General features: G+C 40.8%; 41 protein-coding genes (2 of these 41 cut by a window edge). 12 read left to right on the top strand and 29 right to left on the bottom strand.

Features of this window, described 5'->3' with window-relative positions; all coding sequences use genetic code 11:
• A protein-coding gene (locus ACM5QX_RS13720) for an NADPH-dependent oxidoreductase (protein WP_414754012.1) crosses the window boundary here: on the top strand, positions 1–563 show its 3' portion. Its footprint begins 259 nt before the window's first position; only the last 563 of its 822 coding nucleotides appear in the window; the start codon falls outside the window, past its left edge; the stop codon is at positions 561–563.
• Between the two features lie 79 nt (positions 564–642).
• On the opposite strand, the gene ACM5QX_RS13715 is transcribed toward ACM5QX_RS13720, so the two are convergent.
• Positions 643–1398 carry a dienelactone hydrolase family protein gene (locus ACM5QX_RS13715; RefSeq protein ID WP_414754011.1) on the bottom strand — a complete coding sequence of 252 codons (756 nt, stop codon included), beginning with the start codon at positions 1396–1398 and terminating at the stop codon, positions 643–645.
• Between the two features lie 29 nt (positions 1399–1427).
• Positions 1428–1589, bottom strand: a complete 162-nt coding sequence (locus ACM5QX_RS13710; protein WP_414754010.1) for a hypothetical protein — start codon at positions 1587–1589, stop codon at positions 1428–1430.
• A gap of 99 nt (positions 1590–1688) precedes the next feature.
• Here ACM5QX_RS13710 and ACM5QX_RS13705 point away from each other — a divergent pair, with 99 nt between their 5' ends.
• Both ACM5QX_RS13705 and ACM5QX_RS13700 read left to right on the top strand, forming a co-directional pair.
• On the top strand, positions 1689–2543 hold the full coding sequence (locus tag ACM5QX_RS13705; protein ID WP_414754009.1) for an ABC transporter ATP-binding protein: 855 nt from the start codon (positions 1689–1691) through the stop codon (positions 2541–2543).
• Positions 2500–3354: an ABC transporter permease gene (locus ACM5QX_RS13700; RefSeq protein ID WP_414754008.1), complete on the top strand. Its 855-nt coding sequence runs from the start codon at positions 2500–2502 to the stop codon at positions 3352–3354. Before ACM5QX_RS13705 ends, ACM5QX_RS13700 begins: the two co-directional genes overlap by 44 nt.
• Before the next feature lie 110 nt (positions 3355–3464).
• Here ACM5QX_RS13700 and ACM5QX_RS13695 read toward each other — a convergent pair whose 3' ends face one another.
• The 9 genes from ACM5QX_RS13695 to ACM5QX_RS13655 all read right to left on the bottom strand — a co-directional run bounded on the left by ACM5QX_RS13695 (position 3465) and on the right by ACM5QX_RS13655 (position 16140).
• Positions 3465–5234 (bottom strand): diguanylate cyclase domain-containing protein, encoded by a 1770-nt coding sequence (locus ACM5QX_RS13695; RefSeq protein WP_414754007.1) that lies wholly within the window; start codon positions 5232–5234, stop codon positions 3465–3467.
• A gap of 9 nt (positions 5235–5243) precedes the next feature.
• Entirely contained in the window at positions 5244–6224 is a 981-nt protein-coding gene (locus ACM5QX_RS13690; protein WP_414754006.1) for an ABC transporter substrate-binding protein, read from the bottom strand.
• Between the two features lie 306 nt (positions 6225–6530).
• A complete protein-coding gene (locus tag ACM5QX_RS13685; RefSeq protein WP_011320829.1) occupies positions 6531–8432 on the bottom strand; it encodes an ABC transporter ATP-binding protein in 1902 nt (633 codons plus the stop codon).
• Between the two features lie 262 nt (positions 8433–8694).
• Positions 8695–9735, bottom strand: coding sequence for an aliphatic sulfonate ABC transporter substrate-binding protein (locus ACM5QX_RS13680; protein ID WP_414754005.1), 1041 nt, complete (start codon positions 9733–9735; stop codon positions 8695–8697).
• 53 nt (positions 9736–9788) lie between these two features.
• Positions 9789–10787, bottom strand: coding sequence for an aldo/keto reductase (locus ACM5QX_RS13675; protein ID WP_414754004.1), 999 nt, complete (start codon positions 10785–10787; stop codon positions 9789–9791).
• 21 nt (positions 10788–10808) lie between these two features.
• On the bottom strand, positions 10809–11462 hold the full coding sequence (locus tag ACM5QX_RS13670; RefSeq protein ID WP_414754002.1) for a dienelactone hydrolase family protein: 654 nt from the start codon (positions 11460–11462) through the stop codon (positions 10809–10811).
• A gap of 310 nt (positions 11463–11772) precedes the next feature.
• Positions 11773–13302: an amidohydrolase family protein gene (locus ACM5QX_RS13665; protein WP_414754001.1), complete on the bottom strand. Its 1530-nt coding sequence runs from the start codon at positions 13300–13302 to the stop codon at positions 11773–11775.
• A gap of 421 nt (positions 13303–13723) precedes the next feature.
• Positions 13724–15088, bottom strand: a complete 1365-nt coding sequence (locus ACM5QX_RS13660) for an LLM class flavin-dependent oxidoreductase (RefSeq protein ID WP_414754000.1) — start codon at positions 15086–15088, stop codon at positions 13724–13726.
• A gap of 230 nt (positions 15089–15318) precedes the next feature.
• Positions 15319–16140 (bottom strand): class I SAM-dependent methyltransferase, encoded by an 822-nt coding sequence (locus ACM5QX_RS13655; protein WP_414753999.1) that lies wholly within the window; start codon positions 16138–16140, stop codon positions 15319–15321.
• A 715-nt stretch (positions 16141–16855) separates the two neighbouring features.
• Between ACM5QX_RS13655 and ACM5QX_RS13650 the strand changes: the two genes are divergently transcribed.
• From ACM5QX_RS13650 to ACM5QX_RS13640, 3 genes are all read left to right on the top strand, one after another.
• The gene (locus ACM5QX_RS13650; protein WP_414753998.1) at positions 16856–18658 is read left to right on the top strand and encodes an iron uptake porin; all 1803 of its coding nucleotides are present in this window, start codon (positions 16856–16858) and stop codon (positions 18656–18658) included.
• A gap of 547 nt (positions 18659–19205) precedes the next feature.
• A complete protein-coding gene (locus ACM5QX_RS13645) occupies positions 19206–20033 on the top strand; it encodes an ABC transporter permease subunit (protein WP_414753997.1) in 828 nt (275 codons plus the stop codon).
• A gap of 104 nt (positions 20034–20137) precedes the next feature.
• Complete coding sequence (locus ACM5QX_RS13640; RefSeq protein ID WP_414753996.1) at positions 20138–20905, top strand: ATP-binding cassette domain-containing protein; 768 nt, start codon at positions 20138–20140, stop codon at positions 20903–20905.
• Positions 20906–21016: 111 nt separating this feature from the next.
• Here ACM5QX_RS13640 and ACM5QX_RS13635 read toward each other — a convergent pair whose 3' ends face one another.
• The 4 genes from ACM5QX_RS13635 to ACM5QX_RS13620 all read right to left on the bottom strand — a co-directional run bounded on the left by ACM5QX_RS13635 (position 21017) and on the right by ACM5QX_RS13620 (position 28519).
• A complete protein-coding gene (locus tag ACM5QX_RS13635) occupies positions 21017–23623 on the bottom strand; it encodes a CHAT domain-containing protein (RefSeq protein ID WP_414753995.1) in 2607 nt (868 codons plus the stop codon).
• Between the two features lie 69 nt (positions 23624–23692).
• A complete protein-coding gene (locus tag ACM5QX_RS13630) occupies positions 23693–25015 on the bottom strand; it encodes a response regulator (RefSeq protein ID WP_414753994.1) in 1323 nt (440 codons plus the stop codon).
• Positions 25012–27780, bottom strand: coding sequence for a CHASE2 domain-containing protein (locus ACM5QX_RS13625; RefSeq protein WP_414753993.1), 2769 nt, complete (start codon positions 27778–27780; stop codon positions 25012–25014). The genes ACM5QX_RS13630 and ACM5QX_RS13625 overlap by 4 nt, the downstream gene beginning before the upstream one ends.
• A 115-nt stretch (positions 27781–27895) precedes the next feature.
• Positions 27896–28519: a DUF928 domain-containing protein gene (locus ACM5QX_RS13620; protein WP_414753992.1), complete on the bottom strand. Its 624-nt coding sequence runs from the start codon at positions 28517–28519 to the stop codon at positions 27896–27898.
• Positions 28520–29189: 670 nt separating this feature from the next.
• Here ACM5QX_RS13620 and ACM5QX_RS13615 point away from each other — a divergent pair.
• From ACM5QX_RS13615 to ACM5QX_RS13605, 3 genes are all read left to right on the top strand, one after another.
• Positions 29190–30410, top strand: coding sequence for an NF038122 family metalloprotease (locus tag ACM5QX_RS13615; protein WP_414753991.1), 1221 nt, complete (start codon positions 29190–29192; stop codon positions 30408–30410).
• Positions 30411–30492: 82 nt separating this feature from the next.
• Positions 30493–32043 (top strand): NF038122 family metalloprotease, encoded by a 1551-nt coding sequence (locus ACM5QX_RS13610; protein ID WP_414753990.1) that lies wholly within the window; start codon positions 30493–30495, stop codon positions 32041–32043.
• Between the two features lie 253 nt (positions 32044–32296).
• Positions 32297–34792 carry a filamentous hemagglutinin N-terminal domain-containing protein gene (locus ACM5QX_RS13605; RefSeq protein WP_414753989.1) on the top strand — a complete coding sequence of 832 codons (2496 nt, stop codon included), beginning with the start codon at positions 32297–32299 and terminating at the stop codon, positions 34790–34792.
• 345 nt (positions 34793–35137) lie between these two features.
• Here ACM5QX_RS13605 and ACM5QX_RS13600 read toward each other — a convergent pair whose 3' ends face one another.
• From ACM5QX_RS13600 to ACM5QX_RS13575, 6 genes are all read right to left on the bottom strand, one after another.
• Complete coding sequence (locus tag ACM5QX_RS13600; RefSeq protein ID WP_414753988.1) at positions 35138–36730, bottom strand: alkaline phosphatase D family protein; 1593 nt, start codon at positions 36728–36730, stop codon at positions 35138–35140.
• A 553-nt stretch (positions 36731–37283) separates the two neighbouring features.
• Positions 37284–37811 carry a PEP-CTERM sorting domain-containing protein gene (locus tag ACM5QX_RS13595; RefSeq protein ID WP_414753987.1) on the bottom strand — a complete coding sequence of 176 codons (528 nt, stop codon included), beginning with the start codon at positions 37809–37811 and terminating at the stop codon, positions 37284–37286.
• Positions 37812–38180: 369 nt separating this feature from the next.
• The gene (locus ACM5QX_RS13590; protein ID WP_414753985.1) at positions 38181–38366 is read right to left on the bottom strand and encodes a hypothetical protein; all 186 of its coding nucleotides are present in this window, start codon (positions 38364–38366) and stop codon (positions 38181–38183) included.
• 58 nt (positions 38367–38424) lie between these two features.
• Positions 38425–39087, bottom strand: a complete 663-nt coding sequence (locus ACM5QX_RS13585; protein WP_414753984.1) for a phosphoribosyltransferase — start codon at positions 39085–39087, stop codon at positions 38425–38427.
• A gap of 12 nt (positions 39088–39099) precedes the next feature.
• Positions 39100–40032 (bottom strand): ribose-phosphate diphosphokinase, encoded by a 933-nt coding sequence (locus ACM5QX_RS13580; RefSeq protein WP_414753983.1) that lies wholly within the window; start codon positions 40030–40032, stop codon positions 39100–39102.
• Positions 40033–40034: 2 nt separating this feature from the next.
• Positions 40035–40817, bottom strand: coding sequence for a photosystem reaction center subunit H (locus tag ACM5QX_RS13575; protein ID WP_414753982.1), 783 nt, complete (start codon positions 40815–40817; stop codon positions 40035–40037).
• 720 nt (positions 40818–41537) lie between these two features.
• Between ACM5QX_RS13575 and ACM5QX_RS13570 the strand changes: the two genes are divergently transcribed.
• Positions 41538–42608 (top strand): Photosystem Q(B) protein 1, encoded by a 1071-nt coding sequence (locus tag ACM5QX_RS13570; RefSeq protein WP_414753981.1) that lies wholly within the window; start codon positions 41538–41540, stop codon positions 42606–42608.
• On the opposite strand, the gene ACM5QX_RS13565 is transcribed toward ACM5QX_RS13570, so the two are convergent.
• From ACM5QX_RS13565 to ACM5QX_RS13540, 6 genes are all read right to left on the bottom strand, one after another.
• Positions 42601–42849: a hypothetical protein gene (locus ACM5QX_RS13565; RefSeq protein WP_414753980.1), complete on the bottom strand. Its 249-nt coding sequence runs from the start codon at positions 42847–42849 to the stop codon at positions 42601–42603. The two genes, ACM5QX_RS13570 and ACM5QX_RS13565, sit on opposite strands and share 8 nt — an antisense overlap.
• The gene (locus tag ACM5QX_RS13560; protein ID WP_414753979.1) at positions 42830–43927 is read right to left on the bottom strand and encodes a Glu/Leu/Phe/Val family dehydrogenase; all 1098 of its coding nucleotides are present in this window, start codon (positions 43925–43927) and stop codon (positions 42830–42832) included. Before ACM5QX_RS13560 ends, ACM5QX_RS13565 begins: the two co-directional genes overlap by 20 nt.
• A 52-nt stretch (positions 43928–43979) precedes the next feature.
• Positions 43980–45605: an alpha-keto acid decarboxylase family protein gene (locus ACM5QX_RS13555; protein ID WP_414753978.1), complete on the bottom strand. Its 1626-nt coding sequence runs from the start codon at positions 45603–45605 to the stop codon at positions 43980–43982.
• A gap of 161 nt (positions 45606–45766) precedes the next feature.
• Positions 45767–46930, bottom strand: a complete 1164-nt coding sequence (locus ACM5QX_RS13550; protein ID WP_414753977.1) for a YbdK family carboxylate-amine ligase — start codon at positions 46928–46930, stop codon at positions 45767–45769.
• A gap of 37 nt (positions 46931–46967) precedes the next feature.
• Complete coding sequence (locus ACM5QX_RS13545) at positions 46968–47159, bottom strand: hypothetical protein (RefSeq protein WP_414753976.1); 192 nt, start codon at positions 47157–47159, stop codon at positions 46968–46970.
• A 67-nt stretch (positions 47160–47226) separates the two neighbouring features.
• Positions 47227–47829, bottom strand: coding sequence for a YbhB/YbcL family Raf kinase inhibitor-like protein (locus ACM5QX_RS13540; protein ID WP_414753975.1), 603 nt, complete (start codon positions 47827–47829; stop codon positions 47227–47229).
• A gap of 421 nt (positions 47830–48250) precedes the next feature.
• Between ACM5QX_RS13540 and ACM5QX_RS13535 the strand changes: the two genes are divergently transcribed.
• Together ACM5QX_RS13535 and ACM5QX_RS13530 are read left to right on the top strand one after the other, a co-directional pair.
• The gene (locus ACM5QX_RS13535; RefSeq protein WP_414753974.1) at positions 48251–48412 is read left to right on the top strand and encodes a hypothetical protein; all 162 of its coding nucleotides are present in this window, start codon (positions 48251–48253) and stop codon (positions 48410–48412) included.
• A 154-nt stretch (positions 48413–48566) separates the two neighbouring features.
• Positions 48567–50756, top strand: coding sequence for a caspase family protein (locus ACM5QX_RS13530; RefSeq protein WP_414753973.1), 2190 nt, complete (start codon positions 48567–48569; stop codon positions 50754–50756).
• A gap of 121 nt (positions 50757–50877) precedes the next feature.
• Here ACM5QX_RS13530 and ACM5QX_RS13525 read toward each other — a convergent pair whose 3' ends face one another.
• Both ACM5QX_RS13525 and ACM5QX_RS13520 read right to left on the bottom strand, forming a co-directional pair.
• Entirely contained in the window at positions 50878–56238 is a 5361-nt protein-coding gene (locus tag ACM5QX_RS13525) for an amino acid adenylation domain-containing protein (protein ID WP_414753971.1), read from the bottom strand.
• A gap of 364 nt (positions 56239–56602) precedes the next feature.
• Positions 56603–57671, bottom strand: the final stretch of a protein-coding gene (locus tag ACM5QX_RS13520; RefSeq protein ID WP_414753970.1) for a beta-ketoacyl synthase N-terminal-like domain-containing protein. Its footprint extends 3902 nt past the window's final position; the window shows 1069 of its 4971 coding nt (coding positions 3903–4971); its start codon lies beyond the right edge, outside the window; it ends in the stop codon at positions 56603–56605.

Raw genomic sequence — 57671 nt, 5'->3', positions numbered from 1 at the left:
ATAACCAAGCCCATATTCGCCAGTGTCCTTTATTTCTGGTGTGGTTAGCAGATTTGGCAAGACTAACATACGTTGCTGAGAGTCAAGGATTATCCCATGATGCTTTAGATTATCTAGAAATGTTTCTGATGGCGGCTATAGATGCGACATTGGCGGCACAAAATGCCGTTGTTGCTGCCGAATCTCTGGGTTTGGGAACAGTTTATATAGGTGCATTGCGTAACCGTCCAGAAGAAGTGGCAGAGGTTTTAAATTTACCGCCTCATGTCTTTGCAGTTTTTGGGTTGTGCGTCGGTTACGCAAATTCATCTGTAAATGTGGAAGTTAAACCGCGTTTACCTCAAGCAGCAGTATTGCATCGGGAGACTTATCAATTGGAGAAACAAGACCAGGAAATTGCTCTTTACAACCAAATCATGAAAGCATTCTACAATTCCCAACAGATGAATGTTGCTGGTGATTGGTCGGAACACTCAGCTAAACGAGTAGCGTTTGCTGAATCTTTATCAGGACGCGATCGCTTGCAGGAAGCTTTGAAAAATTTAGGTTTTAAGTTGCGCTAAAAAAGTATAAACGCGATTAATCGCGTTTATACTACCAAGGCAAAGAAGTAGTCCCGATAAAGCCGAGACTATTTGAGATTTAAACTGGTTGCAGTTGGAGGTTTTTTTGGAATAATTCTAAGACTTGTTGCCAAGCGTCGGCGGCAGCTTCGGGATTATAGCTGGCGCGATGGTTGCAGAAAAAGCCATGCCCTGCGCCTTCATAGCGAAAGATTTTATGAGGAATTTGATGTTTCTTTAATTCGGCTTCAATTTGTTCTGTGTGTTCTAGCGGGATGCCTTGATCTTCAGTGCCAAAGAAGGCATAAATGGGGGCTTTAATCTTTGAGGTATGGGTAATAGTCGGTTCACCACCACCAGGTGTAGAGTTGATAATCCCACCACCGTAGAAGGATGCTGTCACTTTAATGTCTGGTAATGTGGCAGCCAAGTAAACAACATGACCACCAAAACAGAAGCCAATTGAACCGATCGCCCCTTTTTGGACATTTGGTAAAGTTCTCAAATAGGCGATCGCCGCTTGAATATCACTCAATATTTCCTCTGCTGTGGTCTGCTCTTTATAGCCTCTACCACGTTGGATATCTTCTTGGGTATATTTAGCCTCGAAACCGGGAGCAGTTCGTTGATAAAGTGCAGGAGCAACAGCTACATACCCCTCGTGGGCAAACTTCTCAGCAACTTCCCGAATATGAATATTTACCCCAAATATTTCCTGAATCACAATCACGGCAGGGAAAGTTCCCTCTTTTGCCGGTTCAGCGAGATAAGCATCTATTTGCAAATCACCGTTTGGGACTTTAACTTGAGTTGTGCGAATTCCTGTACTTGTCATTTGAGTATTTAGCTTAAAATCTCGTCAAACTACGGTAAATATATCAAGCTACCGTATTTTATAAAAGCATCATTCCACAAGTAAGCAGGAAAGACAAGTACCGTCACCAAGATCCCAGACAGGTCTATCACATCTCCGACAATTCCTGCTAGAAAGACATATTGAAAAACAGGCACTACGGCAATGAGCATAGCAAAATTCGCCCACCACAAAATATACTCTTGACTTTCTCGTAAAATATGCGAAGCTAATAGTTAGTTTAACTAAATATTTAAAAGTGCATCAAACTCGTGACAAGACTTACGGGAAACACTGATTTGTCAAAATCACTTGCCAGTAGCCCTAACGCAGTGATTTTAGAAACCCAAGGACTGACGCGTTACTTTGGTAAAGCGGTTGCTGTCAAAGATTTAAGTATCACAGTCCAACAAGGTGAGGTCTTTGGCTTACTTGGCCCTAACGGCGCAGGTAAAAGCACAGCAATGAAGATGTTGACTACTTTATTGCCCCTAAGTGCAGGGAGAGCAACTATAGCTGGTTATGACGTAACTCACCAGGCGGCGGCTGTTAGACGGCTATTTGGCTATGTACCTCAAGCCCTTTCTGCTGATGGTAGTCTCACAGGTTACGAAAACCTCTTAATTTTTGCCAAGCTATACGATATTCCTGTCAAGCACAGGCAAAGGCGTATTCGGGAAGTGCTGGATTTCATGGGTTTGCAAGCCGCAGCCCATCGTTTAGTACGTAACTACTCTGGTGGCATGATTCGCAAGCTAGAAATTGCCCAATCTATCATGCACCAACCCAAGATTTTGTTTCTTGATGAACCGACTGTAGGACTAGATCCCATAGCCCGCACTCAGGTATGGCAACTTGTGCAACAACTGCGAGCAGATTACGGCACAACCATATTTTTAACCACCCACTTTTTAGAAGAAGCTGATAGTCTGTGTAGCCGAGTGACGATTATGCAGCAAGGTCAAGTTGTGATTACAGGGGAACCCAGTGATTTAAAAGCTTCTTTGGGTAAGCTCAATGCAACCTTAGATGATGTCTTTATTCATTACACAGGGGATCAACTAACATCAGGAGTGAACTATCGTGATACAGCCAGAACCAGACGTACATCTCAACGGTTGGGTTAAGCCAAAAGCTACCCATCGCGCCAGTGTGATTTCTACAATTATTCAGATATTTACCAAAACCTTTGTGATTGCCGAGATGGAAGTGCGGAAACTCCGACACGATCCTACGGATTTAATAGTCCGAGCCGTGCAACCATCACTGTGGCTGCTCATCTTTGGGCAAGTATTCTCCCGCATTCGGGCAATTCCTACAGGCGAATTACCTTACCTAGACTTTATGACGGCGGGGATTCTGGCGCAGAGTGTGTTATTTGTCGCCATTTTCACAGGTGGAATGACGCTGATCTGGGAGCGAGATTTAGGAGTTGTGCATAAATTCTTGGCTAGCCCGACACCTAGAGTGGCAATGGTGTTAGGTAAGTCCTTAGCTTGTGGAGTCCGATGTTTATCACAGGTATTGGTAATTTACGTATTAGCACTGATATTAGGTGTTAATCTCAATCTGCATCCCTTAGCTTTTATCCAAGTGCTATTCGTTGTCATGTTGGGAGCAGGTTGTTTCTGTACTTTTTCCTTAATCATCGGCTGTTTGGTAAAAACCAGAGAACGGATGACAGGAATTGGACAGTTGTTAACTATGCCTTTGTTTTTTGCGAGTAATGCCATTTATCCCATTTCCATGATGCCTGACTGGTTAAAGTTTTTGTCTCGCGTTAATCCCTTAACTTACCAAGTGGATGGACTACGTGGCACAATGTTAGCTAATGGAACCAGTATCTATGGCTTTGGTTGGGACTGTGCAATTCTCTTGTTAACACTAATAGGCTTAACCCTCATTTGTGGACGACTTTATCCACGGGTGGCAATGTAATTAGCCGTTGAATCACTCAAATATCCACCCACAAAGGGATAGAAACTTTGTGGAAAAATGCGATCGCTTAACGACCCCTCTGTCCCTGTTCATATACTGATAATTTAGTGCTATGCCTCATGAGTACAATAGCGATCGCGCCCCTGTTGTTTGGCATTGTACAGTGCTTTATCGGCTGAAGCGATGAGTGTATCAGGCTTGATATCTCCAGCAGGTATAATAGAAGTAATACCCAAACTAAGTGTAACGATATCCTTTATATCAGACTGTGCATGGGGAATGGCTTGATCGTAAATTGCTTGTTGAATAATTTGTGCTACTTTGATCGCTCCTAGTAAGTCAGTATTGGGGAGGAGTATCGAGAATTCTTCTCCTCCGTAACGCGCTAGTAAGTCAGCAGGACGATGAAGCTTCTGTTGCACAGTTTGCGCTATGGTGATTAGACAATCATCGCCTCCAAGATGTCCATAGCAGTCGTTGTAAGATTTGAATTTATCAACATCGAATAAAATCAGCGACAGGGGTTGTTGTTCTCGCGCCAGGCGTTTCCATTCTGCTTTTAGTCGTTCATCGAAGCAACGACGGTTAGCCACCTGAGTCAAACCATCTAGATTTACCAGTTGTTCTAGTTTCTGATTGGCAATTACTAACTCTGCCGTTCTTTCTTGTACCCGTTGTTCTAAGGTTTCAAAAGATGTTTGTAACTGAAGTGCCATATTATTAAACGATTTCGCCAGTTGACCTATTTCATCTGTTGAGCTAATTTTGGCGCGGATATTTAAGTTACCTGTTGTAAACTGAAAAACTATATTGGTAAGGTAAATTATTGGTCTTGTTAGCAATTGCCCAATAGCAAAAGCGATAATTGTCACGACTGAAGCGATCAATACAAATAGAAACATTGCGTCATGAATTTGCTTTTCTACAGGTGCAAGGGCAACAACTAGAGGCTGTGCGAACAAAACAGACCAAGGTTTATATTTTAAACTGGCGATCGCTATCAAATTAACCTGATCACCTGTTGTTGACAAAGTAGTAGTTAAATGTGACTGTTTATTATCCAATGCTTGTTTAAGTTTCAATTCATTAGTTGCCAATTCTCTGATAGGATAATTAGGCAAACGCCCTTCTTTTTGTAGTTGAGTTATAACATCGACAGGTAGAGGCACAATTGATTTAAAAAGTAGTTTTGGTGCATGACTATGTGCCAGATAAATATAATTTTCATCTAAAAGAATAGCAAAAGATTTAGCTCTAGCCAGTTCAGTTTCTCTAGTTACTAACTGCTGAATCACAGTAGCATTGTATGAAACACGTAAGACACCTAATATATCTCCTTGGGCATTACGAACAGGACTACTAAAAAAGATAGTAACAAGGTCAGGTATTATCGGCGATCGCTTCATACTAGAAGCAAAGGATAATCCAGTTTGCAGTGGTTTTTGAAAATAATCTTGACCTGATTCATCTTTGTTAATATCTGATGTATATGTATCTAATACATTTTTCCCTTTTAAATCGAGCAAAGCATAAGAGATAATATTCAGCATATCTTTGCGACTGAGCCGATTTAATGTTTCCGTCGCCAATTGCATTTCGGGGCTATCATCTCGCGCTTTTGGAGTTAGGCTGAGGTAGCCAGCCAAGCCTGGTAAAAGTGCCTCTACGCGCACAGCATTAAGATTTCTATCAATAAAAGCATCTATTCTGTTACTGGTTCGGTTAGCCGCAGCAGATAAGGCTTGCCGAGCGTTGTCAGTTAGTGCTGTTTCCGTTGTCTGTTTGTTAATAGATGCCAATAACAACAACGGAATCAAAGCAACAACGAGAAACGAGGCGATCAATTTTGTCCGGATGCTACCCAAAAGATCGTGCTGCATGGCTTTAAACTAGGAAGCAGGGTTCAAGAAGGAAGAATTAAATAAACTTTTTAGCTCAGGAATTCGCGTCACGTTTCCAGCACGAATAAAAAAATCTGCATATATTTTGGCAATTTTGTCGATGGAGTTAGGGTTGCTAAATTGAAATAATTTTTGATTTTCATCTAAATTAGTCAGGTTTACTCCATCCAGAGAAATTGTATTGCTAGGAATTTTTAAAGCTTTGCTGATGATAGTGTTTCCTTCTTGAACATTTTCTTTCCAGTAGTCCGAAGCTTGCAACCATCCTTGCACAAATGCACGAATGTCTTCAGGGCGATCGCGGATTACATCACCGCGAAAAATAATCAAATCTAAAATCAAGCCAGGGGTTTGTTTGCTAGTAAATAAGATATTTCCTCCTATTTTCATAGCTTCAGAAAGATAAGGTTCCCAAGTGTGTCCGGCTTGAATAAAATTTTTTTGCAAGTTTTGAGGAATTTTTAATGCCTCTAATTTAACCAAGTTCACATCATTGCCGTTTAAATTGTTAGTTTTTAACATTTCAGTTATGAACACTTCACTAAAACCGCCTAGATTTGCACCCAGCTTTTTCCCTTTCAAGTCAGCAACGGTTTTAATTTGTGATTGGGCGACTACTACATCTGCACCTGTCGATTCATCTATAACAATCACACCTTGTATATCTGGATTTATTGCACTCAAGATAATAAGATTTCCTAAAGAAGATGTCATCCCATCATACTTACCCGCACTGAAATTGGCTTGTTCCAATTGGGTGTATGGTTTATGAATTAGTTCTACATCTACCCCTTGGGCTTTGAAGAATCCTTTTTCTTGAGCAATAATACCTGGATACTCCCCAACAAAAGATGCAAATTGCACTTTCAAGGGAGGGCGTTTGAATTCAGTCGGTGTTGAAGCATGACAAGCAAATAGCAAACACCCGGTAATGAGAAGAATTTTTAGATATTTCAGTAGTTTGAACATAGACTGTTTTTATCTCAAAGATTGAGGGCGCTGTTTTCAGGAAAGATAGGTGTGCTTTTACCCATTAGTTAACTAAAATATGAACCGTAACCTCAACAAAAGTTCATGCTTTTAGCCGCAAAATTTTTGATTTTTGTGGCAATTATGGTTCAAAGTCATTTTTAACTCAAAATGGAGTAGCCTCGCGATCGCAAAGCTACTCCATTTTGATGGTTCTATTTTATTTTAGTACATTTGAACTAAGCAGTTAGGTAGGAAAATTTATCGATCTTTTCGGGTTGACAGGTAATTTAAAAGCGTTACAGCTTACCTATTCTTAGTGACGTTCAGATCAGAAGTACTGGCTTGGTTGGAATCAAGTTGTTTGATCAATTTCTTGTCCTCTCCTTGTTCCGCTTCTATAGGTAAGAATCCACCCGCCTGCATTTTCCATAATTTATAGTAAGCGCCACGACGCGCCAATAATTTTGTGTGAGTACCATCTTCGACAATGCGACCTTGATCAAATACTAAAATACGGTCTAGATGGGCAATAGTAGACAGACGATGAGCTACCACAATCACCGTTTTCTCATTCATGGCTAAATCGAGGGTATCTTGAATCGCTTTTTCGGTGATGGAATCAAGGCTAGAGGTGGCTTCATCTAAAATCAATATTGGTGCATTTTTGAGGATAACTCGCGCGATCGCAATCCGTTGTCTCTGCCCACCCGATAATTTAACGCCGCGTTCCCCTACTAGAGAATCATATCCCTCCTGCATTGGTACGATGAAATCGTGAGCATGAGCTTGACGCGCCGCCTCGCTCACTTCCTCATCGGTTGCATCCAGTCGCCCATAACGAATATTTTCCATTAATGTGCGATGGAATAGGGACGGGTCTTGAGGAATCAAGCTGATCTGCGAGTGGAGAGCATCCTGGGTCATGTCTCGAATATCGACTCCATCAATGAGAATCTGCCCCGATTGGGGATCGAATAGACGCAAGATGAGATTAACAAAGGTAGATTTTCCAGAGCCGGAAAAGCCAACCAGTCCCACTCGCTGGCTTGGTTGGATGGTGATAGAAAGATTTTCAAATACTTTCTTTCCATCTGTATAGCTAAAGTTGACTTGCCGAAACTCAATTTTACCTTGGGTGATAGAGTGGGCGATCGCCTGATCTCGATCAACCAGTTCATGGGGTTGAACAATGGTGTAGACTCCATTCGCTATATTACCGATATGTTCAAAAAATTCTAGAAACCGTTTACTTAAATTTCTGGCTTCACTAATGATTAACAGTGACAAACTGGTAGCAACTACAAAGTCAGCAGTAGCAATCTGTCCACGGCTCCACAGTGAGAGCGAATAATATAAAGTGCCAATTTTCAAAATGGCAGATGAGATAAATTGAAACCAGCGAATTCGCTCTGAATACCAGTTAGACTTTCTTACCTGTTTGAGTTCGCGCCTTAATTGCTCATTTAAATAGCTGCGTTCAAAACCCAAGCGTGCAAACAGTCGGCTACTGCTAAGATTGGTCACCGCATCTACAATGATGCCAGTTGTCTCACTTCTGGCGGCTGCGGCTTTGCGGGAGTAAATTCGGCAGCGAGTTGCCAACCAGAAGGAAATACTGATGAACAAAACAGCCCACGTACCCACAAATGCAGCCAGGGGAGGATAGGCGCGATACAGTAAAATTGTGGAGACAATATACACAATAATTACTGACATAAATTCAGTAATTAGCATTTGCATTGTCTGAGTCACACCCAAAGAAGTTTCGCCAATGCGATGTGCTAATGACCCGGCAAAACTGCTACTCAGGTAGCGATGGGAATGATGCTGCAAGTAGGCATATAGAGAACGGACGATGTGTTGTCGGTGGATGGGATGAAGAATGGTTTGCAAGAGTCCGGCTGTGCGTCCAAAGACAACTTCACCTACACTCAAAGCGGAGAACAGCATCAGGGGTTGGCTCACCGCATCAAAAATGGACTTGCTGTCCCCTGGCGATCGCGTTACGCTGCGAATAATCTCGCCAATAGCATAGGGCAACATAATGCCACAAGTTGCATGAATCACTTCCGCAATTACCATTGCCACATACCACCAACGAAACTGGTTCACAAAATAGCAAATGAACCTGAAGGTGGTATTGGGTAATTTTGGCGCATTAGCAGCACGTTGAAAAGATTTAGAAAGTCTCGTCTTTTTGATCATGAAATTTGTTATCGTGGTAACTTTTACTGTCCCGTAACATAAAAACGGACGGCTGCTCAGCCGCCCGGTGGCGTTAAATTAACTGTTGTTAGCGTCCATAGTCTCTAAACAAATGACCCTAAGATAAGCGCAAATTTTTGAGGGATCAGGCTCTTGGGATATAAGGGTGTGAGGGAAACAACAAATAGTTAAATCAAGACACCTCATAAATCATGTTCTTCTCCTAAACCCCTACACCCAGTCACAAGCGCGACATTCGTCTCTAAACCATAATTTCTGGCGGTGTGATTGCAGCATACAAATCAGATGGGAGTAAGGCATCACTGATGTTGATTTTCTTGGGGATTACACCTTCTTTAAAGAATAAATCTGCTACACGCTGTTGTTCCGCTATTAGTGCCGGACTTAAACCTCTGCGTCCGGCAAAAGTTCGACGAGACATTACCCTTTCGGCTACATCTTCATCCAGCTTTTGTTGGGTAATCATCAATTTTTTGACTTCATCTCGATTCACTTCTGCCCATTTATCAAGCGTATGAAGTTCTTCAATCAGAATTTTCAGAACACCAGGATTTTCTTGAGCAAATTTTCTATCAGCAATGTAGTAGCCGCCAGGAGAATCCAAGCCAACAGAATCTCTCAGAACACGAATGCGACCCATTTTTTCAGCGATCGCATAATGTGGATCACCAGTCATCCACACAGGGATTTTTCCCTCCAGAAAAGCAGCCCGCGCCTCGATAGTTGCCATACTTTTGATTTTGATATCTTTGATGGTCAAACCAATCGACTGCAAAGCCCTGAGCATAAAATAATGTGATGCCGAGCCTTTTTGAAAATAAACTTCTTGCCCCTTAATCTCCTCAAACTTGGTGAGTGGAGACTCTGGCGGTACGGCAATCACGCTACTTCTGCCGGTTCCTGCGTTTCTTTGTGTACCCACGACATAAACAATGTCTGATCCAGCCACTTGGGCAAAAATTGGTGGGGTTTCTCCCACTGAGCCTATATCAACCCTACGGGCAGCCATCCCTTCCATCAGCTGCGGCCCTTGGGCAAATTGTAACCATTCAACCTTAATTCCCAGAGGATCTAAGCGTTTTTCTAAAACTTGCCGATTGCGGACAAGATCCCCTGCACTTTGATACCCCATGCGGAGAACCTTCGTTTTTATCGCCAGAGAACTGCTACTATTTGCCACATCCTTTTGGCTTTGTTGGTTACAACTTCCCAACAAATAGGCCATAGAAAAACCGCCCAGACTAGATGTAGCGACATTTAGAAAACGACGGCGTTTAATCATAGGTGTTTGATAGATAAAATATTTTGGATTGGAAAGAGTTCAAATTTGCAAAACTAGCGTAGAGAATCACCTCTGCGATATTCGGCGGTGATGTCATCTAATTTTTGCTTCAAATTGTCATCGAGCTTAAGTTCCAGGGCTTTTAGGGTGTCAGCAAGCTGTTCTGGACGACTAGCACCAATAATGGGGGCAGTAATAATCGGATTAGCCAACACCCAAGCCACCGCCAGGGTGGTGAGTGATAGGCCTGCGAAGTCTGCTACTGTGCGTAATTCCTCCACAGTATTAAACTCGCGATCGCGCCAATACCTTTCTTGATAACGTTCTGCGGCTGTACCTAAGGTAAAACGAGTGCCTGCTGTTGGGCCTTGAGTCCGGTTGTGTTTACCAGTTAGTAAACCACCAGCCAAGGGGTTGTAAGGAATTACACCTAGACCTTCCTCTTTTGCTAGGGGCAAAAGTTCTCTCTCAATCTCGCGGAATAACAAATTGTAGCGGGGTTGAATTGAGACAAAGCGAGTCAAATTTCGTACATCTGCGCGTCCCAAGGCACGGGCGAGTCGGTAAGCTAAGAAGTTGGAAACCCCGATGTAGCGTACTTTGCCAGCACGTACTACTGTATCTAATGCTTCTAAAGTCTCATCCAGAGGTGTTGAAGCATCATCAGAGTGCAATTGGTACAAGTCCACATAATCAGTTCCCAATCTTCTTAAGGAAGCATCAATGGCATCGAGAATATGTTTACGCGAAGCACCCTGATCCCAAGGCGCAGTCCCGACTTTTCCCACGCATTTTGTAGCAAGGATAAAATTGTCCCGTTTGCCTTTTAGCCAACGTCCAATGATTTCTTCCGTACTTCCAGCAGTAGCTAGTCCACCACCCAAAGGATAAACATCGGCTGTATCCAGAAAGTTAATGCCTGCATCGGCGGCGGTGTCGAGAATCTGCCTGGAAGTTTCTTCATCTGTCTGTAATCCGAAGGTCATTGTACCGAGACACAGACGAGAAACGGTCAATCCAGTTTGGCCAAGTTTAGTTGTGGGTAATGTCATGTTAGAAAAAGAATTCTACTCTTAGGCGACTACAGAAGCAGGACGACGGCTCTGTGAAATCAGCCATTGTTGTAATTTTGAGTCGGTGTATACTTCATCAGCAATGAAATGATCCCCTTCAGGTATGACGGTAAAATCTACTGTTCTCCCCAAACCATGTAAGGTATCAACAATCTGCTGTGTATCTTCAATTGACAGTTTTTCGTCTTTTGCACCTTGAAATATTTGGATGGGAATTTCTTTGAGTGCAGCTAGTTGGTTTGTTTCTAGGGTTTTAGGTACACGACCGGAAACAGCTACTAAACCAGCGAAACGACCAGGATGAGTAGCAGCAATATGCCATGCTCCCGCAGTACCTAAGCTGAATCCTGATAGGATGACACGGGAAGGATCTATTGATTGAGAAACGATCAGATTATCCAACAAGGCAATAACATCTGCTTCTCGGTCTACCCAAGTCTGGCCTTCAGGAAGTTGGGGCGCGACAAAAAAGTAGGGTAAGGGACTGGATTCATCAACAAAACGAGGCAGACCCCATTTTAGTAATACATTTATATCTGTACCGCGATCGCGCGCCCCATGTAGAAACAATACGAGGGGTGCGGGTTTGTTGGTCTCTTCTGCGGCGCGGGAAAATAGATAAGGCAATAAACCAGAACGGCGTTCGATAGACATAGCTATAATTCCTCAAGTTTTTGTTTGGTGGTTAGATACCCAACTTCTTGAAGAAGTCGGGTATCTTGTCAGCAAGAAGAAAAGGGGCAGCTTTGCTGGGAGCAAGGGGGAAAACCGAGACGGAGCTTGTACTCCGCCCCAGTAAGAGCGCCCGCTTATGGGCGGGGCTTGTACCCGTGTTCCGCTTCTCTGCGAGACGCTACGCGTAGCTTGCTTCCACGGAGTGGTACGCACTCGCGTTGTGGGAAAGGGCTTGCTCCCCCTGCTCCCTGCTCCCTTCCCTCCTGCCTCTTCCGGTCAACTATCTGATTTAAGCTACTACAAGGCTCTTATCTACTTGTGGAGCAGGTACTTTAGATTCAACTGCTGTACCCTTGAAGAAGTCGGGGTTAGCTTGGGTGTAGAATTTGTAGGGATTAGCGAAGACATAAGCTTTAAAGTCAGCTTCGGAAATCACACCTTCTTGTACCAAATCCCAGCTTTCCGCTAGAGGATCTGTGAGGTCGGGTACATCCCAGTGACCAACATCTGAGGAATAGATGGCGTTGATTTTCACACCCAGGGGATTGGCTTTGTCGTTGAATGCAGCTGCAATGGTGCGATCGTCAGACTCAGAACCAAAGAAGAAGCTATTTACCCAGCGATCGCGGATATCTTCTATGGTTTCAATCCCAGCCGCCGCAAAGTCTTCTAGTTCGCTACCAATGGGCGAGCGACTATGACGGTTAAAGGAAGAACCTAGTACAGTCTTTTTCAGTTCTTCTTTGCTGAGGGGGTGTGCTTGTAAGAATTCACTACCAAAACGCTCAAACAACGCGTACAATTCATCAAAATTGGTCAGATCTGGGTTGTAGTTTTGCAGACCTTTGAGACTCCGTTTGGAGAATCTGTCTACCAAATGGATGTAAACGTGTGCGCCCCAATCTGCGCCACCTTCTAACATCGCTACGCGCAACTGTGGGAAACGCTTGGTAACACCACCAAAGAACAACGCCTTCGCAAATGCTTGTGAGCCATCGGCAAAGTGACCGATGTGGTTGTTCATATAGTTGCTGATGGAAGAGCGTCCAGTCCAACCTTGGCTACCGTAATGGGTAGTAATAGGTACACCCAACTCAACTGCCTTTGCCCAGAATGGATCGTAATCATATTCACTATCCAATCCGTAGAAGTCAATGTATGAAGCATACTTAGCGACTTCTGGGTATTGATCTGCTGGGTATTTATCAGCGATTGCTTTAATTGGACGCTTCACACCACCAGGAATGTTTGCTACTTTTAAACCTAGTGTTTTTACTGCAAATTCCAATTCTTCGACGGCTTCTTCAGGAGTACCCATTGGGATACCAGCAACTACAGTCAGGCGATCGCTATATTTGCGATACAAATCAGCATGATAGTGATTTACAGCCCGTTGCAATGCTTGACGGTTCTCTTTGCTAGCTCCAGCCGGTGCTAAAACATTATTCGGAAATAGTACCGAATAATCTGACCCTTGCTCTGCCTGACGCTCATAGAATAGCTCAGGAAGAGTGTAAGTAGCCAAATCCAACGTGTTACGGGTAACTCTCGCCCACCAAGGAGAGCGAATTGTCCGGTTATATTGACGTTCTTCGGGAGTCTGTTGATACCAGTCTTTACCGTTGCTCTTGGAGTTGAGACGAGAAGATTCCGCCTTCCGCAGTTCATCTACCAGTTTCGTGCCACCATATTGAGCAATGTAGTCCTCAAGGGCTGGGGTGAAATCGTTGGTATGAACGTCAGTGTCGATGATTGGATAATTGAGTTTCGCTTTGATAGCGGCGGAGCGAGAACTTTTTAGTCTGCTATATTCAGTCATATTTTTTCCTTGCCTACAGCAAGTTACGTAAATAAAAAATTACAGAAACAGTGCTGAGAAATGAGTTATGAGTGCCGAGTACAACAAAGCATGGGTGATATTGATGACAAAAAGAACTCATAACATACTGGCTCAACGAGGGAGTGTCTACAGCACTCGAAACTCATTACTCCTTGGTTTGTAGCTAGGACTGTAGTCTTGATTTTCGCAATACCAATGATGGTTTAGTAGGTTGCGTCAGTGCGATATAACCCAATACAGTTCAATTAAGGCAACAACTTAGACCGGTGTAGGTTGGGTGGAGGAACGGAACCCAACATTCTCAAGACTTTGTTGGGTTCCGCTATCGCTCCACCCAACCTACCATTCTCTTAACTTTTCAAACAACCTCTAACTTGCCAGACTACTAAGCCCTATTTATTTATGCCAAAACCAATCTTTCATTCACTTGTTTGACAGCAAATTGATTCTCAGGACGACGTAGCCCCAAGTTTTCCCGCAAGGTAGTACCTTCATATTCTGTACGGAATAATCCCCGTTTCTGAAGAATGGGAACGACTAGGTTCACGAACTCATCTAAGCCTGTAGGTAGGATTGGTGGCATGATATTAAAACCATCTGCTGCACCATTGTTAAACCATTCCTCTAACTGATCAGCAATACTTTCGGGAGTACCAAGGATTGTGCGATGACCTCTGGCAGTGGCAAGAGCCAGATATAACTGTCGTAACGTCAGACTCCCACGAGTCGCTAAATCTTTGACTAATTTTAGACGACTCTTATTATTGTTGGTGTCGCTAGGTAGTTCTGGAGCAATATCATCTAAAGAATATTGCGACAGATCCAAACCTTTGTAGTATCTTTTTAAAATGCCCCAAGCGACATCGGGATGAATTAATGATTGCAGAAATTCGTATTTTTCTTGAGCTTCTTCCTCAGTCCGGCCAATGATTGGGAAAGCCCCAGGCATGATTTTTAGATCCTCTGGAGAGCGTCCATATTTTGCCAATCGGCCTTTTACGTCAGCGTAAAATTCTTGGGCATCAGCTAGGGTTTGATTGGCAGTGAAAATCACCTCAGCAGTACGCGCAGCTAATTCTCGTCCAGCTTCCGATGCTCCAGCCTGGACAATCACCGGATAACCCTGCGGCGGACGAGCAACATTCAACGGGCCTTGGACGGAAAAATATTTACCTTTGTGGTTTAGTACGTGTAGTTTATTTGTATCGAAATAAATACCAGATTCTCTATCGCGGATAAAAGCGTCATCTTCCCAGCTATCCCATAACCCTTTAACCACTTGTACAAACTCTTCTGCGCGTTCATAACGTTGGCTATGTTCTGGGTGATGCTCAAGACCGAAATTACCTGCGGCGCTCTCGTTACCTGTAGTAACTACATTCCACCCCGCCCGGCCTTTACTCAAATGATCTAGGGAAGCAAACTTACGCGCCAGGGTGTAAGGCTGTTCATAAGTAGTCGAGGCGGTGGAAATAAAACCAATGTTTCGGGTAACAGAGGACAGCGCTGAAAAGAGGGTGACTGGCTCGAAATGAGCAAGTTTCCCATTGCGTTTTTGTGTCTCTGGTTCACCACCCCAAACTCCTGGGCTGTCCGCCAGAAAAACTGCATCAAATAACCCACGTTCAGCAGTTTGGGTAATTTCTTTGTAATGGTCAAAATTCGACCCTGCATCTATTTGTGCATCAGGATGTCGCCAAGCCGAAATATGATGTCCAGTAGCTTGAATAAATGCTCCTAAACGAAACTGGCGTTTTTTGCTCATCGGCTTTCCTCTTTATTTTAGATAGTTAAATTAATTCACTCTCAAGTACCAAACAAATCAAGAGTAAATAACTCTCATTTCCCCTCTGCGAGTACCTCTGCGATACTTTGGGTTAAAAAAATCAAGTTATACCGTTTCTTTATGAAGATGTGTTTGACTCTGGACTGTAGAGACGTTGCATGCAACGTCTCTACATAATTTATTTTGTGCAACTTCACAGAGAATTGGTATTAATGCTTCCAAACAACTTGAATTGTGGCTTTGAGTTCTTCTGTAAAGTGTCCAGAAGGCTCAACCGCTAGTAATGCGTCTTTGATATCTGCTTCAAATTCTTCGGCTTTGTCACCATAGAAAATTTTCAGCGAGAAAGCTGTAGTGTATAAGTAGCCAAGATAGCTAGAAACTGTCCAAGATTTCTCAAATGTGACTTCATACACTTCCTGGCGAGCAAATTTTGAATTGGCAATTACGACTTCGTGGGGAGGATCAACTGGTTTACGAATCCCTTGTCCTCGTTGTCCAGTTCGTCGCTCTTCACCTAACCATTTTTTTACCACTCCAATTGCAGCCTGTTTCCAAGGTAGAGGGCTTTTCCAAGGATCATCACCTGTATTTAGGAGTGCGATCGCACCATCATCTCCCAGCAGTTCATAAAGGCGTTCTAGTACAAGTTGGCGTTCCATCCAATGAAAGGCTCTGCCAATGGTAGCTAGTTTAAATACCCCAAGACTAGGGTTAATCAGTTCTGCTCCTTGTTCTAGCCAAGTAATATTATTTGCTCCTGCCGTTGCTGCTTGGCGTTGCGCCTCTTTGAGCATCTCCGGATCGGGATCGATCGCCACTACTTCCTGAAATTTTGTGCTGAGGGGAATAGCAATTAAGCCTGGGCCAGTACCCAAGTCCAGTAGTCTTCCTTGACCATTCAAGTTAAATATTTCCGTTAGCTTGTCAAATACGGCAGGTGGGTACTTAGTTCTGTATTGAGCATAAACTTCAGCAGCACCCTCAAATAATGTTGGGTCGTATATGGGAAGTGTTTTCAGTTGGGTCATAAGTTGATTTTTGGGTGAATCAATACTCTATTGAGGTATTGGGGAAATTATTCAGAATATTTCTTAAGTCTGTGATGGTAAGACAAATCTAGAAATTAGAAATTGTATTAAGGAAAGGCCAAAGTCTTTACCAAGTTTTTTGCATCACTTGGAAGATGGATAGGGCGTTTCACTACTACTGGCATCAGGTACACAATTATTTTTTGCCTGAAAAATATTTAAGTACTTCAGTCGGCAAATTAAATACCGTAGTTTATTTACGTCAAACTACTATAAACCGACTGACTTACAGTATTTTATTCTGTTACAGAGTTTTCCATACTTACGATAAAAATGCAAGTGTTACTTCACACAAGTTTGCTAATGTTTTTCTCTTATAAAGATATATCTTTGGGGGCTTGTTTTTTTTATTATTTTATGCAAATATCCAAAATTAATAGTTAAATTACTAAAACCAGATAGATTTTTAGTAGTTTAGTTACGGTTAAAATTTTAGGCTAATTCAACTTCTTACTCCTCAATGGAACATCCAACTTGCTGCGTTTCTTGCCTGGTTTGTAATCCTCAACACCGTTTAGTTTTTGCCAAAATTTTGTAAGGCAATCATCTGAAGAAGATTTGTCCTCAGAAGGATATGTGATTGGGATGTCAATATCCTGTGAGGTACTAGCAAGTAAAGATTTGTCAATTTTCAGTGCGTAACTCAAAAGAAGCAATGTTTAAAATTTTATGGAATTGTGGGCTAGTTGTCCCAGCCCTTTTTAATGTGCTTTTCATTCTTTCTTCAGGTGCAATGGCGGAAGCCCCACCGCAGGCGATCGCACCGGAAACACTAAATTTATCTGAATCAAAATCAGAGCTTGAGGAAACTTCGTCAAATAGTGTAACTCAGGCTGAATCAAATCAGATTGCCAATGTAGAAGTAATTGGCACGCCAGATTATTTACTATCTCAAACAGAAAATCTATTTTCTCAAGAAGATATCACAGATGAAGAAAACTCCATAGAACAAGTTACATCTGTTTCTGAGTTATCTGATGTCCAGCCTACAGATTGGGCATTTCAAGCTTTACAATCCCTGGTGGAACGCTATGGAGCGATCGCAGGTTATACAGATGGTACATTCAAAGGCGATCGCGCTCTTACCCGCTATGAATTTGCGGCTGGTCTAAATACTGCTTTAGACCGGTTCAATCAAATCATTGCCAGTTCTACAGCAGACTTAGTTAGACAAGAAGACTTAGACACAATCAAGAAGTTAAGAGAAGAATTTTCTACGGAATTGGCTACACTGCGAGGAAGACTTGATACAGTAGATGCAAAGTTAGAAACCATCGAGAAACAACAATTTTCTACTACAGTTAAACTCACAGGTCGAGCGCAGATAGTTATTGGCTCACTTTTTGCTGGTAATAACGTTATCACTGGGCGGCCAGCACCCCGCGTAGTAACACAGCAAGGATCAGTGTCTTTGCGATTAAATGCCAGCTTTACAGGTAAAGATTCACTGGGTATAACGCTGGGGGGAGGAAATATTCAATCATTAGGACAAACAAGAGCTGGATTATTAGGCACTTTTGATGGCAGAACTGCTGATAACTCCAGTATTACCAGACCACCCAATGATATTTCTGTTAGTGGTGTACGTTATCGGTTTCCTTTTGGTTCAAATACCCAAGTCAACATTTATGCTTTATCCGATGGAGCTAATGAGCTAGGTTTTACCGTTCCAATTAATCCATACTTTGAAAGTAGTCTAGCAACTGGTTCTAATGGGATTTCCCGATTCTCACGACGAGCTTTAGTCTATCAATATGGAGATGCTGGCGGTGGAATAGCAGTACTCCACAGATTAAATCAACAGTTCCAATTGGGAGTAGCTTATAGCGCACCTAACGCCAATAACCCTGGCCCAAATACAGGCTTCTTCACAGGCCGATATTTAGCTTTAGGACAGATACTATACACCAGTCCTCAGAGGAATTTTCGGGCGGCTCTAACTTACGTTAATACTTATAGTCCACCAAACGCTCAAGGTTTAAGTGGAACAAACTTTGGCCCGGCAGCAGGAAGTAACTTGGTCAATAGCACCGTAGCAGGAACGGGGACAGTAGCGAATCTTTATGGCGTACAAGCTTTTTATCAATTTAGTCCCAAGTTTGCTATGAATGGTTGGGTAAGTTATGGCGCACACCGCTATTTAGGACGCGGTGATGGCCGAGCTATGGATTGGGCTGTAGGAATGTCGTTCCCGGATCTTGGAAAAAAGGGAAGTCTAGGGGGATTGTTTGTGGGTATGGCTCCAACACTGATCAGTCTTGGCAAAAATGTGAATTTGGGAGCAGGCTTAGGACAAGCAGACAAAGACCTTTCCCTACATATTGAAGGATTCTACCAATACAAAATTAACGATAAAATCGACATTACACCGGGTTTTATTTGGGTTACAGCGCCAGATTCCAATGCCAACAATCCTGATAGTGTATATGCTTGGATTCGTACTACCTATAGGTTTTAGGTATGTATTAGCGTGGCAAGCCTTAAATAGTGCATAAAAAAAAGTTTCTTTACTGTAGGCATCTTGCCTGCACTGGACAGGCTAGAAGCTCATCCCACAAGAGAACTATAATGAATGGAACATTTTAGCTTTGCCGCGCTACTACCTCTAATCCACTACTTTAGCTGTGTCAGTCCAGTAGGGTGGGTTAGCAACAGCGAAACCCACTATTATTCTGGGCTGGATAGTAGGTCATGAATTATCTATCATCCTCAGGAACCCTGCAAATGGTTTTCTAATAGGAATCCCCTTAAACATAGGAAATTCGTGACAAAAGCTTTTTTGGGGTTGATTTTTACTAGATTTCGTGTAAGATTAGTTTTAATCTACGGTAATTCTCTCGACATACAGTATTTTACGAAGGTGACACCCTAGCGACAAGGTAATTTTTTTGTTGATTATCCGTTGTTTTCTGCCCCTGTCTGAGCAAAGCTAACATCACACGTCTCAGTGCTATTGACTAAATAGCTGTCAATGAGAACCTTGTAAAACAACTAATTTAGACCTTATGACTATTACTCTGAACAATACTAGAAGCCACGAAAAATCACTGGAAGTATTATTCAACAACAAATACGCAAATAAAATCATCCCTTGGATAGTACCTTTTATAGTGCTGTTACTTTGGGAGATTTCTTCCAGAACTGGTTTACTCTCTAGCAGAATTTTACCAGCACCCAGCAGTGTAGTTTTTACAGCATTTAAGTTAGCTTCAACTGGAGAGCTTTTCCAACACATGGGAATTAGTGCTGCACGGGCTATATCTGGTTTTATAGTTGGCGGCGGAATTGGCTTTGTTTTAGGATTACTTACTGGGTTTTCTCGGCTTTCAGAACAATTGTTAGATAGTTCTCTACAAATGTTGCGTACTATTCCCAACTTGGCATTAATTCCCCTAGTAATTTTATGGTTTGGAATTGGTGATCAAGCCAGATTATTTCTTGTTTCTATAGGTGTATTTTTTCCGATTTATCTTAATACCTATCACGGGATTCGGAGTGTAGATCCTGGTCTAATTGAAATGGGCAGAGTCTACGGCTTGAAAACACCCCAACTCTTGTGGCAAATCGTATTTCCTGGGGCTTTAGCTTCAATATTAATTGGTGTCCGATTTTCCTTAGGTATTATGTGGCTTTCCTTAATTGTAGCTGAACAAATTGCCGCAGATTCCGGTATTGGTTATATGGCGATGAATGCCCGTGAGTTTATGCAAACTGATGTTGTGGTATTAAGTATTGTCATTTATGCACTACTAGGTAAACTAGCAAATTCTATAGCCAAAGCTCTAGAAAATAAATTCTTAGCATGGAATCCCAATTACAAACCTGCTGGGTAAAAACTAAGAAATAAATTGTGAATTCCTTGAGTTTGGTGTTGCCTAAGCATCAAATTATCAAGATTGGTATAACTCGATTATCCATAAAAATAGGAGAAACCCAGATGGTTGCAAATTTAAAAGGTTCACGAATCAATATTTTGGATCTAACTAAAGCTTTTGGTCATAAAACCGTTTTAAATTCATTAAATCTAGAAGTAGCACCTGGAGAGTTTATTGCTATTGTGGGGCGTAGTGGTTGTGGTAAAAGTACTTTATTGCGCCTTGTATCAGGGTTAGATAAACCCACTACAGGCGGTATTTTGCTAGATGGGGAACCACTCCGTAAACTTAGTCATTCTGTTAGAGTGATGTTTCAAGAACCGCGTTTACTACCTTGGAAACGCGTGATTGATAATGTGGGTCTAGGATTACAAGAAAATTGGCAATCAAAAGCTACATGGGTATTAGAACAAGTAGGACTTAAAGATAGAGCCGGTGAATGGCCTCATGTATTATCTGGAGGACAACGACAACGGGTAGCATTAGCCAGAGCATTGGTGAGTCAACCACATTTACTACTACTGGATGAGCCTTTGGGCGCATTGGATGCGTTAACTCGTCTAGAAATGCAATATCTCATCGAAGATTTGTGGCGAGAGCGAGGCTTTACGGCATTTTTAGTCACCCATGATGTAGAAGAAGCTGTGGCCTTAGCAGATAGGGTCATAGTAATTGAAGAAGGACGGATTATGTTGGATTTACCCGTAAGATTGCCGCGCCCACGAGATAGGGCTAGTGAACTATTTATCAATATCAGAGAAGCTGTACTAGAGAAGGTTATGAATAATGAAAGTAATCATAAAAATCAATTATTGCAGATGACTCATTAATACTTATATTGGGAGCATGACTTTTGGCAGAAATACTCAAGTAGCTCTTAAACTATAACTGTTGCAATCTATTAATCAGGCAGTGTTGACTTGATTCTGCACAACCAAGCTCTAAAGCCAATTACCCACCAATACAAATGCTGACCAATAAAAAGGATGTTGAAAATCAGCATTTTGCAAAAAAGTTAGTTGAGTTTGTCGTAATGCTTCTGCTTTGCTAATACCCGGTTGTCTGAGGTGTTTATAAAATTCCACCATAAATTTAGCAGTAGACTCATCTTTTACTGACCAGAGAGTAGCTAGAGTGCTGCGCGCACCAGAACGTACTGCTACCCCAGCCAAGCCTAATATAGCTCGATTGTCTCCTTTTGCTGTTTGGCAGGCACTGAGAACCATTAATTCTACAGGTGTAGATTGTGATTCGTTTCTGGCTTGCAGAAATTCACTCAATTGTTTAACATTAATCTTCTCATTCCAACTGAGAATAAAAGTGTCATCAGACTGGCTACTAAACTGACCATGAGTGGCTAGATGTAACACCGAAAATGGTGTTGATTCTATAGCTTGCTTAAGGTTGGTGTCGGTAAAATTTTCATTTAAAAGTAGTTTTGAAGAAACTTCTTCAGAAATTTCTGTTACTTCCGATTTAACTGCTGGTAAAGCTTTAAAGCCTTGCCGTGATTCACTCAGGGCAGCTGTCATCAATTTGATATTTTCACGTTTGAGCGATCGCGCTGGCATCAACTGCATCCCTGGAGATAGTGCTAAACTGTATTTCTCTAGCAAGTACTGTTGGCCATCATGTAAAACTGCCATCGGGATATTGCGTAAAGAACCATCTAACACAAAAGCTAGTGTTTTGACTCCACTGTTGCTCAACTCAGATTCCAGAGGACGTATTAGCCAATCATAAAGTTTTCGAGAAACATTTAACCTTTCCTCATTTGAGAAAATTGGGTTGAGGGATTGGCGTGTTTGTTTAATTATGTCTTCCATTTCCCTGGAAGATAAGACTGTTTGATAACTAGAGAGGGGTTTGCCAGGAATAGATAAAATTACTTCTAAGCGATCGCCTAAAATAATTGGGTAGATGATGGCTGCTTGTTTGTCGATTTGATCGATTTGCTCTGGTTTAGCGTTTAAACAAGCTTCCCGAAAGAAATTATCTAACTCTGCTAATTGCAACGCTTCGATTGTCTCTCGTGCTAATTTTAAGTTTCCTTGACTGGGTTGGGGCGATTCCAGTAATATATCCACGAACTCCCGATAAATCGGTTCCACACTCTCCTGAAAAGAAAACTGAACATCACGATTAATCGCTACTAAGTCACTACGCAGAGACTTGAGAGTTTTCACAGAATTATCGTAAGCTGCGATCGCACCCTGATGGTCGCCTTGTTTTTTCAAAATACGCCCAACTTGCCAAGCCGCTTGATAACTAATATCAGTAGCGTTAATCTCTTGAGTAATTTGTAGTGCTTGTTGGCTCAGTTTTAAAGCCTCACCTAACTGCTGGTTCTCAAAGTACAATTTTCCGAACTCATTTAAAGCATAAGCTTGAGCGCGCAAATCACCCAGCATTTGAGCCTGTAGTGATGCACGGGCTAAAATTTGCGCTGATTCTCGATATGATATGGACTCATTGCCATCTAGCTTTGACAATTTAGTCAAATTACGAACAAAATTAATTGCTGCATAAATAGACATCCGACTGGCAGGTAGTTTCTCTAATTGCAACTTAATTTCTGACAATAAAGCCTCAGAGGGTTTGTTGCGTCTAGTTTGTAAATAGAGACTAATTTGATTCAACTGTGCATCGATGCGTAATTGAGAATTACTTGTCTGAGCTACAACTTGTTGATAATAATCAAAAGCTACCTCTATTTGTTGTAAATCTCTAGCCGTATTTCCCAGGTTAAACAGAATATTACTAATGTCTGTAGCGGAATTTAAGCCTTTACTAATCTTTAAACTCTGCTGTAAAATTTCTTGAGATTGTTGTATATCTCCTACTAATTGGAAAGCAATTCCTAAACTTTGTAATGTTTTGGACTTAATGATAGAATCTGGCTGATTTTGCAACTTTTGATGCAAATTCACTAACAACTGCTGCCCTCTGCGATATAATCCTAAAGCTCGCATTGCTTGGGCTTGGTTAATTTGGCTACCTAGCTTTCCCACTTCATCACCAGCTACTGCATATGCACTTTCCGCATCTTGCCAAGCTTTTAAAGCTGCTTGTGCCTGTCCTGTTGAGAGTTTGAGATTACCTAGAGTATTCAGAGCTACTGCTAAGATAGCAGAGTTTCCTTGTTTCTGGACATTGAGATGTTTTAATATGTTTAAGCTATGAGTAATAGAAACTTCTGCATTTGGCCAATCGCCTAAATTCTGATAAGCCAAGGACAGGTAACTTAAACTCCAAGCTTCGTTGATACTATCACCTTGGTTTTTAAAGCCAATATATGCAGCTTCCCAAAATTTCACAGCTTCAGCAAAGCGTCCAGACTCAAATGAACTTCTACCCTGATGTAGTCGATATTTGGGATTGGAAGAGTCAATAATAGAGGATTGCCGTAAACTTGAGTCTACTTCCAGATTTAATTTTGATATTTGGACTAGTTGCTGATTAGTCTGTGCCGATACTGTAAGATTCGTGGTTATTAAAAAGCAAGTTAGTCCTCCCAAAGAGACCGCATATTTAGTGAAATTCAGCATATGTTGGTTTATGTGTATAAATTTGATATCTACTAGTAATCTTGCTTGATTAGAGAATTTCTCAGTAAGTTACCTGACTGGAATTTCCATTAAAAATTCTGTTCCTTCACCTAATACAGAACAACATCTTAATCTGCCATTATGTTGCTCTTCAATAATTTGGCGGCTAATAGATAAACCCAAGCCAATACCTTTACCGCTTGGTTTAGTGGTAAAAAACTGTTCAAATATCTGTTTTTGGGTTTCTGCTGACATACCCACACCACTATCTTTGCAGGTAACTCTTAATAATTCTTCTTCCTGCTTCCATACAGTTTTGATGATGATTTTATGATTTTGATTGTTTTGCATATCTGCTGCTTTTTGACATAACTCATCAATAGCATCAATAGCATTAGCAATCATATTCATAAAAACTTGATTTATTTGCTCAGGATAACATTCACATACTGGGATATCACCATATTCTTTAATTACTTCTATGTCTGCACGTAGTTTATTGCCCTTTAAGCGATGTGATAAAATTATTAAAGTGCTGTTGATACCTTCATGGATATCAAAAAAAACTTTTTTAGATATATCTGAACGGGAAAAATTGCGTAAACTATCGCTAATATTATTAATTCTCTCCAATCCTGTGTCGATTGCAGACATGAGCTTTGGTATATCTATTAATATTTTATCTAATTCTATTATGTTGGCGTTTTGAGTAATATCTATAACTGGATGCGGGTAATATTGATGATAAAGCTGTAAATGCTGAGTTAAAGCATTTATATAATTACGCAGAAATCCTAAATTACCCATCACGAAGTTCAGAGGATTATTAATTTCGTGAGTAACTCCAGCAACTAACTCTCCCAGAGTGGATAATTTGCTACTTTGGACTAACTGTAATTGAGATTCCTGGAGTTTATGCAAAGTTAGAGAGAGTTGTTGTGTACGTTCTTCTACTAATTTATCCAGTTCTTGGTTTTTTATTTGCAGTTCTTTAGTTAAGAAGCTCAATTTTAAATGTACTTGGATTCTTGCTAAAACCTCGTCTAAGTTGAAAGGTTTAGTTATATAGTCTACTCCACCTGTGACAAGACCTAATACCTTATCAAATTGATCTGTAAGAGCCGTCAAAAAAATAACTGGTATATGTTTAGTAGACGATTTTTTCTTGAGTTCTACACAGGTTTGGAACCCATCTATTCCCGGCATCATCACATCTAACAAAATTATATCTGGTTGGGCATATTCAGCTTCCTCAATAGCGCTTTCACCATCAGTTGCTATTAAAGCTTCCCATCCCAAAGAAGAAATAGCATCTGATAAAACTTTTAAATTTGTGGGATTATCATCTACAATTAGTATTGTTGCTTTTTCAAAGATGTTAAAGATTTTCATGATGTGCCAGTTTTTAAATATTTTATTAATTCGCGGATTTGTTTAATTTGAAAGCTATCGCATAATTGTCTAACTTGTGTCACAAAGCCGATAAGATTACCATTGGCATCTAATTCTTCTATTTCATTCAATATTATTTGTATTCCTTTGATGTTGCCTCTCATAGACAAATCCAATAGCTTATCAAGCTCTGAAATTGGCGGCGCAACTATCAATTGATGTTTATTAAACTGAGACGGTTGATTTTCAGAAACTTTTGTTTGTTTGCCATCTTCTACATAAATCCAATCAAGTTGTAAATAATCTTGTAAACACTGGAGTAATTTATCAATTTCTAAAGGTTTTGGTAAAAATTCATTTCCTCCTATTTGCAAGCTTTTTTTTCTATCACTTTCAAACACACTGGCAGAAGATACTAAAATGGTGACGTTGGATGTTTGAGGTAGAATTCTTAAGGTTTGGATCATTTCAAAGCCATCTATAACTGGCATAGCTAAGTCAGTAATAATCAAATCAGGCTGATTTTTTACTGCTATATTTAATCCTTCTTGTCCATTGGTGGCTTCAAGGCATTCAAAACCAATTGATCGTAAGAAATTACAAATTATAGAACGGTTTTCCCATTTGTCATCTACAATGAGAATTCTTGGTTGTTTGCCTTGAATACCGATAATTTTTTTCTTATGAAATATACTAGATGTTTGTAACCAGTGACTGATAATATTTAAATTTAAATCTAGCCAAAATTTGCTACCAGTTCCCAAAATGCTATCTACTTGGATTTGACCACCCATTAATTCAGCCATTTTACAACTAATAGCTAGACCTAATCCGGTGCCTTCTGCTTGTTTACTTTTGTCTCCTACTTGCTCAAAAGGTAAAAAAATCTTTGTCAATTGTTCAGGAGTCATTCCCACTCCTGTATCTTCCACTTGAAATCTGATTTTGTGGAAATTGGCTCCTACTTCTAAGACTTGTATTGTGAAATTGACTCCACCTGTCTCAGTAAACTTAATGGCATTACCAAGTAAATTAATTATTATTTGTCGTAAACGTTTTTCATCAGCATTAATTGCTTGAGGGAGATGGGGATCTGGTAAATAATGAAAAGAGATACCTTTTTGTAAAGCACGGATACGACACATTTCTACTACTCCTGTCAGGAAGTAAGAAAAATCAAAATCCGTATTGTGTAATTCCAGTTTTCCCGCCTCGATTTTGGACAAGTCTAAAATATCGTTGATGAGAGTAAGCAGGTGAGAACCACACTGATGAATAATGTTAATGCCTTCTAATACTGTCGGCGCTATGTTTTCAGAGCGTTCCAGGATTTGTGCGTACCCTAAAATACCATTGAGGGGTGTCCGCAACTCATGACTCATGCTTGCTAAAAATTCACTTTTAGCTTGATTGGCAACATCAGCAGCAATTTTGGCGGTTTCTAACTCTTGGGTGCGATCGCGCACTTTTTCTTCCAAGGTGCGAGAATAATCTTGGAGTTGCTGGTTAGCTTTTTCTAGTTGTAATTGTTTATACAGATTAGTAGTAACAATTATAGACAAAAAAGTTGTCAACAGTGGTGACATTACAGGAATCCACCAACCAATCATAAATGCAGCATAGCTACTGCTGAAGATTATACTTGTACTCAATAAAATCACCAGAATCGGCCAGCCTGGTAAAGACTGTTTGCGCTGAGAGTTGATTTGTAACCCATACCAAGTAACAACACTATTGATAAAAGACCAAAAAAATATCAATAGCCACTCTGCTTGCTCAGACCAAACTCGCAACAATGGTCTACCATCAAGAGCAGCACTTAAAATCTGGCTGACTAAATTGGCATGAACTACTACCCCAGCCATGCGTTTCTCGTCATCCTGCACATTGTGACTGTAACCAACGTTAACAAAATCATTAATACTCTTAGCTGTAGTTCCAATCAAAATAATGCGATCGCGTATTAATTCTGATGATATAGAATCACTGAGGATATCCCGCATTTTCACAGTGTCAAAATTACCTTGAAAACCACGGTAATTTAACAGAATTTGGTATCCTCCAACATCTGTACCTCGATAACTAAATTCTTCGCCAGTCAAAGGTGTAAATACTGCTTTTCCTAACCGTAAAGAAGTGCCAGTTGGATTTAGTTCCTCTAAAGCAATACCTTTACTTTGAAGATACATCAGACTTAAGCGAGGTGCTAATCCTAAAAAGATTTTCCCCTCACTATCACCAGCAGATAATAACCCGCGCCTGACTTTACCATCTGTATCTGCGACTAAATCAGCAAGTGCAATTTGACCTAGTTCAGATAAAGTAGGTGATGGAGCAACTTGATCCCCTACTAATTTTTTGATTCCAATTAAGTTAGGCGTAGATTTAATCACTCCCACCAATTCTTGATGACCTGGTTCTACTGGCAAATCTCGATAGATATCCAAGCCTATAGCTGCTGGTTTTTGTGCTTTGAGTTTGACAATCAGCTTGGCTAAAATCAGGTCAGGAATAGGCCATTTGCCAATTTGAGTGATGTCTTGTTCATCAATAGTAACAATTAAAATCCGTTTGTCTATTGATTCAACAGGACGTAGAGCATAATATTGCTCCATCATGTTCCATTCCAGCAGTTGAAATAACCCCGCCATTCCTCCAGTCACGACGCATATTGCCACGACTGGTGCTGTCATGAATATACTGCGCCAATCTTGGAAAAATACCTTGTGTATATAGCCGATAATTGTTTTTGCAGATGGCCTCATTAGGTGTTTTTATTCAAGATGAAAAGTTTTTCAATTCAAGAAAGATAAATAGTAATTTCTAGAGAAGAAGCACGAGTGAAAATTATTCTCATGCTCTTATTTTGTCTAGTTTTGCTTAATTAGCAAGAGGTACTTCAGCGATCGCACTCAAATCAACAGACCTTAATAATTCTTGCCAAGAAGTAGTTATAGTTGGATTATTTGGTTGTTTTCTCTTTAATTCGGCCAGAGTAGCCAGCGAATCATACCAGATGCCCATATTAGCTAGCTTGGATGCTAATTGTACTGTAGGTTGATGATTCAAATTACGATGAGATTCAACTCGACGAATCCATCCACTTACCCAAGGACTATCTGGCTCTAATTCTTCAGTACAAATCATCACTAAAGACCATTGATAATTCTGGCCTATTTTTAGCGCTGACACTGAACTAGGAAGTTTAATTTCTATCACCCCAGGTTTCTTAGATAAGTGTAAGATTCTCTGGTAAGATTGTTTTCCTCGTTCATCTTGCAGAGCAAAAAGTGCTGTTTTAGCATTCGTTTGAGGAACATAAACAAATATTGTCGGACGTTCCGCTACTGTCAAACCGATGTTAGTTTTTGGTAACAATGGTGTAACTGAGGCTTGAATAGTTGCACTCACATCAGCACCGCAACTAGAAGCATCACGAGATGCTCCTCCAATTGATTTTTTTGGAGCTTGCGCTTTAGGTGGTCTAAACGTTACCTGACCCATACTGGGTCTCATTCCTATGGAAATCGAGGATAAAGAAATTAACCACAAAATTACCAATAATTTTGGTTGGAAAAGATATTTATTTTCTCTTGCCATAAATTTTGAAGACTTTCTCAAAGTAATTTAGTGCGGATATCCTATTTTTAAGGATTATATTACTTACTATTATTCAATGTTATTATTTATTATATTGCATCAGTATAATTACTATCACCATGTTTTCAATAAATAGTAAGGATTTAATCAGAAATCTCTTGATGTCCTCATATGAGAATTTCATGAAAACTTATTTGTTTGTATAAAATAAATTCATGAAGTCCAATAATAATTTAAAGTAAAGCTTGAGTGATTACTGAGTAGAAAAGCTGATATTCTGGTTTTTATAGGCATTTTCACTTTCATGATTCATGAATATACGCAATCTCCAATACTTAATTGAAAATACCTAAGATTAATCGATAAAAATTTTAACTACAAGTTTGATCTTTTATGTGAAATCAATTAAAAATATATTGTTAGTAGTTAACTTTAAGAAAACAACATACTCAAGAAGATTGATTACTGACTTCTATATAAAAAAAATTTTTGTTTTTACAAATATTTCATATCGGAACATCACAATATTTTCTATATTGGCAATTGATATATTGATTACTGATAAATTACTGATATGAGCTGTAAACAGTACAAGAAAATACATACAACCATATCTCATCGAACCACTCAAATTGCTCTGCATACGGCAAAACCACTCTTAGCTTTAGCCACATTGATAGTAGCTGATGTACCAGCCCAAGCCATCACATTTAACTTTACCTATCAGCCAGGAATCACACAGGAACAGATTGCAGCAGTTGAGTTAGCAGGAAATATTTGGTCTGCTTACTTACAAGATATAGATGTTGTGGTCAACATCCATGTCGAGATGACCGAAGGTGTTTTAGCTCAGGGGAAATTGGGCGGTACAACCCCAGCAATTAAAAAAATCAACTATGACAAGTTCAAAGAGGGTTTGAGTGCAGATGGTACAGCTAATATCTATCAGTTGCCAACATCTATCTACAGCACTGATAAATATAGAACTAGACTAGCAGGTGGCATCATCAATAACAGTAACTATGAACTTCTGACAACTACAGCCAATAATAAAGCCCTCGGTAATGACTTGAGTGGAGATGCTTCTGAATTAGATGCCTATATTCAACTGGAAAAATCGACTAATTGGAGTTATAGGTACGCTGGGGGCAAAATTGAACAGAACCAATATGATTTTGTCAGTGTAGCTATCCACGAAATCGGGCATAGCTTGGGTTTTATTAGTGGTATTGATGCTTTGAGTGGTTTAGCTTTACCTACGGCTGTTGATATGTTTCGCTACTCAACTGAGAGTACCAAACAAAGAGCAATTGATTACACCGTGGGTGGAACTAAATACTTCTCAATCAACGGAGGACAAAATCCATTTAACTTTACTCAAATGGAAGGAAGCACACCAACTGTATACCAAGCCATATTTTCCAGTGGCGAAAACACTCTCTTGGGAGGCGATGGGGAGCAGGCTAGTCACTGGAAAATAGACAGCCAAACCTATTTAGGGATTATGTCCTCAACCATCAGCATGGGAGGAATTAGAAAAATTTCCAGACTCGATCTCACCGTCCTCGATTACATTGGTTGGCAGGTTGATTATTTCCCAATCATCAATTTGTCCGTCCTATCCACAAATGCCCAAACCAAAGCACAAAAAATTTGGGATTCACAATTCGATAGTAATACAAATAACGATGCCATCCGCGATCGCTCTTCGGATGTGCAGCAAATGATGCAGGAAAGTGGCATTTATTACTGGGGTTGGAGTGGTTATTGGCAAACAGCTCATCCTGCGCCATAGCTACCAATCAGTATGAGTACTGAAACGAAAACAGCACTTACGCAAGCGTCACAATCAATTCTTAGTATTAAGGATAACTAATATGCCTCCAAATCGTTGGAAATCTCCGCCTTTGTTGGGATTACTCACACCCCTAACCTTAGCTGCTTCAATGGCTGTAAGTGACACTCCAGCCCAAGCCTTACAGTTTAATTTCACTTATGCACCAGGGACAACCCTTGACCAAATGCTTGGTTATGAGATGGCTGGTAGATATTGGTCAAATTATTTGGCTGATGATGTCACCGTCAATATTTTTATTGAATCGACCAATATATTACCTACTAATGTGATTGGTGGGGCGATACCGGGGGTAACTTCACAAAGTTATAGTAATGTGGTGAGAAGACTACAAGCAGATATCACCTCATCTAGCGATCGCACAGCTTTAAATACTATATATAACCAATGTAATATCAGCCTTACATTCAGCAATGGATCATGGCAAAATCAATGCACAGGATATAAATCTTTAACCAATACCTATAAATATGGACTAGCTGACTTAGAGTTTCAGTCCGATGTGAGAAATATTAATCTCACCCGTGCTAATGCCAAAGCTTTAGGAATTATTAGTGCTAATGATCCTGGTTATGATGGTTATATTCTCGTGAGTAACTTAGGCAATATTACTCGGCCTCTCTCATGGAATTATTTTTCTGCCACCAACACTAGTAATACTATTCCTACTGCCACTGTAGATTTTTTTAGTGTGGCCGTACATGAATTAACTCACACCCTTGGCTTTGTCAGTGGTATAGACTCACCTGAATACGCAGATTTATTGACAAAAAAGTTATGGTTTACTGATAGTGATATGTCTAAATATGGCTACTTGATGGATATGTTTCGTTTATCTCAAGATAGCCGCTTTTGGAATAGGCCTGATATATCCGTTGGTGTAGATACAGTATTATCTATTGATGGTGGTATGACCAAGTTAGGTAATTTGTCTTCTGGAACTACCAAATTGCGAGGAGACGGTAATCAAGGCAGTCACTGGAAAAAAGATGGTATCTATGATGGCATTATGGAAGCTGCTCTGCGTGCAGGCGGTACAAGAAAACTCGTCACCAATAACGATCTGACTACTTTAGATATCTTGGGGTGGAATCTCCAACAGAATAATCAAGACTTACTCACTATATTCAATAGTGCCAAATCCGGACTTGCCACTAAGATGGGAGTCACTACCAGTTGGATGGATGCCAATACCACTCAAGCTGCTTTAGGTCTGACACCACAATACATCGATACTAATAACAATAGCTATGATGATCGCGGTGAAGCCCTCAATAAAATGATCACTAGCAGTGGTACTTATAACTGGGGCTGGAGTGGCTATTGGTGGGGCTGGAGTGGCTATTGGTGGGGTTGGAGTGGCTATTGGCAAAATACAGACAATTTAGCTACGGATGGCTTTTGGCAAAATTTCGCCTGGGAAACATTAGACGAATTTGATGATGGCAACTCTGACCATTTGAGTGGGTCTTCTCAAGCGCAATCTGTACCAGAACCCACTACTATCTTTGGATTATTAGGAATGGCTGTACTTGGCATTGCTACCAAACTCAAGCGCCGTTGTGAAAATTAGCAAGGTGGACGAGTTATATTGTTAGTTTCATAATTTTTTGGGGAATTATACCTTAGTTACCAAGAAAGACAATATCCCATCCACAAACATCACCTCTATTAATTTTAATTAACCTCATTTGTCCCGCTTGCTAACAGTCGAATTGATGTTTGCAAGGGGATTTTATATTACATAACTGAGCAAGAAATTTATAAAGCCTAAAATGTTCAACTTACAAACAACAAAAATTTTATTTTTTTTTACATTGTGTCTAGTGCTAGAAACACCTTTAAAAGGATTAGCACAAACTCAACTGAACCCTGATCATACTCTACCCACTAATGTCAATAATATTGGTGGTGTGTATGATATTACTGGCGGCAATAGACCGAATAATGGTGCTAATCTTTTTCACAGTTTCCAAGATTTTTCAATTCAATCAGGAGATACTGCTAGATTTATTTACGATACAGGAATTAGCAATATCATCACACGGATTACGGGAGGGTCGCCTTCCCAAATTAACGGGACTATTCAAACACTTCTCAATGGTACTAATAATATAGGTAATGCCAATTTATTTCTGATTAATCCACATGGAATTATCTTTGGTGCAAATGCCAAATTAGATATAGGCGGCTCATTTATTGGGACTACAGCAGATAGTATCAAATTCAATGATGGGAAAGAATTTAGTGCTATCAACCCTACAGTTAACCCGATTTTGACTGTTAATGTACCTCTCGGTTTACAATTTGGTTCTCATCCCACCAGCACCATTCAAGTACAAGGTTCAGGCAATAATTTCAAACTCAATCCTGATTTATCTGTTGATAACAGTAACCGTCCATCAGGATTGAGCTATCAAACCCCAAATGCTCAGACTTTAGCACTAGTTGCAGGCAAGGTGGAATTAGCTGGAGGAAATATTACTGTACCCCAGGGAAGAATTGAATTATGGTCTGTGAATCAAGGTGAGGTGACAATCACCAATCCTAGTGGATATCTACAACTACAACCCACACCAGAAATTAGTTACGGTAATGTTGACCTTGTAAATGCTGCTTCTGTAGATGCTAGTGGTAATAGTGGTGGTTCTATCGAGGTGCGAGGGCAAAATGTGACTCTCGACAACGGTTCAGTCATAGTTACAGATACCACAGGTAGCGGTTCTGGAGGGATATTGAATATATCTGCATCTGAGGCGTTGACTGTTAAAGGCTTTGTTTTGAATCCTAATAACCAGATATCTAGCGGTATATCAGCTGATGTTGGTTCAGGTGCAAGTGGAGAAGGAGGTAAAGTCACAGTTACTACAAAAACTTTGCAAGTGAGCAATGGGGGTCAAATTTCCAGTGGTACTTTTGGCACTGGAAATGCTGGAGAATTGAACGTTACAGCTCAGGATGTGCAGATACGTGGTATTTCTCTCTTTGGGCCTAGTGGTTTATTTGCTCCTGTTGCTCCTGGCGCAAGAGGAAACGGGGGAAACTTAACAGTTGAGACTAATAAATTACAAGTTACTGATGGTGGACAGATATTTACTAATACCTTGGGCTTTGGTAAAGCTGGTGACTTGAAAATTCTCGCTCAAGATGTAGAGGTCAGTGGTGGGACAGAATTTGGGCCTAGTACCATTGCAGCCACAGTCCAAAAGATATTGAGTATTCCAGAGCCAGCTGCAACTTTTTTAGGTGCTGGTTTTGGTAATGCTGGTAATTTAATCATTGAAACCAGCAATTTACGAGTTACTGACGGGGGTCAGATTGCTGTTAGCACCTCTGGGAATGGCTCGGCTGGTAACATGACAATTAATGCTAACTCAGTAGAATTAGCAGGTACTAATCAATTCGGTCGTAGCGGGTTATTCGCTAATGCTATTGTTGGTACTGGTGGAGGTGGTGATGTAAACGTGAGTGCTAATCGCTTAGTTGTTCGTGATGGTGCAACTATTAATGTCAGTAGTTTCCTTAGTAGAGACCCAGAAAATCTGCGGGGTTTAGCTGGAAAAGGGGCGGCGGGAAATATAAATCTCAATTCTGCTGATATTTTACTAGCAAATCAAGGGATAATTACTGCTGATACTAATGCCGGGGATAAAGGCAATATTACGATTCAATCGGACACCCTGCAAATACTACGTGGTAGTCAAATTAGCACCAATGCGCGCAATAGTGCAGTTGGGGGAAATATTAATATTACTACCAATACTTTAGTTGCTTACGAAAATAGTGATATTAGTGCTAATGCTCAAAAAGGTTTTGGTGGTAGGGTAGTTGTCAATGCCAAAGCAGTTTTTGGGGTTCAGTTCCGTCCCCAACCGACTCCAGACAGTGATCTGACGGCTTCTTCTGATTTGGGTGCGGAGTTCAATGGTACTGTAGAACTGAATACACTAGATGTTGATCCTACTAGCGGATTAGTGAAGCTACCAACTAACTTTAGCGATCGCTCACGGCAGATAGCTAGTGGTTGTAGTGTGACGCAAAAGAATCGTTTCGTTGTTAGTAACCGTGGCGGCTTACCCGCCAACCCTACCGATACCCTCAGAGGTGAGATAGTTTGGTATGATGTCCGTGATTTATCCAATGAAGTAGCTAATTCAACAGCAAGCAGTAACTATCAAACTGTTAATAATCAAGAACCAATTGTTGAGGCTCAAGGATTAATTGTTGGTGCAGATGGTACAATGCAGCTACTAGCATCCATCCCACAGGTAACGCCTCTCACTCCGTGGCAAGTATCACCTTCATGTGATGTTAAACCCTAAGATTTTATCTATTTGGCTACAGCTATGTTTAGTACTTTAAAAGTCTTTACGAGTTTGTTGCATAATCCATCTTGATGGCTGTTGACCGAAGAGGCGGAGGGGCAGGGAGCGGGGAGCAGGGGGAGTAATCCCTGCCCAGTAGCCGTGAAGCGGAGCGGAACAGGGGTACAAGCCCCGTCCTTCTAGGACGCTTATACGGGGAGGAGTCCAAGCTCCGTCCCGGTCTTCCCCCTTGCCCCCTGCCCCCTGCCCCTTTTCCTCTTCTTGACCGTTGACATTCAACAGTTAACAGCCCTTATTAGTAGTTATGCAATTTAGGCGCGCGCGCATTAGCTTAACTTGTAACTAAACTACTTGTCGTATTCCAGGGATACCGTTGTCAACTACAAATGAAGCTCGATTGCTAATTGTTCCCGATGGAGTTAAGACATTTGACATTACCAGATAGTCTGAGCGCCAAGTGGTAGGACTGACGGTACAACGCACATATCCCCGTTGACCGTTGTAGAACTTAATGTGGGGATTATCTGGTAAATACGCTTGCACTGCGGGACTAGTATCCGCACCATCCCCACCAGAGCTAATAGAAGTACAGACAAACTCACTACCCAATGTAGCAGATTCTGGGTTATTGAAATTGGCTTTGAGATCCATTGCCCAGTGAGAATGCACATCACCTGCTAGGGATATAGGGTTAGATGGTTGACGCTGTGCAATAAAAGCCATCAAGCGATCGCGGGAAGCCACATATCCATCCCATTTATCCATGCTGAAAGATTGACCCTCTCCTGGTGTAAAGTCTCTCTGAGCAATGGGAACTTGCTGTGCTAACACATTCCACCTAGCAGAAGATTTATCTAGTCCATCAAATAGCCAATCTTCTTGAGCTTTACCTGTAATAGTGGCATTGGGATTAAGCGCATCTAAACAACCTGTTCTCGTACCATCGCCACAGGGTTGATCGGTGCGATACTGGCGAGTGTCTAAAACATGGAATGTGGCTAAGTTGCCAAAGTTTAATCGGCGGTAAAGCTGCATATCAGGGCCGACTGGTCGAGAGAAGGGACGCAGAGGCATATGTTCATAATAAGCCTGATAGGCAATGGCTCGCCGTTGTGCAAAGATAGCTGGATCTTGGTCTGCCTCAGTGTCAATTTCTGAGATCAAGTTGGCGTAGTTGTTTTCCACCTCATGGTCATCCCAAGTGACAATCCAAGGGAAAGCTGCATGGGTAGCTTGCAGATTGACATCAGTTTTATATAAAGCGTGACGATTGCGATAGTCTTCTAAGGTGAAAATTTCAGCACTATTGTGTTGTCTTGGTCGAGTCAGATTGATCCCACCTTCGTAGATATAATCACCAACATGGACAACTAAATCCAGGTCATCCTGTGCAATATATTTATAAGCTGTGTAGTAACCTTGCTCATAATGTTGACAGGATACTAACGCAAATTTCAATTGATTGGAAAAACTACCGGACGCGGGTGCAGTGCGAGTCCGTCCAATAGGACTAGCTTCGTTACCAACATTAAAGCGATACCAATACCAAGTATGAGGTGAGAGTCCTTCTACTACTACTCGTACAGAATGAGCTAGTTCAGGAGTTGCCAGTACAGTTCCCCTGGAGATAATGCGCTTCATGTTAGAGTCGGTGGCTACTTCCCAGCGAACCGGCACATTCACAGGTGGCATTCCACCGCCATTTAAAGGTTCAGGCGCTAAACGAGTCCAGATGACAACGCTAGTGTCGTAGGGTTCGCCTGATGCCACACCCAGTTTAAAAGGATAATCGGAAAATCTGCCTCTAGCGATCGCTCTTTGATGAGAAAATTGGCTGGCAATAGCTAAACCAGTGAATGTCCCCGCACCAATGATTAAGTTGCGTCGCTTGATCCGACTTTGCAGGAACTTCTGAACATTATGGTAATCTACCATTCTCTACTCCTGACTAACAAATAGTTTATAGCACTGCGACAGCTAACACAAAAAACACATTACTTGTCACACCAGTTGACATTTTTAAATTCAGTCGGTCAGATGTTATGGTCATATGTTGACTTGAATCTGTAACTGAATTTAAGATATTTGGTATTATTTATTTACCTAATCAAGGTTTTAAGTAATGTAACTGTTATTGATGTGTTATTTGCTGTGTTTGCACGTCATAAGTTACTATTTGCACATTAAATATTGACCAAGATAAGGTTAATATAAACTTAAAAAATATTTTTTAATTTATACCTGTATATCAGATACATAAAAATGAAGAATGAATTATCAATTACTCATTCTTCATTAATTGAAATGAATTTTTATTAGACTACGTACTTCATTACATAGGTAACTATAGGACTAGTATTTGATTTCTGAAATATACGTAGGGTGGGCATTGCCCACCAAAACCATGATACGGTGGGCAATGCCCACCCTACAGATACTTAGATATTTTTAAAAATCAAATATGATTCCTATAGTAAAATCGCTAGTTTTATCTGACAATTAGTTTTTTCTTCTTCATGAAAGTGGCAGTACCCACTAAAAAAAGACCTCCTAACATAGCAGGTTCGGGAACCTTAGTGTAAGAAACTGTACCCGATATTAATTCGGCATTTGGATCATTTACAGAGTAAATCGTAAAATCTTCACCAGCGATTTCATATCTGATAAAACTACCAGGATTAGCCTGATCGTCAAATTGATAATCTAAGGCGAAAGATATTTTACCTGTAGAAAAATTGTTAAGGAAAACAATAGGAAACCCTGGGTATGCAGGATCATCTTGTTCGGTGTAAATAGTAGATTCACCTGCAAATTGAAACGAAAGAGACTGAACTATTGCCTCGCCGTTAACCAAAGTTGAGTCATCAAACCTAAATAGTCCACTACCTGTTTTTGTAGGACTATTAACCGTAAAAGCATAATTAACAAGAGCCGCCGATGCTGGCTTTACTTCCACACTCGCCAACCCCAAAACCAAACTAACAGCAGTAAGGACTAGTTGTGAACCAAATTTCATCTCTGTTTTCCTCACCATGAACTTTTAATACTATGCAAATTGCAATCCTTTTTCTTGTATTTTTTAACTCCTTTTGACTGACAAACAGAAGTTAATCACCAATAAAATCAGTGATAACAAGAAGTGATGATATTCCTTTGGAAATCAGAAAGTAACTGCCCGATTATTTGTAACTGAACTATCTTGAGGGTATAAGTTTAAGTCGAATTTAATGAGAGGTAAAATTAAAAAAATCTCGTCTCAAGTTATATTTGCTAGCCTAAATTTTAGGTGGTGTAGAGTCATTACTGTATTATTCTGCGAAAATGACTCATAGTTATTTATCAACAAGTACGCAAAGTATTTGCTGAGAAATTGCAGTAGATGACCTTATCGTCTATGTCTACAATTTCTGCGCCAAGCAGCTTTTCTTAGTTCTTCTGTGCCTAAAATAATTGGCGGACATACTAGCAATAGGAACCATTGCCAAGGTGCATAGAGCCATAAAGTGGGTGAGTTGATTCGTAAAGCGAAGCCACATTGGGCGCTGGGGCGTTTCTGGTATGCTTGCGCCATGATGTGACAACCCTGCAAAAATTCATCAGCGCGATCGCTCAGATGACCGAACCTCTATTTACAAATCATTAGCTACCAGTAATTTTTGTCTTGTCAAAAGTTCACAAACCTCTGCATCGGTTGTTTGCTCAAAATTCTCGTACCAAAGGCCGATCGCATATAAATCTTCTGGCATCATCACGCAGACAATTTTGTCCACTTCTGCTTGCAGTTCTTCACAGGTAGATGCTGCCGCGACTGGAACTGCAACCACTAGTTCGCGGGGTTGTTGCTGTTTTAAGGTTGCGATCGCTGCGCGGATGGTTGCACCCGTAGCAATACCATCATCTACAAGAATAATCGTATGATTTTTGACTTTCGGTAGCGGACGATTACCCCGATAGGCTATGTTCCGACGCTCTAATTCCCGCATTTCAATTGCTGCTACTTCATCAATAGTTGCTTGGGGAATCCGCAACCAATCTACAGCATTTTCATTTAGTACACGAACTCCTCCGGTAGCAATTGCACCCATCGCCAATTCCTTATGTCCTGGTACACCTAGTTTCCGCACTAAGCAGACATCTAATGGTGCATCTAGAATTCTTGCTACTTCAAATGCTACAGGCACACCGCCACGGGGAAGTCCCAATACTAAAACATCTGGACGATTAGCATACTCTGTTAACCGAGCAGCTAATAGTTTCCCAGCTTCCGTCCGATTACAGAATTTATACCACATATTTTTATACCTCTAAAACAAATCACTAATTGAACCATCAGTTTTAAATCGTTGAATAGTCGTAGCAATTAAAGGTGCGATCGAGACAATTTTCAATTGCTGCCAGTCGGTTTCTTTGGAAGTTACACTGTCGGTAACAAAAATCGCCTTCACACTGGGATGACTTAACTTAGCCCGTGCTTCCTTAACAAACAACCCATGAGTAACAGCAATAATTATTTCTGGACGTGCTTCAGCTTTGAGTAAGGCTTCAATACTCTTAGCAAGAGTGCCGCCAGTAGAAATCATGTCATCGATAATTAAGCAGGCACAACCCTTTACATCCCCGACAACACGAGTTACCTCTGTTTCTGTGCCACTGGTGCGGTGTTTGTGTAGCACCACCACAGAACTATCGAGCTTTTGGGCATATTGGGTTGCCATCTGTACCCGCCCCGTGTCTGGCGATACAACTACGAAATTAGGCGGTAAGTAATGGCGTATAGCTTCGCAAAAAATTGGTACAGCCGTCAGACTGTCTACAGGAATGCGAAAGAAACCTTCAATTTGCAGTGTGTGTAAATCTAGCGTGACAACATGATTTACCCCAACAGCTTGTAATACTTCAGCTACCATACTGGCGGTAATTGGTTCACGCCTACCGTGACGTTTATCTGCACGGGCGTAGCCAAAGTAAGGAATAATCGCTGTAATTCGACTAGCCGCAGCCCGACGACAAGCATCTGCAAAGGCTAAAAGTTCTACTAGATGATCATTAACAGGTGGTGCAGTGGACTGGAGGATAAACACAGACTTTTGGCGTACCGATTCCAGTAGTCGCACATTTACCTCACCATCTGGAAAGCGTTCAACCGCAGATTTACCCAAAGGAATGTCGAGTTTTTGGGCAACTGCGCCAGCTAAATCAAGGTTAGCTGTACCAGCAAAGAGGATGAAATTGTCCATAATCAAGACTTTGTTTGGTGGATTTGCTTCCAGGCCGCATCTAGAGATGATTTTGCGCGATCGCCTGCACGGGCAATACTTTGTTGTAAACTATGCCATTGCTCTTGCAAAAACTCCGTAGCTTCTTGCAAGGCGTGGTGTGGATGATTAGTAGAAGCTGCTACTTCATCACTAACTTCTTTGATTTTGACACGGACAACTTCTGATTTATCGCTAGGAGAAATCACATGATGCAGGCGATGCCTTCGGCGGGCTACGCCAACGCCTATTATATGTACTAAATGTTGTACCTGTTGTGATTTCTCGCTGAAGAAACCCTTCAATCCCTCTGACTCAGCCTCAAGTTGATGTTTAACATCTTCGCGGATAATTACTTTATCGATGGCAATTTCCTCAACATCTTCAGGATAAAGCACAGATCTACTACCAAAACGATCTGCTATTTCTCCAGCTACTATGTAAGCGGAAATTTTTCCCGTTTGCCAATCAAATAAAAAATCTTCCACCCAGCCAAGAGGCTCACCTAGAGTAGATTCAACCGTAATTTCATGCAAGCAGCGGAGATTTTCTGGCCTGTCTTCAACTGACGGATAATAGACAGAAACCGCACCCATACCGACCCCAGCAATTTTTTCTACTGGTAAATAAGTTTCTCCACCTGAAAAATAGGCAATACGTCCAGAATCATCTAACCAAACTTCTTCTAACTCACCCAAACTATTAGCAGTTGAACTATCTATTGCCATCCACCCGATAATTTGACTGCGGCGCACAACATTGAGCATACTTTTCCTCCAATACTCTTGATTATCTTGGAGTTTGATGAATATATACAGTGGCTCATTTTTTGCCACTTTGCTACTTGAAATGTGGACTCTACTTTGAGGTTATCAACAAAATGTGAGGAAAACGTGAAGAATTATTTGCAACTTAAGCTTTTCAGATATGTTTATCTTGTGATTAAGGTTTTCATCTGTCTTTAGAAATAAAAAATATTATTATCTTAATCTAAAAATTTTATAAAAGCATACATTTTATTAGCTTTGATATTTACTTAATAGTTTATTCGTTGACAAAAAATAAGTTAACTTAAATCTCATTCTTTTAACCACAGTTTTATTGAAGTATGATTATTGGAATCAAATAACCTGTGATTTAAACCTTGAAAAGAAAAAATCAGCTAATATTTGCTATGAAACCAAGATATTGTCGCTTTGACTGGGAAATCTTGGGTTTACTTACTTTTAAGATGCGTTGAATATGTTGTTAATCTAAATTATGACAAAATTTAAGTTTTCATAAGTGCCGTGTTTCCTCACAAGTTCCTCAAATTCTTTTTCTAACTTTAAAGTAGAGATATTCAACTAATTGATTACTGGCAAATCTAATCTCTAAAAACTATCGGAATTCCTGAACATACAACGGTAGGTCAAACCTAAGAGATAGGCATCTGCTACAAGTAGTAGAAAAATTTTGAACTTGGAATTGCTTAGGAGATAAAAACCATGAGTACCATTGTTCAACGTCAAAAGGAATTTAATTTTTTTGATTCATGGGATAGTTTTTGTGCGTGGATTACCAGCACAGAAAATCGGATTTATATCGGCTGGTTTGGTGTCTTGTCGATTCCTACCTTGCTAGCTGCTACCACCTGTTTTGTTTTGGCTTTTATTGCTGCGCCTAGCGTAGATATGGATGGTATACGTGAGCCAATTATGGGTTCACTAATGGACGGTAATAATTTAATTACAGCCGCAGTAGTGCCGACTTCTGCTGCCATTGGTTTGCACTTTTATCCTATCTGGGAAGCGGCATCAATGGATGAATGGCTTTACAATGGCGGGCCATATCAGTTGATTGTGCTGCATTTTCTGATTGGTATTTGGTGCTTACTAGGGCGATTTTGGGAACTTAGTTATCGTTTAGGAATGCGACCTTGGATAGCAGTTGCCTATTCTGCACCCGTGATTGCTGCTACTTCTGTTTTGTTAGTTTATCCTATTGGTCAAGGTAGTTTTTCTGATGGTTTACCTTTGGGAATTGCTGGAACTTTCCACTTTATGTTGGCTTTCCAAGGCGACCATAATATCCTGATGCACCCGTTCCATATGTTGGGTGTAGCAGGTGTGTTTGGTGGCGCACTGTTGAGTTCTTTACATGGTTCTTTAGTGGCTTCAACGCTAATTCGCAATACCGATGAAAATGAATCCATCAACGGTGGATATAAGTTGGGTCAGCAGCAAGTGACATACAAATACTTGGTAGGACACCATAGCTTCTTGGGACGCTTGTTGATTCCTACCTTTGCTAGCAGAAATCATCGTGCTTTCCATTTCTTATTAGCAGCATTACCAACAATAGGTATTTGGTTTGCGGCGATGGGTGTATGTTCAATGGCATTTAATCTCAATGGCTTGAACTTTAATCATTCCATCTTAGATAGTCGGGGTAATGTAATTAGAAGCGACGCTGATATCTTAAACCGTGCCAATATTGGTCTCAGTGTCATGCACGCTCCTAATGTCCATAATTTTCCATTGGTGCTGTCTAGCGATCAACCTATTCCAGTTAGTTAAAGGCTAACTTGGCTTTTAATATCTGCATCAGTTTGGGTAGAGACTGGTGATCTGGTAGAGTTAAAGCCACAACACCTGTGAGCTTTTCTACCAGTTCTACATCCGCAGTTGTGCTAGTGGCTATCCCAGTGATTAAATCCGGAGTCACGCCAAAACTTTGACTGACTCCCACCACTGTGTAAGGGTCAGATGCACACAAAACGATACAGCAAATTTGTTGTTTAAATATCTTGTCTAGCAAGACATATCCGTCTCTGGGCAAGTTCCACAGCAGCCTGTCGTGGTAGCTTACCTGTTTTGGCAACTTGTTCTAAAACTAGCGTAGTATTTTGGCGAATTTTCTTGGCAATAGTTTCAAAGGCTGTGGTCTGATTTCCGCCATCATACTCAACCGCAGCGCAGATTACACCACCTGCATTGGCGATGAAATCAGGTACTACAATAATACTTCGTTCATGACATATCTTTTCTGCTGCTTCGGTAAACGGGATATTAGCACCTGAGATCACAAGCTGCGTTTTCAGGCGGTCAACATTATCAGCATGGATAACATCAGGTCTGGCTGCTGGTATCCAAATATCGCACTCGATGTCAATAACTGCGTCCCGATCTAGTTTGTCTCCCTGTGGATAATTAATCACACTCTTACCAGAATTTTTCAGTTTGATTAACTGCTTAACATCGATTCCCAGAGGATTAAAAAGAGTTCCTTGAGAATCTGCGGCTCCTATAAGTAACGCTCCTTTAGCCGTTAAAAAGCGAGCAGCGTTTTTCCCAACAGAACCGAAACCTTGAATTACAATACGTGCGCCTTCTAGATTGAGGTGACAAAACTTGCTAGCTATCTCTGCACAGATACTTATACCAAAACCAGTAGCACCAATTTCATCTAAGGGGATACCCCCTATTGCTTTTGGTAGTCCGACAGCACGACCAATCTCTTGTTTGATCCAAGCCATGCACTGTTCATCTGTTCCCATATCGGGGCCAGGGATATACTCAGTCACATCCCTGATAGCACAAGCAAAGGTACGCAACAAGCGTTCCTTATCTGCTAAAGGTTGTTTCGGGTCGGCTAAGATTGCAGATTTACCGCCGCCGTGGGGTAAGTCAGCAGCAGCATTTTTTAAAGTCATAGCTCGTGCCAATCGAAAAACTTCTTCTGTAGTCACATCTGTAGCCATACGTACTCCACCGATCGCAGGGCCACAATCAATGTTATCAACCACAACAATAGCTTTTAGATCAGCTTTTCTTTCGTAGATATGAATAATCTTGGCTGGGCCTAGCTCATCAGCAAAGCGAAAAATATTATCCATTGAACATACTTCACTTACATAAAAAGTACTGTAATTATTGATTAATCATTAACTATCCTGTCAGGGATTTGGTAAATAGTGCGCTCAATCTTTGTAAGGCAGGCGAAACATCATCAGGTGAGAGATGAACATCAAGAATACTGAAAGTGCTACTATTTTGCGCTGTCTGTAAGGCTTGTTGTAGTTGTGTACTGGTGTGGATCACAAAGCCATGACCACCAAGAACGTTAGCTAACTGGGCATAGTCTATTGTGGGAATTTGGACAAAAGCCGCTTCTTGATGTCCCATTGCCTGGAGGCTGGCAAATGAGCCATTGTTAATGACTATAACAATCGGGTTTAGTCTTAAGCTTTGCGCTGTGAGCAATTCCATTCCTGTCATGTGAAACGCCCCATCGCCAACCAAAGCGATCGCTCGTCGGGATGGATCGGCTAATTGCGCGCCAATCACCCCAGGAACGCCAAACCCCATACTGGCGTAGAAGGCGGGACATAAGAATGATGTGCCTTGCTGTGTCTGGATATCATCTGCTGCAAATAGGGCATCTCCAACATCCGTCACTAGTAAAGTGTTACTGTCAATGAACTGATTGAGTTCATAAAGTAGTCCACTCATGGAAATTTTACCCACAGATGGCGTAACACGCGGTTTCATAGTATAGATGCCGGATGAATCCCAATGAGGCAAATCTGGACTATCAAGCAAGGTGGTGATGAAATCTTCAAACCTCACATTGGGGTATTCGTGATGCTTAATGGCGAGGCGTTCTGAAGTTGCATACACTGTACAACTTGGGTTGAGATGAGCGGTAAACATCCCCAGGTTGATATCAGTCATAAACACTCCCAACATCAGCACACAGTCTGATTCTTCCACGATTTTCTGCACATTTAAATCCCCAGCCTCACCATTGTAAATACCGATGTATTGCGGATGTCTTTCGGGAAAAACAGATTTTCCTAACATTGTTGAGCAGACTGGTACACCAAGTTTTTCTGCCAAAGCTAGAAGTTGTTCCTGCAAGCCAAAGCGATGAACTTCAACACAAGCAAGAATGACTGGTGAGTGCGATCGCTTGAGCATCTCCAGAGTTTCTGCAATGGCTTCCGTTAAAGTATCTGGATCAGTGCGCTTGATTGGTGGTGGTAAGTGTTCTGACTCTGTAATCTCCGCATAAACTAGATCACGGGGAATTTCCAAATAAACAGGACGCTTGAATGTCGTTGCATAGTCAAGAGCATGATGAATTTGAGCATCGGCTGTTTTTGGATCGGTTAGCTTTGTGGCGTAAAGGGTTACTTCTTCATAAACACGCCGTTGTGTGTCAAAAGTTTTCACCTTATGATGTAACAAGTCATGCTCTCGTTGTTCTCGCACACCTGGCCCGCCGCTTAAAATGACCAATGGAGACTTCTCGGCATAAGCACCAGCTACAGCATTCACCATATTTAAGCCGCCAACGCTATAGGTAACAACCGCTAAACCCAAACCCCGAATTCGGGAGTAAGCATCAGCCGCAAAGCCTACGCAGGGTTCGTGCGTCATGACAATAGGTGCAATCTTGCTGTCTGCTAGTGCATCGAATAGTGTTAAGGCAAAATCCCCAGGTATCCCAAATGCGTGTTCTACACCTTTTTGGTATAAAATATCAAATATATGCGGTGCTAGTTGAGGCATCTTCTACCTCCCTCAAGAATATTTTCCCAAAACCGACTATCCGCAGATCGCCGATTGTCAGATTTTCTTCCCACGATATCTTTTACAAGTCTTGATGGATAGTACCGTCAGGCATAATTGTGCCAGTTAATGATCTTGCGTGGCTTACCTTCTGGTGAGCCTTACAGCCAACCGTAGGCTACAGCCTCCTGTCTGCTCTTACTGGCTAATTCAGCTTCCAACTCACTCACCAAAGAAGCAACCACCGCCTTTAAAGAACCTGTGTTTTCCAACACTCGCCGTTGTCGAATATAACTTGCTCCTTGGTCTAATCTTTTTTCTAATTGGAATAGATATGAGCTATTTCCCAACGTATCAGCAGTTTCTGCTAGTACATTCAAGATATCTTTAACTATATTCCTGATGGGTCTGCTATTGCCTTGTTCATCTTCAATATAATTAGCATCTAAACCCCAACGAGAGGCGCGAAAGTAGTTTTCTCTTTCAATCAACCAAGGAAGGGGAGTTAGCAAAAATTCTGTTTGTTTTCCTTGACTTTGATGATACAGATCCACAATTAAAGAATGGATGAAAGCCGCCAGCATCATCGATTCCTTGATCGTTGGTTGAGCATCCATTACCCTAACCTCAAGAGTTCCGAAATCAGGTTGGGGACGCAAATCCCAATGGATATCGCGGATAATCTCAAACATCCCTGCATTTTGAGCAGTAGCAAAGAAATTAGCAAAATCCTGCCAATTTTTAAAAGTGGGACAAATACCATAAGTTCTCAAGGATGATAAAAACCTTTGGCGAAAGGAAGCAAAGCTAGTATCGTTACCCCACCAAAAGGGTGAACTAGCAGACAGAGCCAACAAAATGGGGAGATAGGGTTTAAGTCTGCCCATAATATCTATAGCTACATCACCCGATGGCATTCCTACATGAAGCTGAAGCGCACAAGTCATCATTAAATCTGCAAGATAGCCGGATGCAGTTCGCTGAGCCAGATACCTGGGAATAGGGGTGATAGAGGCAAAGCGATCGCAACATGGATAAGTTCCGGCTGCACAAATAGTCATACCCAGTGCTTGACATCTAGTTTTGAGGTCACGCAAAATAGCAACAATATTGGCTTCTAACTCAGGGATATTTGAGCAAACCTGAGAGGCAATCTCTACCATCGCTTGATTAAATTCTGGTTGAATCCAGGAATTTTCAGGAGTTTGTGCTAAAAGCGGTGAAATGCCATCTACCAATTGCAGCGTATCAGGATTGAGTAATTGCAACTCAATTTCCATCCCTAGAGAGAATTCGGGAGAGCTTTTGAATTCTATATCACCCATGTTACATAATCCTTACTTAAACAATTTGACTATTTAGTCAAACGTCAACATTTATCTGTTCTATTTGTCGAGCAGCTTTTTCCCACATCTTAGCTGAAGTTTCATCTTGCCAATGAGTTCGCAAATTTTCAGCTTTTTTGTGACATATTCGCTCTAACATCTCTAGGATTGCAGCTAATGTCAATTTATCGATTAATTCTTCTAAAGCATTCATGTATTCTTTGTGCATAAGAATCACTCCTGAATGTGATAAATATCTTTTGTTCATACCCATATTTTTGGAACTCGCAGGAAGTCTAAAGCTGACGTTGGTAGCCTCCGATTAACTCTGCTGTTGCCAAAACATGACCCTTCATTGCTTGCAAAATTTGCTCTTTTGTTGCGCCTGGTGGCAAACCCAAGTTTTTGTCTAAAGCATAAAGTTTGAAGAAATACCGATGTGTACCACTAGGAGGACAGGGGCCACCATAACCTAATTTGCCAAAATCATTCTTTCCCTGCACTCCACCACTTGGTAAGGTTTTCGTAGCAGTGATGTGTTCTGGTAATTGCCGAACTGTAGGAGGTATATCGTAAAGTACCCAATGTACAAATGTGTGTCTGGGTGCATCTGGATCATCGACTATTAATGCTAAACTTTGGGTTTCTTTTGGAGGTTCATCCCAGCTAAGAGTAGGCGAAATATCAACGCCATCACAGGTATATTTGGTAGGAATTTGGCTATTAGCTCCAAAGACACTTTCTAATTTCATGCTTTTCCTCTCTGTTGTTAATGTACTGCTTGGGGTGGAGGCAATTTCGGTATTTTTATTACCCACAGAACTACAAGCGATCGCAGATAATTTTACTAACCCAATTATACTGAAGCTTTGAAGTAGAAAGTCTCGCCGTCTGCTCATTATCTTGCACCTAATATTTTTATATTTTTTCACAAAAGTTAATCATTTTAGTTCTTGTTTTAGCTTATATAAAAAAGTGATTTTGAATTTTGAATTTTAAATTCAGATTTCAATTTATGGCAGTAGTTATTAACAGATATAAAATAAAAAACTGCCCTTCCATGCTGTAAAAATATGTTAGTATATAGGTGAGATCCATCGCAGGGAACTTCCAACATAGATGAAGAAAGTGGCAACACCAATTACCGAAAGCTAAGGTAAGAGTAACGCCAAACCAGGATCTAGGAAGATGCGACTATGGGAGGTTAGAGTGAGGAGCCTGCGAGACGTGTAAACCCAGGTTTTTGCGGAGGGAACCTTTGTATAGAATAGGCAGTTATGGCTGAAGGGTCTGGTTGAACGCAACTAGACCCTTCAGTTTATGTTTTATCCTTTAACAACAGCGATGGGATGCAGACGCGCCACTTTACGAGCAATTCCTAAAATCAACGACCAACTTTTTACACCACCAGTAGAAAGAATAATCCGCTTACCTTTTAAATCAGCAAGATATGGAGCTAAAGCATCCCGTATTAAAGGATAAAGTGGTTCTTGGCAAATTTATACTTACAGTCACATTCTATAAGGTCAAATTTATGCAGCTAAAGCGGCTGTGTCGATCTCAGGTTATGTTACTATTTTGATGAAATCTGGTCACACCCGCTTAGTTCTTTATCTTTAGCATTACATTAGTAAAAATGTCTCCCCTGGGTATTGGTAGTAGTGATTCCACTTATATATTTACAACAGGAGAAGCAAAACTCTGGATTTTGTTAGTAGGTATTAACGAATACCAAGATGTGAGTTTACCTAATTTACGCTATCCGGCAGGTGACTGTGAAGCGTTGGGAGACGCATTAGCAAAAGTTACACAGAGATTTTTACGTAAGGAAGTGATCATTCATCATGATTTTATGGGAGAAACTCCTACCGTAAAAACGGTCTGTCGGAGTCTGGAACGAATTGTTTCAAAAGCTAAACCTACTGACTCAATATTTTTATATTTTTCCTGTCATGGAATGTTAGAGTCAGATACTCAAGATGTTGTGCTGTGCTTATCAGATACCAGACGAGAGAACCTGCCAGATACAGGATTACCTGTGCAAAAACTGTTACAAATCTTAGAGACTAGTCGTACCAATCAACAACTAGTTTGTCTAGATACCTGTCACAGTGGCGATATGAAAATGCCTCAAATAAACAACGCTAGCTTCAGAGAATTAAACATCACTGAGACATTACTGAACCCCGCAACAAATCTTGTGAATGCCTTGCGAAAACGCGCTAGTCGTAGTAAGGGATTTTGTGCTTTGTTATCTTGCGATCAAGGACAGCAGTCTTGGGAGTTTCCGGAACTGGGACATGGAGTCTTTACTTATTACTTAGTACGGGGTCTATTGGGTGAAGCTGCTGATTCTCATGGCGTTATTGAAGCAGACGGTTTATATAAATATGTTTATCGCCAGACATTACAATATATTGATAAATTAAATCACCAACTGCGTCTGATAAATAAACAAAAACTCAACCGTGGTGACAGAAAATTATATCCAGAATATCCTTTGCAAACGCCTAAAAGAATTGTTGAAGGAGTAGGAGAATTTATTTTAGGATTCAAATATGATGCAGATGAATCTCACCAACAGCGACGAGCTTTAGTTATAGATGGACTCTCAAACAAGATAAATACTGATTTGATTGATATATTTGCTCATGCTGGTGATTTTCAAGCCGAGTGTTGGCATCAACAAAGCAAATCTTGGTCAGATATAGAGATAAAAATCCAAGGGTTTCTAGATAGAGATAGTAAATCAACCATAAAATCTCCTTCTTATTTAGAATTAATCAAACCTACACCAACTTGCTTACTTTATTTACGTGGGTACATTGAAGAAAACGAAAATGGAGAAGCTTGGTTCATATTAGGCAATGGAGTACTTCTTAGCCGTTCTTGCTTAAAACAACAGCTACAACGTGCAACTAAGACTCAACAAATAATCATTTTAGATTGTCCTAACACTAATTCCCTCAAAAAATGGATAGAATATTGCCAATGTGGTACAGAGTATGGGCAATGTATAATTGCAGCTACTTCCACAATAGATAAATCAGAATTATTTTGCCAAACACTCCACAAAATCCTTGCTAGTGTAAATGTACAAGTTGGTTTGTCAGTTTCTAAATTGATTACTGAATTACAAAAACGTTTACCAAAACAAGATGTCACACTTGATTTTTGGATATCAGAAACGCAAACGATAATTGATATTTTACCTAGTAAGAATTATCCAAATTTTTCCCAAAGACCTTATCTCCAGAGAAATCAACAGGAGCAACAAAAAAAATTCCCATCTCACCATCTTGATGATGTGACAGAAATTCCCTCTACTACCTTACCTTTACCATCGCCTATTCCTGTTACTAGTGAAGCTATAGAGACAGTAAAACCTCAACTTAATTTGCTCCTTAGTTCAGAACAGCTTACAGAATTAGAAAATTTACTGAAACAATCATTAGGCATAGTTGCGTCTATAGTTTTAAAAAAAGCTTTAAAAGTAAATAATGGTGCAGAATTAATAAGAACATTAGCTAATTATTTACCACATAAGGAACAAGAAAAATTTAAAGAACAAGCATTATTTATATTAAATAAAAAAAGTAGTTTTTCTCTCAGTAGATCGGCAAATGAACAAACAATAAATGCAGCTTTTCTTGGTAAATGTGAACGTGAGTTAACCAATCTAATTGGCTCAGATGCTAGATTGAATATTCAACATATTTTAGAATCTCATACCCAAATCACTTCCAAAGAATTGGTAGATAAATTGATAGCCAAAATTCCCGATCCACAGCTAGCTTTAAAGTTTAAACAGCGTATATGGGGTTGAATTATGTCGAGGAGAAGTATTATTTTCCCCTCGGACTAACTCAATACCTAATATAGTAATCTTAAACACCCATGAGAATCGAGCAATAATTAAGCGATGAGAAATCGCCTAATTGTTTCTTCTAAAATTTAGCCAGCATTTGCTCGATTTCTGTATCAATTAACTCATCAACTTCAGCTAAAATTTGTTCAAGAGCGTCGCTTTCTAATTGTTCTAGTTTGTAAGCTTGAATCAACTCGCTCAGTTCAGCGATGGTTGAACATTCAAATAAACTACGCAAAGGTAAATCTATTAAGAAGGCTTCATTGACCCGATTTAAAAGTTGCATTGCTAAGAGGGAATTACCGCCTAATTCAAAGAAATTATTGTGGATACCTACTTGTTTTAAATTGAGAACTTCAGTCCAGATATTAGCTAGTACCTCCTCGATATGATTGCTGGGTGCAACCCGATTCACTTCAATATTGTTGATTAACACACCTAAGCGATTTAAAGCTTGGCGGTCGATTTTGGCGTTGGGGGTGAGGGGTATATTTTCTAACTGGAAGAAACTAGTAGGTATCATGTACTCAGGCAATTTTTGCTTGAGGAAGCGATGCAGTTCGCTACTATCTACTTTTAGTTGTTGATGAAAAACGATGTATGCTTGCAATTGCTGATGAGCTAATTGGTCATCGCTGGCTATAACTACACACTCTCGTACTTGTGGATGTTGATTGAGTGCTGTTTCTATTTCCCCCAGTTCGATACGGAAACCGCGAATTTTTACTTGATGATCAATGCGACCGATAAATTCAACTGTACCATCGCTTCTGTAGCGGGCTAAATCCCCTGTTTTGTACAAGCGGGCTGTTGGTTCATCACTAAAAGGGTGAGTAATGAACTTCTCTTTCGTTAATTCTGGACGGTGGAGATAACCTTGTGCCAAACCATTCCCACCAATATGTAGTTCACCTGTGACCCCAATAGGTACTGGTTGTAAATGCTGGTCGAGAATATAAATTTGTGTGTTAGCTATGGGACGACCGATAAACAGTGAAGCTGCTGTTTGCTGATGGGAACTCAATTGAGAACCATAGATTGTAGCTGTAATTGTTGCTTCCGTGGGGCCGTAAGCATTGCGCCAACTCACGTTACTACCTACTAGCCGTTGCCAAGTCAAAAAACGCTCTAGAGGGACTCTCTCACTACCAACTACCAACAAGCGGACATTGGGTGTCCAACTAATTTGCGGCATTTGGGAAACCCACTCTTGCCAGTATGCCACAGGCAAGTTTAAGACAGTCAAGTCTTGTTGTTTGACAAATTGCACAAAATCGGGGATGCTAAATATTTCTTCTGGTCGTAGTACTAAAGTCGCCCCACTCAACCAAGTCGGGAATATTTCCTCAGCCGCAACATCAAAGCTAAAGCTAGCAAATTGGAGGATGCGATCGCTCGCTGTCAGTTCATAATTTTTAGCTATGGCGTAGTTATGGTTGACTAAAGCTTGGTGAGGAATGAGTACTCCTTTAGATTTGCCTGTAGAACCTGATGTATAAATTACATAGGCTAAATTACTTGGTACAACAATACCAGTAGGATTGATGATTGGTTGCCGAGAAATCATTTGCCAGTCGGTATCCAACTTGACTAATTTTGCAGATGATTTTGGCAGTTGGCTCACTAAGTTAGCACTTGTCAGTAACACCGAGGCTTGAGAATCAGTTAGCATATGAGCCAAGCGTTCTTGAGGATAAGCCGGGTCTAGGGGTAAGTAAGCACCACCAGCTTTGAGAACACCCAGCATTGCCACCAACATTTCTACAGAACGTTCAACGCAAATACCCACAAGGACTTCTGGTTTGACACCTAAACTTTGGAGGAAATGCGCTAATTGGTTGGCACGGTGATTTAACTGTTGGTAAGTGAGTTTTTGCTCACCCAATTCTACTGCCACAGCATTAGGAGTTAATTGTGCTTGTTGCTCAAATATTTGATGCACACATTGATTGCGGTCATAGTCGATTTGGGTTTGATTCCACTCAACTAAGATTTGCTGACGTTCGGTTGCTGTCAATAAAGATAATTGCGAGACTAATGTTTGGGGACTGGCAATAATCCCTAACAATAAAGTTTGGTAATGCCCCAGTATGCGGTCAATAGTTGCAGCATCAAATAAGTCTGCATTGTAGTCACATTCCAACAATAGCTCGTGATCAATCTCCGTTACATTTAAGCCGATGTCATAATCAGCAAAACTTATCGACTGGGGTAACAAGCTGCTTTCTAAGCCATACATTTGGGGAATAGCTACGGGGCGTTCCAAGTTAAAGGTAGCGTTCACCAGAGGAGACATACCAGTGTTGCTGTTAACTCCCAGCTTGTCAATCAATTTAGCAAAAGGATAATCTTGATGTTCGTAGGCATCTAACAACACACTTTTGCAGGCTTTGAGATGTTCAACAAAGGTAGCATCATCGCTAATTTGAGTGCGTATTGGTAGCATATGGCTGCAATAACCTACTAGTCTCTCGCTACCCTCAAGAGAACGTCCCGCAGACGCGATGCCGATAGTGAGGTCGTCTTGGTTGGTTAAGCGATACAGTAAGACTGCGTATGCGGATAACAGCGTCATAAATAAGGTGCAACCGTTTTGCTTACTGAGTTGTTTGATGGCAGCACTGATATTAGGGTCAAGTAATAGCTGTTGTCTGCCACCTTGATAAGTTTTGCTTGGCGGACGCTGACGGTCTGTAGGCAGGTCTAAAACTGGAACTGGGTAAGCAAACTTCTGTAACCAATATGATTCATGGGCTTTCATCTCGTCTGTGGCACAGAATTGGCGATGCCAGTCGAGATAAGAACTAAATTGTATTGGTGGTTCTAGTTGGCAAACATGACCCTGGCACTTGGCTGAATACAATGCCATCATTTCTTGCAAGATGACACTGATTGACCAGCCATCAGTAATGATGTGATGGGCGCTGACCACTAGCAGATGTAATTGCTCTGCTAATTTGAGAATTCGCACACGGAACAAAGGCCCATTACTTAGGTCGAAAGATTCACGGCTGTGGTTTTGTAACCACTGGTTCACTTGTAACTGACTATCTTTAACATTTGAGAAATCAATTACGGGAACGTCTATTTTCAGTGATGGTAATATTTCTTGAAAATCGCCTTGACTGCTGATAGTAGTGCGTAGAGCTTCATGCCGTTGCACAACTTGTTGCACGGCTTGACGTATGGCAGCTAGATCAAGAGTACCCTGTAATTGAATATTGAGAGAGATATTATAAGCAACAGAGCCATTGTCACCCATTTGCGCTAAGAACCACAGCTGCTTTTGGGCATCGCTCAAGGGAATTTTGAATGCTTCCTTAACTTCTGGCTTGATGGTATCTTGTACTGTCAAAGATACAGCATTTTTTACATGGTCTGACGTTTTAGGTGTTTGCGGCTGATTTGTTGATAACTTGGGACTTTTGGAAAAAAAACCCGCAGCTTGCAACTCCTGTACACTGTCTTTAACTGCTTGAATGATATAGTTCACATCTTCATCGGTATGTGCAGTAGAGAGAAAACAGGTGCGTCCTTCCCAGATATAAACGCCTTTTTCAATTAAAGAATAGTACAGCAAATCCATTTCTAAAGGCTGATACAGATAACTGGAATTGCCGGATAAAGTGAAGCGGAACAGTGAACTAAAATGTACTATCCGCAAAGGAACATTTGCTTGTTCAAAGTAACTATTAAGTGTGGCAGCTAAATGTGATGTGCGTTGATTTAATCGCTCCTGTAGAGATGCTCCTTCAGCTTTGAGGTGTAAGAGCGTAGCCCGTGTTGCTGCCATCGTCAATGGATGCTTGGAGAAAGTACCAGCAAAGAATGTTGTTTCTACTTCAGGATAAGAATCATCTCCATATTGCCAGAAACCACCGTCGATTTTATCCATGTAGGCAGCTTTGCCAGCGATGACCCCAATTGGCATACCGCCACCAATTAATTTGCCATAGGTAACAATATCTGCATCAACACCAGACCATGCTTGCGCGCCACGGGGATGAATGCGGAAACCTGTGATTACTTCATCGAAAATCAAGGCAATATCTAGTTGTTGTGTGACTACTCGCAGTTGTTGCAGAAATTCTTTGGGTTGTAAATCGGGTTTACGGCTTTGTATCGGTTCAACCAAAACAGCTGCTAATTCATGGGCATTAGCTTTGATAATTTCCAGTGATTCGGGAGTACCATAAGTTAGCAGTAAAACATCATCAACCATATTTTGCAGCACTCCCGGAACCATTGGTTGTGCTGGTAATTTTCCGTCTTCAGATGTTTGGGGTATGGCTAAAGTACCGTCAAAGTGTCCGTGATAAGCACCTTTGAAGATAGCAATTTTTGCACGACCTGTAGCTGCACGAGCTATACGCATCGCTGTCATTGCTGCTTCTGTACCGGAATTACAGAAAGTGACTCGTTCCATTCCGGTCATTTCGCAGATTAAAGTGGCTACCTCACCTGCAAGTTTTGATTGGGGGCCGATGTGTGTACCTTGCTTGATTTGATTTTCTAGGGCTGCGGTAATAAACGGAACATTATGTCCAAAAAGATGTACACCGAAACCCATAGAAATATCTATGTACTCATTGCCATCAACATCCCAAATCCTCGATCCTTGAGAGCGATCGCCAACTATAGGATAGAGAATTTCTTTCGTTTCCGGGCGAAATCCAATAGAAGCTCTTCTATCGGCCAGGACTGGGCGATAAGATTGCGATCGCTGCTTGGATTTGGCTGTACGTTTGGTATAACGTGCAATTAGAGAATTTAAATATTGTTGTTGTTGGGAAGTCAGGGTTTTAGCTTGAGATTGTTCAACTCGCCAGAAAGAAGAGGGTGAATCAGCTTTTTTGAGTGTAGATTTATTTAACTCCCCTGTTTTTAAGTCAGGTGTTGTTTGTACTACTGGGTTAGGAACAGATTTCGCTGCTTGATTTTGGCTAGGAGTAACATTTAAATTAGTTGGTAAGTTGGATTCCCGTAAGATTTCCAACTGTTGAGACATCAATTCAAACTGCTGCCGCAGCACTATTTCTACTAATGTTTCAGATTTCTGTTCTGACTGTTGTGATTGTGGGAGTGGCTGTGGATTAACCGACAATTCTAATGTTTCTTGAACTAGCAATGTCGATGGTTCTAATTTTACATTTTCCTCGATATAATTAGCTAAGACACTCAGGTTTGTTAATTCTTCAAATAACTGCCGAATCGTAATTTTAATTCTAAAATTATTTTCAATCTGACGAATGGCATCAACTAAAACAATAGAATCAGCACCCATTTCTAGAAATGGAACTTTTACATCTACTTCGTCAGGTTCACATTTGAGTAAATCTGCAATAATTACACGTAAGTTTGCTAAAGTATTTTGACATTCTTGGGACTGGTTAGTAACTAGAGAGTAGGAATTATGATTGTCAATAGTAGATGTGGTCATATTTTTTGATTGTGTGTTAGTAGTATTTTGATGACATTTTTTCTTTAGCAAATATAGGCATCCATTTTGATGATTGGCGTAGTCCGAAATTAGGCAATAAAACCTGGCAATTGGTCGGTATTTTGTTCAAAAATCAAGAAGGATTTCTATATCTTGTGTCTCTGTTTTAATAGGGGTCGAGAATTTTATTTATGCAAGGGTGCTGTGAATATTGCTTGTTTTAGTACAGCAGGGGACTGGAGAAACTATGTACAAGATGAAACTAAATATATAGGTAGGGGTTGAAAAATGTTCAACCCTGTGTTCCAAGAATTTTGTGGCATGGTCTCAGGGTCGAACATTACGCATTATCTCTGTTTCTTGTTTAAATACTAGGCTGATGGTTTAGCTTGGGTGGCTTTGGTAAGTGTCCATGTTGCAATGGCAAGAATTGACCTGTGGTCAAATTATGAGTACGCAACACTTCTAATTGCTGAGACATAATCTGTAGTTGTTGTTTGAGCATTTTTTCTACTAAGGCTTGAGATGGTAGTTTTGCACTATCACTACTAGCGGAAGTAACAGGTTGAGAATTATTGCTGTGGTGATTTACTGGGATATTGTCAACCCGATTTGGCGATTGAATCCAGTAACGTTTTCTTTGAAAGGCATAAGTAGGAAGTGCAACTAGCTGACTGGAATAATCACTTTCAAATCCTGCCCAGTCAATCTCTACTCCCCGTAGATACAATGTTGATAAACTTTCTAGCAATGTTTGCCAATTATCTCGCTTGGCATTCAAAGAAGGCAACCAAACAGAATTTTCGCTTCCGTGACAACGTTTACCCAGACTACAAAGAACTGGTTTAGCACCAATTTCTATGAATAATTCGTAACCTTCAGCTAATAAAGTATTCAATCCGTCCATAAATCTGACGGACTGGCGTGTATGCGATCGCCAGTATTGAGCATCCGGTACTTGTCCGACTGGAAGGAAATTGCCGGTGACATTGGAAACGAAAGGAATCTGTGGTGCTTGGAAGTTGACTAGGCTGGTTGCTTGTTCAAAAGCATCAAGCATTTCATCCATCAAAGGCGAATGAAAAGCATGGGATACATTCAAGCGTCGAGTCTCAATTCCTTGAGCTGTGAACTTGGCGATCGCTGCTGCAATTTTGGCGACTGTACCAGAGATGGTGATATTATCAGGAGCGTTTACAGCAGAGATTGTCACCTCTGGACTGTATTCAGCGATCGCGGCTTGCACTTGTTCCTCACTGGCAAACACCGCAGCCATTGCACCCATTGATTTGAGTGCTTGCATTAAGCGCGATCGCTCGGTAACTAACTTCAGTCCTGCTTCTAAACTGAATACTCCAGCAATACAAGCGGCGACATATTCACCGAAACTATGACCAATGACAGCTGTTGGTTCTACACCCCAAGACTTCCAC

It is taken from the genome of Anabaena sp. CCY 9910 (assembly GCF_963920875.1).
GTDB lineage: Bacteria > Cyanobacteriota > Cyanobacteriia > Cyanobacteriales > Nostocaceae > Trichormus > Trichormus variabilis.
This window is presented reverse-complemented; position numbering and strand designations above follow the sequence as displayed.

Bases quoted from the DNA above. Each gene is read 5' to 3' on its own strand.
- ACM5QX_RS13715 (WP_414754011.1), bottom strand. From the start codon at position 1,398: ATGACAAGTACAGGAATTCGCACAACTCAAGTTAAAGTCCCAAACGGT.
- ACM5QX_RS13710 (WP_414754010.1), bottom strand. From the start codon at position 1,589: ATGCTCATTGCCGTAGTGCCTGTTTTTCAATATGTCTTTCTAGCAGGA.
- ACM5QX_RS13695 (WP_414754007.1), bottom strand. From the start codon at position 5,234: ATGCAGCACGATCTTTTGGGTAGCATCCGGACAAAATTGATCGCCTCG.
- ACM5QX_RS13690 (WP_414754006.1), bottom strand. From the start codon at position 6,224: ATGTTCAAACTACTGAAATATCTAAAAATTCTTCTCATTACCGGGTGT.
- ACM5QX_RS13685 (WP_011320829.1), bottom strand. From the start codon at position 8,432: ATGATCAAAAAGACGAGACTTTCTAAATCTTTTCAACGTGCTGCTAAT.
- ACM5QX_RS13680 (WP_414754005.1), bottom strand. From the start codon at position 9,735: ATGATTAAACGCCGTCGTTTTCTAAATGTCGCTACATCTAGTCTGGGC.
- ACM5QX_RS13675 (WP_414754004.1), bottom strand. From the start codon at position 10,787: ATGACATTACCCACAACTAAACTTGGCCAAACTGGATTGACCGTTTCT.
- ACM5QX_RS13670 (WP_414754002.1), bottom strand. From the start codon at position 11,462: ATGTCTATCGAACGCCGTTCTGGTTTATTGCCTTATCTATTTTCCCGC.
- ACM5QX_RS13665 (WP_414754001.1), bottom strand. From the start codon at position 13,302: ATGACTGAATATAGCAGACTAAAAAGTTCTCGCTCCGCCGCTATCAAA.
- ACM5QX_RS13660 (WP_414754000.1), bottom strand. From the start codon at position 15,088: ATGAGCAAAAAACGCCAGTTTCGTTTAGGAGCATTTATTCAAGCTACT.
- ACM5QX_RS13655 (WP_414753999.1), bottom strand. From the start codon at position 16,140: ATGACCCAACTGAAAACACTTCCCATATACGACCCAACATTATTTGAG.
- ACM5QX_RS13650 (WP_414753998.1), top strand. From the start codon at position 16,856: ATGTTTAAAATTTTATGGAATTGTGGGCTAGTTGTCCCAGCCCTTTTT.
- ACM5QX_RS13645 (WP_414753997.1), top strand. From the start codon at position 19,206: ATGACTATTACTCTGAACAATACTAGAAGCCACGAAAAATCACTGGAA.
- ACM5QX_RS13640 (WP_414753996.1), top strand. From the start codon at position 20,138: ATGGTTGCAAATTTAAAAGGTTCACGAATCAATATTTTGGATCTAACT.
- ACM5QX_RS13635 (WP_414753995.1), bottom strand. From the start codon at position 23,623: ATGCTGAATTTCACTAAATATGCGGTCTCTTTGGGAGGACTAACTTGC.
- ACM5QX_RS13630 (WP_414753994.1), bottom strand. From the start codon at position 25,015: ATGAAAATCTTTAACATCTTTGAAAAAGCAACAATACTAATTGTAGAT.
- ACM5QX_RS13625 (WP_414753993.1), bottom strand. From the start codon at position 27,780: ATGAGGCCATCTGCAAAAACAATTATCGGCTATATACACAAGGTATTT.
- ACM5QX_RS13620 (WP_414753992.1), bottom strand. From the start codon at position 28,519: ATGGGTCAGGTAACGTTTAGACCACCTAAAGCGCAAGCTCCAAAAAAA.
- ACM5QX_RS13615 (WP_414753991.1), top strand. From the start codon at position 29,190: ATGAGCTGTAAACAGTACAAGAAAATACATACAACCATATCTCATCGA.
- ACM5QX_RS13610 (WP_414753990.1), top strand. From the start codon at position 30,493: ATGCCTCCAAATCGTTGGAAATCTCCGCCTTTGTTGGGATTACTCACA.
- ACM5QX_RS13600 (WP_414753988.1), bottom strand. From the start codon at position 36,730: ATGGTAGATTACCATAATGTTCAGAAGTTCCTGCAAAGTCGGATCAAG.
- ACM5QX_RS13595 (WP_414753987.1), bottom strand. From the start codon at position 37,811: ATGAAATTTGGTTCACAACTAGTCCTTACTGCTGTTAGTTTGGTTTTG.
- ACM5QX_RS13590 (WP_414753985.1), bottom strand. From the start codon at position 38,366: ATGGCGCAAGCATACCAGAAACGCCCCAGCGCCCAATGTGGCTTCGCT.
- ACM5QX_RS13585 (WP_414753984.1), bottom strand. From the start codon at position 39,087: ATGTGGTATAAATTCTGTAATCGGACGGAAGCTGGGAAACTATTAGCT.
- ACM5QX_RS13580 (WP_414753983.1), bottom strand. From the start codon at position 40,032: ATGGACAATTTCATCCTCTTTGCTGGTACAGCTAACCTTGATTTAGCT.
- ACM5QX_RS13575 (WP_414753982.1), bottom strand. From the start codon at position 40,817: ATGCTCAATGTTGTGCGCCGCAGTCAAATTATCGGGTGGATGGCAATA.
- ACM5QX_RS13570 (WP_414753981.1), top strand. From the start codon at position 41,538: ATGAGTACCATTGTTCAACGTCAAAAGGAATTTAATTTTTTTGATTCA.
- ACM5QX_RS13560 (WP_414753979.1), bottom strand. From the start codon at position 43,927: ATGGATAATATTTTTCGCTTTGCTGATGAGCTAGGCCCAGCCAAGATT.
- ACM5QX_RS13555 (WP_414753978.1), bottom strand. From the start codon at position 45,605: ATGCCTCAACTAGCACCGCATATATTTGATATTTTATACCAAAAAGGT.
- ACM5QX_RS13550 (WP_414753977.1), bottom strand. From the start codon at position 46,930: ATGGGTGATATAGAATTCAAAAGCTCTCCCGAATTCTCTCTAGGGATG.
- ACM5QX_RS13545 (WP_414753976.1), bottom strand. From the start codon at position 47,159: ATGCACAAAGAATACATGAATGCTTTAGAAGAATTAATCGATAAATTG.
- ACM5QX_RS13540 (WP_414753975.1), bottom strand. From the start codon at position 47,829: ATGAGCAGACGGCGAGACTTTCTACTTCAAAGCTTCAGTATAATTGGG.
- ACM5QX_RS13535 (WP_414753974.1), top strand. From the start codon at position 48,251: ATGTTTTATCCTTTAACAACAGCGATGGGATGCAGACGCGCCACTTTA.
- ACM5QX_RS13530 (WP_414753973.1), top strand. From the start codon at position 48,567: ATGTCTCCCCTGGGTATTGGTAGTAGTGATTCCACTTATATATTTACA.
- ACM5QX_RS13525 (WP_414753971.1), bottom strand. From the start codon at position 56,238: ATGACCACATCTACTATTGACAATCATAATTCCTACTCTCTAGTTACT.